At 60.9% G+C, this 55959-nt stretch carries 54 protein-coding genes and 4 pseudogenes (2 of these 58 running past the window's edge); 33 read left to right on the top strand and 25 right to left on the bottom strand.

The window, feature by feature from the left end; all coding sequences use genetic code 11:
* From BTHE68_RS36660 to BTHE68_RS25730, 3 genes and pseudogenes are all read left to right on the top strand, one after another.
* Positions 1-10, top strand: a pseudogene (locus BTHE68_RS36660) (IS5/IS1182 family transposase); its annotated part reaches 91 nt to the left of the window's first position; the annotation flags it as partial.
* Positions 11-120: 110 nt separating this feature from the next.
* Positions 121-393 carry a hypothetical protein gene (locus BTHE68_RS25735; protein ID WP_162069082.1) on the top strand — a complete coding sequence of 91 codons (273 nt, stop codon included), beginning with the start codon at positions 121-123 and terminating at the stop codon, positions 391-393.
* 100 nt (positions 394-493) lie between these two features.
* Positions 494-1741, top strand: coding sequence for a glutamine amidotransferase-related protein (locus BTHE68_RS25730; RefSeq protein WP_162069081.1), 1248 nt, complete (start codon positions 494-496; stop codon positions 1739-1741).
* A gap of 360 nt (positions 1742-2101) precedes the next feature.
* On the opposite strand, the gene argE is transcribed toward BTHE68_RS25730, so the two are convergent.
* From argE to BTHE68_RS25710, 4 genes are read right to left on the bottom strand one after another with little or no spacing between them, the layout of a single operon-like run.
* Entirely contained in the window at positions 2102-3268 is a 1167-nt protein-coding gene (gene argE / locus BTHE68_RS25725; RefSeq protein WP_162069080.1) for an acetylornithine deacetylase, read from the bottom strand.
* The gene (locus BTHE68_RS25720; RefSeq protein ID WP_162069079.1) at positions 3261-3938 is read right to left on the bottom strand and encodes a DUF1028 domain-containing protein; all 678 of its coding nucleotides are present in this window, start codon (positions 3936-3938) and stop codon (positions 3261-3263) included. The genes argE and BTHE68_RS25720 overlap by 8 nt, the downstream gene beginning before the upstream one ends.
* Positions 3939-3956: 18 nt before the next feature.
* Positions 3957-4394, bottom strand: a complete 438-nt coding sequence (locus tag BTHE68_RS25715) for a RidA family protein (protein WP_162069078.1) — start codon at positions 4392-4394, stop codon at positions 3957-3959.
* A gap of 39 nt (positions 4395-4433) precedes the next feature.
* On the bottom strand, positions 4434-5783 hold the full coding sequence (locus tag BTHE68_RS25710; RefSeq protein ID WP_162069077.1) for a flavin-containing monooxygenase: 1350 nt from the start codon (positions 5781-5783) through the stop codon (positions 4434-4436).
* Between the two features lie 218 nt (positions 5784-6001).
* On the opposite strand from BTHE68_RS25710, the gene BTHE68_RS25705 reads away from it, so the two are divergent.
* The 6 genes from BTHE68_RS25705 (at position 6002) to BTHE68_RS25680 (ending at position 12672) form a co-directional block, all read left to right on the top strand.
* Complete coding sequence (locus BTHE68_RS25705; protein ID WP_162069076.1) at positions 6002-6928, top strand: LysR family transcriptional regulator; 927 nt, start codon at positions 6002-6004, stop codon at positions 6926-6928.
* 172 nt (positions 6929-7100) lie between these two features.
* The gene (locus BTHE68_RS25700; protein ID WP_162069075.1) at positions 7101-8249 is read left to right on the top strand and encodes an SRPBCC family protein; all 1149 of its coding nucleotides are present in this window, start codon (positions 7101-7103) and stop codon (positions 8247-8249) included.
* Between the two features lie 30 nt (positions 8250-8279).
* Positions 8280-9461 (top strand): ABC transporter ATP-binding protein, encoded by a 1182-nt coding sequence (locus BTHE68_RS25695; protein WP_162069074.1) that lies wholly within the window; start codon positions 8280-8282, stop codon positions 9459-9461.
* 1 nt (position 9462) lies between these two features.
* Positions 9463-10509 (top strand): ABC transporter substrate-binding protein, encoded by a 1047-nt coding sequence (locus BTHE68_RS25690; protein WP_162069073.1) that lies wholly within the window; start codon positions 9463-9465, stop codon positions 10507-10509.
* A 45-nt stretch (positions 10510-10554) separates the two neighbouring features.
* Positions 10555-11820: an ABC transporter permease gene (locus BTHE68_RS25685; RefSeq protein ID WP_162069198.1), complete on the top strand. Its 1266-nt coding sequence runs from the start codon at positions 10555-10557 to the stop codon at positions 11818-11820.
* A 24-nt stretch (positions 11821-11844) separates the two neighbouring features.
* Positions 11845-12672: an ABC transporter permease gene (locus BTHE68_RS25680; protein ID WP_162069072.1), complete on the top strand. Its 828-nt coding sequence runs from the start codon at positions 11845-11847 to the stop codon at positions 12670-12672.
* A gap of 12 nt (positions 12673-12684) precedes the next feature.
* On the opposite strand, the gene BTHE68_RS25675 is transcribed toward BTHE68_RS25680, so the two are convergent.
* Positions 12685-13599, bottom strand: coding sequence for a LysR family transcriptional regulator (locus BTHE68_RS25675; protein ID WP_162069071.1), 915 nt, complete (start codon positions 13597-13599; stop codon positions 12685-12687).
* Between the two features lie 288 nt (positions 13600-13887).
* Complete coding sequence (locus BTHE68_RS36995) at positions 13888-14106, bottom strand: hypothetical protein (RefSeq protein ID WP_232078108.1); 219 nt, start codon at positions 14104-14106, stop codon at positions 13888-13890.
* On the opposite strand from BTHE68_RS36995, the gene BTHE68_RS25670 reads away from it, so the two are divergent.
* Positions 14023-14970, top strand: coding sequence for an aromatic ring-hydroxylating oxygenase subunit alpha (locus tag BTHE68_RS25670; protein ID WP_232078098.1), 948 nt, complete (start codon positions 14023-14025; stop codon positions 14968-14970). The two genes, BTHE68_RS36995 and BTHE68_RS25670, sit on opposite strands and share 84 nt — an antisense overlap.
* An 8-nt stretch (positions 14971-14978) precedes the next feature.
* The gene (locus BTHE68_RS25665) at positions 14979-15935 is read left to right on the top strand and encodes a PDR/VanB family oxidoreductase (protein WP_162069069.1); all 957 of its coding nucleotides are present in this window, start codon (positions 14979-14981) and stop codon (positions 15933-15935) included.
* Between the two features lie 22 nt (positions 15936-15957).
* Here BTHE68_RS25665 and BTHE68_RS25660 read toward each other — a convergent pair whose 3' ends face one another.
* From BTHE68_RS25660 to BTHE68_RS36980, 5 genes and pseudogenes are all read right to left on the bottom strand, one after another.
* Positions 15958-16749: a phytanoyl-CoA dioxygenase family protein gene (locus BTHE68_RS25660; protein ID WP_162069068.1), complete on the bottom strand. Its 792-nt coding sequence runs from the start codon at positions 16747-16749 to the stop codon at positions 15958-15960.
* 181 nt (positions 16750-16930) lie between these two features.
* Positions 16931-17344 (bottom strand): LysR substrate-binding domain-containing protein, encoded by a 414-nt coding sequence (locus BTHE68_RS25655; protein WP_232078062.1) that lies wholly within the window; start codon positions 17342-17344, stop codon positions 16931-16933.
* Positions 17345-17407: 63 nt separating this feature from the next.
* Positions 17408-18262 carry a TFIIB-type zinc ribbon-containing protein gene (locus tag BTHE68_RS36755; protein WP_197919720.1) on the bottom strand — a complete coding sequence of 285 codons (855 nt, stop codon included), beginning with the start codon at positions 18260-18262 and terminating at the stop codon, positions 17408-17410.
* 233 nt (positions 18263-18495) lie between these two features.
* A complete protein-coding gene (locus tag BTHE68_RS36985) occupies positions 18496-18696 on the bottom strand; it encodes a hypothetical protein (protein ID WP_232078107.1) in 201 nt (66 codons plus the stop codon).
* A gap of 45 nt (positions 18697-18741) precedes the next feature.
* A pseudogene (locus BTHE68_RS36980) lies at positions 18742-18819 on the bottom strand (hypothetical protein); the annotation flags it as partial.
* Between the two features lie 467 nt (positions 18820-19286).
* Here BTHE68_RS36980 and BTHE68_RS25645 point away from each other — a divergent pair.
* Positions 19287-19814: pseudogene (locus BTHE68_RS25645) on the top strand (cation:dicarboxylate symporter family transporter); the annotation flags it as partial.
* A gap of 82 nt (positions 19815-19896) precedes the next feature.
* Positions 19897-20889, top strand: coding sequence for a D-2-hydroxyacid dehydrogenase (locus tag BTHE68_RS25640; protein WP_162069067.1), 993 nt, complete (start codon positions 19897-19899; stop codon positions 20887-20889).
* 79 nt (positions 20890-20968) lie between these two features.
* Here BTHE68_RS25640 and BTHE68_RS25635 read toward each other — a convergent pair whose 3' ends face one another.
* Positions 20969-21181 carry a hypothetical protein gene (locus BTHE68_RS25635; RefSeq protein ID WP_162069066.1) on the bottom strand — a complete coding sequence of 71 codons (213 nt, stop codon included), beginning with the start codon at positions 21179-21181 and terminating at the stop codon, positions 20969-20971.
* A gap of 38 nt (positions 21182-21219) precedes the next feature.
* Between BTHE68_RS25635 and BTHE68_RS25630 the strand changes: the two genes are divergently transcribed.
* Positions 21220-22587, top strand: coding sequence for a GAF domain-containing sensor histidine kinase (locus BTHE68_RS25630; RefSeq protein WP_353622661.1), 1368 nt, complete (start codon positions 21220-21222; stop codon positions 22585-22587).
* Between the two features lie 158 nt (positions 22588-22745).
* Here the strand turns inward: BTHE68_RS25630 and BTHE68_RS25625 are convergent, their stop codons facing one another.
* Positions 22746-23252, bottom strand: coding sequence for a DUF421 domain-containing protein (locus tag BTHE68_RS25625; protein ID WP_162069065.1), 507 nt, complete (start codon positions 23250-23252; stop codon positions 22746-22748).
* Positions 23253-23373: 121 nt separating this feature from the next.
* A complete protein-coding gene (locus BTHE68_RS25620) occupies positions 23374-23964 on the bottom strand; it encodes a ParB-like protein (RefSeq protein ID WP_162069064.1) in 591 nt (196 codons plus the stop codon).
* A 309-nt stretch (positions 23965-24273) separates the two neighbouring features.
* Here BTHE68_RS25620 and BTHE68_RS25615 point away from each other — a divergent pair, with 309 nt between their 5' ends.
* Both BTHE68_RS25615 and BTHE68_RS25610 read left to right on the top strand, forming a co-directional pair.
* Entirely contained in the window at positions 24274-26067 is a 1794-nt protein-coding gene (locus tag BTHE68_RS25615; RefSeq protein WP_162069063.1) for a thiamine pyrophosphate-requiring protein, read from the top strand.
* Positions 26068-26215: 148 nt separating this feature from the next.
* Positions 26216-27082, top strand: a complete 867-nt coding sequence (locus tag BTHE68_RS25610; RefSeq protein WP_162069062.1) for a glucose 1-dehydrogenase — start codon at positions 26216-26218, stop codon at positions 27080-27082.
* A 222-nt stretch (positions 27083-27304) separates the two neighbouring features.
* Here the strand turns inward: BTHE68_RS25610 and BTHE68_RS25605 are convergent, their stop codons facing one another.
* Both BTHE68_RS25605 and BTHE68_RS25600 read right to left on the bottom strand, forming a co-directional pair.
* Positions 27305-27844, bottom strand: coding sequence for a flavin reductase family protein (locus tag BTHE68_RS25605; protein WP_162069061.1), 540 nt, complete (start codon positions 27842-27844; stop codon positions 27305-27307).
* A 171-nt stretch (positions 27845-28015) separates the two neighbouring features.
* On the bottom strand, positions 28016-28360 hold the full coding sequence (locus BTHE68_RS25600; protein ID WP_162069060.1) for a response regulator: 345 nt from the start codon (positions 28358-28360) through the stop codon (positions 28016-28018).
* A gap of 551 nt (positions 28361-28911) precedes the next feature.
* Here BTHE68_RS25600 and BTHE68_RS36975 point away from each other — a divergent pair.
* From BTHE68_RS36975 to BTHE68_RS36745, 3 genes and pseudogenes are all read left to right on the top strand, one after another.
* A pseudogene (locus tag BTHE68_RS36975) lies at positions 28912-29040 on the top strand (low affinity iron permease family protein); the annotation flags it as partial.
* Between the two features lie 25 nt (positions 29041-29065).
* A complete protein-coding gene (locus BTHE68_RS36750) occupies positions 29066-29467 on the top strand; it encodes a flavin reductase family protein (protein ID WP_197919718.1) in 402 nt (133 codons plus the stop codon).
* A complete protein-coding gene (locus tag BTHE68_RS36745) occupies positions 29460-29804 on the top strand; it encodes a flavin reductase family protein (RefSeq protein WP_197919716.1) in 345 nt (114 codons plus the stop codon). Before BTHE68_RS36750 ends, BTHE68_RS36745 begins: the two co-directional genes overlap by 8 nt.
* 85 nt (positions 29805-29889) lie before the next feature.
* Here the strand turns inward: BTHE68_RS36745 and BTHE68_RS25590 are convergent, their stop codons facing one another.
* Positions 29890-30042, bottom strand: coding sequence for a hypothetical protein (locus BTHE68_RS25590; protein ID WP_162069059.1), 153 nt, complete (start codon positions 30040-30042; stop codon positions 29890-29892).
* Positions 30043-30342: 300 nt separating this feature from the next.
* Here BTHE68_RS25590 and BTHE68_RS25585 point away from each other — a divergent pair, with 300 nt between their 5' ends.
* From BTHE68_RS25585 to BTHE68_RS25575, 3 genes are all read left to right on the top strand, one after another.
* Positions 30343-30639: a hypothetical protein gene (locus tag BTHE68_RS25585; protein WP_162069058.1), complete on the top strand. Its 297-nt coding sequence runs from the start codon at positions 30343-30345 to the stop codon at positions 30637-30639.
* Positions 30640-30713: 74 nt separating this feature from the next.
* On the top strand, positions 30714-31295 hold the full coding sequence (phaP, locus tag BTHE68_RS25580; RefSeq protein WP_162069057.1) for a TIGR01841 family phasin: 582 nt from the start codon (positions 30714-30716) through the stop codon (positions 31293-31295).
* Between the two features lie 90 nt (positions 31296-31385).
* The gene (locus tag BTHE68_RS25575; RefSeq protein ID WP_162069056.1) at positions 31386-32492 is read left to right on the top strand and encodes an extracellular catalytic domain type 1 short-chain-length polyhydroxyalkanoate depolymerase; all 1107 of its coding nucleotides are present in this window, start codon (positions 31386-31388) and stop codon (positions 32490-32492) included.
* A gap of 325 nt (positions 32493-32817) precedes the next feature.
* On the opposite strand, the gene BTHE68_RS25570 is transcribed toward BTHE68_RS25575, so the two are convergent.
* Entirely contained in the window at positions 32818-33390 is a 573-nt protein-coding gene (locus BTHE68_RS25570) for a hypothetical protein (protein ID WP_162069055.1), read from the bottom strand.
* 81 nt (positions 33391-33471) lie between these two features.
* Between BTHE68_RS25570 and BTHE68_RS25565 the strand changes: the two genes are divergently transcribed.
* A complete protein-coding gene (locus BTHE68_RS25565; RefSeq protein WP_232078061.1) occupies positions 33472-34887 on the top strand; it encodes an MFS transporter in 1416 nt (471 codons plus the stop codon).
* The gene (locus BTHE68_RS25560; RefSeq protein WP_162069195.1) at positions 34884-36662 is read left to right on the top strand and encodes a winged helix-turn-helix domain-containing protein; all 1779 of its coding nucleotides are present in this window, start codon (positions 34884-34886) and stop codon (positions 36660-36662) included. Before BTHE68_RS25565 ends, BTHE68_RS25560 begins: the two co-directional genes overlap by 4 nt.
* Positions 36663-37388: 726 nt before the next feature.
* On the opposite strand, the gene BTHE68_RS25555 is transcribed toward BTHE68_RS25560, so the two are convergent.
* Positions 37389-40202, bottom strand: a complete 2814-nt coding sequence (locus BTHE68_RS25555) for a two-partner secretion domain-containing protein (RefSeq protein ID WP_232078060.1) — start codon at positions 40200-40202, stop codon at positions 37389-37391.
* Positions 40203-40240: 38 nt separating this feature from the next.
* Between BTHE68_RS25555 and BTHE68_RS25550 the strand changes: the two genes are divergently transcribed.
* Entirely contained in the window at positions 40241-40732 is a 492-nt protein-coding gene (locus tag BTHE68_RS25550; protein WP_162069054.1) for a hypothetical protein, read from the top strand.
* A gap of 540 nt (positions 40733-41272) precedes the next feature.
* Here BTHE68_RS25550 and BTHE68_RS25545 read toward each other — a convergent pair.
* The gene (locus tag BTHE68_RS25545; RefSeq protein ID WP_162069053.1) at positions 41273-42400 is read right to left on the bottom strand and encodes a YbdK family carboxylate-amine ligase; all 1128 of its coding nucleotides are present in this window, start codon (positions 42398-42400) and stop codon (positions 41273-41275) included.
* A gap of 176 nt (positions 42401-42576) precedes the next feature.
* Positions 42577-43080, bottom strand: a complete 504-nt coding sequence (locus BTHE68_RS25540; protein WP_162069052.1) for a DUF1993 domain-containing protein — start codon at positions 43078-43080, stop codon at positions 42577-42579.
* A gap of 105 nt (positions 43081-43185) precedes the next feature.
* Between BTHE68_RS25540 and BTHE68_RS25535 the strand changes: the two genes are divergently transcribed.
* Entirely contained in the window at positions 43186-44088 is a 903-nt protein-coding gene (locus tag BTHE68_RS25535; RefSeq protein WP_353622660.1) for a LysR family transcriptional regulator, read from the top strand.
* On the opposite strand, the gene BTHE68_RS25530 is transcribed toward BTHE68_RS25535, so the two are convergent.
* On the bottom strand, positions 44085-44597 hold the full coding sequence (locus BTHE68_RS25530) for a winged helix-turn-helix transcriptional regulator (protein ID WP_162069050.1): 513 nt from the start codon (positions 44595-44597) through the stop codon (positions 44085-44087). The two genes, BTHE68_RS25535 and BTHE68_RS25530, sit on opposite strands and share 4 nt — an antisense overlap.
* A 201-nt stretch (positions 44598-44798) precedes the next feature.
* On the opposite strand from BTHE68_RS25530, the gene BTHE68_RS25525 reads away from it, so the two are divergent.
* The 6 genes from BTHE68_RS25525 (at position 44799) to BTHE68_RS25500 (ending at position 53637) form a co-directional block, all read left to right on the top strand.
* Positions 44799-46046, top strand: coding sequence for an efflux RND transporter periplasmic adaptor subunit (locus BTHE68_RS25525; RefSeq protein ID WP_162069049.1), 1248 nt, complete (start codon positions 44799-44801; stop codon positions 46044-46046).
* Positions 46043-49234, top strand: a complete 3192-nt coding sequence (locus BTHE68_RS25520; protein WP_162069048.1) for an efflux RND transporter permease subunit — start codon at positions 46043-46045, stop codon at positions 49232-49234. The genes BTHE68_RS25525 and BTHE68_RS25520 overlap by 4 nt, the downstream gene beginning before the upstream one ends.
* A complete protein-coding gene (locus tag BTHE68_RS25515) occupies positions 49231-50709 on the top strand; it encodes an efflux transporter outer membrane subunit (RefSeq protein ID WP_162069047.1) in 1479 nt (492 codons plus the stop codon). Before BTHE68_RS25520 ends, BTHE68_RS25515 begins: the two co-directional genes overlap by 4 nt.
* Before the next feature lie 128 nt (positions 50710-50837).
* The gene (locus tag BTHE68_RS25510) at positions 50838-52010 is read left to right on the top strand and encodes an MFS transporter (RefSeq protein WP_162069046.1); all 1173 of its coding nucleotides are present in this window, start codon (positions 50838-50840) and stop codon (positions 52008-52010) included.
* Positions 52011-52060: 50 nt separating this feature from the next.
* Complete coding sequence (locus BTHE68_RS25505) at positions 52061-52858, top strand: isocitrate lyase/PEP mutase family protein (protein WP_162069045.1); 798 nt, start codon at positions 52061-52063, stop codon at positions 52856-52858.
* 38 nt (positions 52859-52896) lie between these two features.
* On the top strand, positions 52897-53637 hold the full coding sequence (locus BTHE68_RS25500; protein WP_162069193.1) for an SDR family oxidoreductase: 741 nt from the start codon (positions 52897-52899) through the stop codon (positions 53635-53637).
* 41 nt (positions 53638-53678) lie between these two features.
* Here BTHE68_RS25500 and BTHE68_RS25495 read toward each other — a convergent pair whose 3' ends face one another.
* From BTHE68_RS25495 to BTHE68_RS25485, 3 genes are read right to left on the bottom strand one after another with little or no spacing between them, the layout of a single operon-like run.
* Positions 53679-54215, bottom strand: a complete 537-nt coding sequence (locus BTHE68_RS25495; protein ID WP_162069044.1) for a hypothetical protein — start codon at positions 54213-54215, stop codon at positions 53679-53681.
* A 33-nt stretch (positions 54216-54248) separates the two neighbouring features.
* Positions 54249-54806 carry a hypothetical protein gene (locus BTHE68_RS25490; RefSeq protein WP_162069043.1) on the bottom strand — a complete coding sequence of 186 codons (558 nt, stop codon included), beginning with the start codon at positions 54804-54806 and terminating at the stop codon, positions 54249-54251.
* A gap of 25 nt (positions 54807-54831) precedes the next feature.
* Positions 54832-55401: a hypothetical protein gene (locus tag BTHE68_RS25485; RefSeq protein ID WP_162069042.1), complete on the bottom strand. Its 570-nt coding sequence runs from the start codon at positions 55399-55401 to the stop codon at positions 54832-54834.
* A gap of 282 nt (positions 55402-55683) precedes the next feature.
* Between BTHE68_RS25485 and BTHE68_RS25480 the strand changes: the two genes are divergently transcribed.
* Positions 55684-55959 carry the start of an MFS transporter gene (locus tag BTHE68_RS25480; RefSeq protein WP_162069041.1) on the top strand. Its footprint extends 1023 nt past the window's final position, so only the first 276 of its 1299 coding nucleotides appear in the window; its start codon is at positions 55684-55686; its stop codon lies off the right edge, out of view.

Raw genomic sequence — 55959 nt, 5'->3', positions numbered from 1 at the left:
GCGATTGCGTATATATATTTAAGCGCAAAAGGCAAAGCAGTGTCGGACCCGGACGCGCCTGACCCGGAACGTGTACGGAAATCAAGGGCCCCCGACTGCCGCGATCTCGCGGTCGGTACCGTGGCACGCTGCCCCGGCCTGCGCTGCGATGCACTCGATGGCGCGTTCTACACCTTCGCGAACTGCTCGGGCGCGATAGGCGCTGCTACGCTTTCAAGCGATGTCATCGCTACCAATCTCGACTTCGCCAACTATCTGCTGGAGGCGGCGTATGTCGGCGTGGCGTACGGTAGCGCGTTCGGCGTGGAGACCATGTGCGGATCGCGTATGCTGTTCCGATGTCCACGCCGTGCGACGCGTGCTGGCGCATCGAGACAGCGTGTGCGGCGTTGACACCCGCTGTCGCCGCGGTCTGAAGAGCCTATGCACCAGACGCCACGCCCGCGACACGTGTGCCGTGTTGCGGGTTTTTCTTTTTATCGGATGGCCTTCCATGCTCTATCTCATCGAAGACGCTACCCCCGAGCCGGCGCAATTCGGCGCCCTTCCCGCGCTGTTCGCCCGGACTTTGAATGCCGAACTCCGCTGCACTGGCGTGCATTTCGACGAACAGCGGTTTCCCGATGCGCATCAGCACGTCACAGCGGATGGACGGTTAATCGCGAGCGGTCTGATCTGGCGCACGCGCACCGGCCTGCCCGACGCTGGCGAACCATGCCATGAGATTTTTGCGCTGGCGCGCACGCGCGATATCGGGCTTCTCGTGCAATCCTTCGATGCGTTTCCTACGCAATGCGCCGAAGACGTGGAGATGTTGCGCGTCGTTCATGAAGCCGATAGCGCACAGCTCGTCGAAGATGGTTCGGGCGTGGTTTTGCAAGCGCATCGGGATCGCTATGGCAGATGGCGATCCACGCAGGAAGCCGCATCGCGCGCGAGCGGGCCGTCCATGACGATTGCGCTGATAGGCCGTGAGTGCGACCAGCATCAGCAATACCCCGCGACGCTCGCCGCCCTCGGTGACGCCGCCGATGCGCTCGGCCTCGCTCTCGACGTACGCTTCATCGCGGCGCAGGACATCGACCGCGACAACGCAGAAACTTTGCTCGCCGATGCACACGGCATTCTATTGCCAAGCGGCGCGAACATGGCGCACGTGGCGGGACAGATCGAGGCCGCGCGTTTCGGCTGGCTAGCGTCGATTCCGGTCGTGGGTTTGTGTCTCGGCATGCAGTCGATGGCGACGGCCATCGCGCGGCTCGCGTTGAAGAGCGATGAGATCGGCATGAAGGAAGCACAGTCCGATGCGCGCGTCGCCAGCTTCGAGCCGATTCATGTTGGCGAGGATGGCGTGCTGCTGCATCGCTTAGGCATGCGGCCGATAAACCTAGTGCCGGGATCGCGTATCGCGGCCATTCTCGGCGCGCAGGCAAGCATTCTCTGCAATCATCGCTACAGGCTCAATCCGGCGCTCGAAGCGCCGCTCGCGACGCTCGGCGTGACCGTCAGCGCGCACGACGAGAGCGGCTCGATCGCCGATGCTATCGAGGCCGATAAGCATCCGTTCTTTGCCGGCATGCAGGGGCATCCCGAACTGTCGTCGCGTGATGGCGTGCCCCATCCGTTGCTGAATGCGTTTCTGGAAGCGGTGGCGCGCCGTTCGCTGGTGTCGCCCGATGCCAGTTCCGTCGGCGCGCGAAACTGGGTATCCTTACCGGATAAACGGCGCGGGTCGATTTGAACGGCCTTGTTGTAGGAGCAGTGTGTGCAGCGCACATCGGGCGCCCTTCAGCTATAGGCTAGCGGGACACCCATAGCTTTGCGAGGACAATCAAGAGTGCTGCGCCAACTGGCAGCGCAATGGCCAGCGCCCATTCCCCTGCCGTCCGCGGTAAATCGGTTCTTTTTCCCGAAGCGCATTCGGGGCGGGCATTCTTCGCGTTGGGCAGTTCTCGTCCCCGCGCACGAGAAGGAAGATCGTTGCTACACATGATCTCTCTCCATGGCATCACGCCGCCTTATCCCTCTCGGATCGGTCGGTCCTCCGAATTTAGTCAATTTTTCTGCCGGTGTCTACTGCGGGACTTCAGAGCAAGATGTATCAGAAAGCGCCAGAGGCGGCGTACCGCACTACGCGCTCCATCATCGTATCGCAATCTCGGAGTTGTTCGATCGTCACATACTCGTCGGGTTTATGCCCTTGATCCATGCTGCCCGGTCCGCAAACGACCGTTGGAATGCCGACGTGATTGAACAGTCCGCCTTCCGTTCCGAACGCAACGGTGCCGAACTCGTCCGAGCCACAAAGCGCCGTCAGAATGCGCGCCGCCTCGCTGTCAGGCGGCGTCGCGAGTCCCGGATAGGCGGATAGCGGTTCAAGACGAATATCCACATCATGTTTCACCGCGCGCATCTTCGGCAGCAAGGCGGCTTGCGCATACGACTGCAAATCGTCGGCGACTTCGTTCGCGTCGAAGCCCGGCAGCGAACGCACTTCGAAATCGAACTCGCATTCTGCCGGCACGATGTTGAGCGCGCGGCCGCCTTTGATGACGCCCGTCTGCACCGTCGAATACGGCGGATCGAAACGCTCGTCGCGATGCTCGGGTTGCGCAAGCCGCTCGCCGATTTCTTCCAGACGATTGATGAGCTGCGCCGCATATTGAATCGCGTTCACGCCGTACGGTGCGTACGCGGAATGACAAGGCGCGCCTTTCACCTGACAGCGCATCGCGAGTTTGCCCTTATGGCCGAGCACGGGCTTCAATTCGGTCGGCTCGCCGATGAGGCATAACAAAGGCTTGTGCTTACGCTTCTCCAGTTCCGCGAGCATCGGCCGCACGCCGAGGCATCCGATTTCTTCGTCGAAGGAGAACGCGAGATGCACCGGTATCTTCAACTCACGCTCGACGAACAATGGCACCGCTGCCAATACCGATGCGAGATAGCCCTTCATATCGGCCGCGCCGCGTCCGTAAAGCCGTCCTTCCTTCTCACTCAGCTTGAACGGATCGACGCTCCACGCCTGGCCATCGACTGGCACGACATCCGTATGACCCGACAACACGATGCCGCCGCGATCGCGCGGTCCGATGGTCGCGAACAGATTCGCCTTCGTGCGCTCCGCGTTATAAAACAACTCGCATTCGATATCGAATTGCACGAGGTAATCGCGAATGAACTCGATCAGCTTCAGGTTTGAATCGCGGCTGACCGTCGCGAAGCCAATCAGGCGTTCGAGCAGATCGCGGCTCGTCATCTCATTCATCGCCCGGCACTCCGTAGCTCGGCGCGGCGGTCGGGTTCAACGCGCGCGTCACGTAGTCCTGCATTTGCGGTTTATACGCTTGCCACAATCCATCGAGCTTGCCGATAGGATCATCATCCGCCCAGTCGACACGCAGATCGACGAGCGGCCAGCTTTGCTCGCCCGCGATCTTCAGCGCCGCCGAATGCACCGGTCCCGCTTCGCCGCCCGCCGCAATCGCCGCGTGCATCGCCGCGAGCAAGCGATCCGCGAGATGACCCGATTCGTTCTCGAACGCCGGAATCATCGCTTCGATCACGTGGGTGCCCGCGAGCATGTTGCCCGCCGCGACGCATTGGTTGCCCGCGACCGCGTGATAGGTTCCGAGCGCCTGTTTGCCGCTAAAGAACGCAGTGCGTCCCTGCGCATCGACCACCGTCACTTGACGATACTCGTTCCATTCACTCTCGGCCAGCGCGCGATCGAGCGCTCCGGCAGGATCGAGCCTCGCGCGTTCCATATGATCGAGGATCATCGAACCAAGCGCGGGCAGCGTCACGTTCTGCGTCGCGACCACGCCGACGCCCGCGCGCACCCAAGGACAACGAGCGCCGACCGCGATGCTGGATGAACTGATTGCGATGCCGAGTTGCCCGGTCTCTTCACATCGTCCGACGATAGAAAAAGTCATGTGCGCTCCTTCTTGGGCTCAAGCCTGAGGCGGCGTCCATCCATCGGGGATGACGGCGATCACGTCGATCTCCATCAGCCATTCCGGCTGACCGAGCGCGACGACGGTGAGTCCCGTCGAAATGGGGAACACGCCCTTCAGCCATTTGCCGACTTCGCGATACACCGGCTCGCGAAAACGCACATCGGTGAGATAGGTCGTCGTCTTCACGACGTGCGACAGATCGCTGCCCGCTTCTTCGAGCAACTGCTTCACGTTCTTCATGGCCTGCTCGGCCTGCGCGCGCGGATCGCCGAGGCCGATGAGATTGCCGTCGAAATCCGTGCCGATCTGACCGCGCACATAAATTGTATTGCCCGCGCGCACGGCCTGGCAAAGATCGTTATCGAGCGTTTGATTCGGGTACGTATCCTTCGTGTTGAACATGCGGATACGGGTATGGGTGGGTTGGCTCATCGAATGCACCTTGATGCTGGATTCTGAATGGATTGGTAATCAGTTGACGCCCATCTCGCTTAAGGTGTGAACACGCGATGCACCGGGCGCGCTCTCGACGCTTTCCACGCGCTTCTCGTCCGCCGGACGATGCGGCACGTCGTAATAAGCGTGGTACTTGCGCTGCGTGGCGATGTGATCGGCAACATGTTTCGCGTCGTGCCACACGCCCCAGATGAACGCGGAACCACGGCGCGACAGCCACGGCAAGCCGAGGAAATAGATGCCCGGTTCTTTGGCGACGCCGCGCTGATGTTTCGGCTTGCCCTGTTCATCGAATGCATCGACTTGCAGCCAGTTGAAATCGACCGCATAACCCGTCGCCCAGATGATCGACGTCACGCCTTCCTTAGCCAGATCGAGTTCGAGCAACGGATGCTTCATGCATTCCGGATCTTCGGGGATATTGCGCGCCTCGGGCTCTTCGGGAAGATCGAGGCCGTTGCGTTGCGCATAGGCATCGGCGGCATCGAGCAGCGACAGATAGTTCTCGTCGCCGCGACGAATGTTATCGGCGAGATCGGCTTCGAAAGTGACGCGAGTATCGTCGAACGATTTCGTCAGACCAGTCAGCGTGACGCCCTGATGCGCGAGTCGCCGGAAATCGACCGTATGGCCGCCGCGCGCGCCGCTTACCGCGATCGTCACATGCTCGCGCCCGGGCTTCATCACTTCCGCGTCCCATTCGCCGAGCACGCCGAGCCACCAGCAGAAATCGCGTCCGCGATAACCACGCGGCGGACGATCGTGCGCGCCGACCGACAGATACACGCGCCGGCCCGAGCGATGCAATTCATCGGCGATCTGCACGCCCGACGATCCCGCACCGACCACCAGCACACCGCCTTCGGGCAATTGCTGCGGATTGCGATAGTCGGCGGAATGAATCTGCGTGAGCGCGGCGGTTTTCGGCGCGATCGGCGGAATCACGGGGCGCTGAAACGGCCCGGTCGCGACCACCACGCGATTCGCTTCAAAGGTTCCATCAGACGTATCGACGGTAAAACCCGGTCGTCCGACATTGCGCACGACTCGCTTCACTTCGATGCCGGTTCGAATCGGCGCTTCGAACTTCTTCGCATAGGCGACGAAGTAATCGGCGACCTGTTCCTTCCCCGCAAAACTATCGGGGTCGACATCCGCGAATTCGAGATTAGGGAAACGATCGTGCCATGCAGGTCCGTTGGCCACGAGCGAGTCCCACCGGCCCGTGCGCCAGCGTTCTGCGATGCGATCGCGTTCCAGCACGATATGCGGAACGCCAATCCTGCTCAGATGTTCGCTCATGGCGATGCCAGCCTGCCCGGCGCCCACAACGAGCGTGTCTGTTGCCTTTATTTCGACTGTCATGGGTGAGTCCTTCGAAGAAGCGGAGTTCGGTTTGCGATCCCTTCGGCCCTTTGCGGCTTCGGTGCACCATGCGTGTGCTTTCGGATAGCAATCTACGCTCGCTTGCAGAATCCGAAAAATATATTAAAAAAATGCAAAGCATCGGTTCTACCTATGCAGTCATTTTTGATCACTTCACAATGCGATCCATCTGACGCCGTCAACTGGGAGCCAAGCCCATGGAAAATCAGCCGCTGCGTTACTCACTGCGTCAGTTGCGATACTTCGTGGTGACGGCGGAAGTGCTGTCTTTCACGGCCGCGGCGAGACGCCTGCACATTTCGCAGCCGTCCATCTCGACTGCATTGGCCGATCTCGAGATCTCGTTCGGCGTTCAGTTGTTCATCCGGCATCACGCGAGCGGTCTGTCGCTGACTCAGGCGGGGCGCGATCTTCTCGGGCAGGCGCGCAATCTCCTGAAGTTCGCGGAAGAACTGCAAATGGCCGCCACCGAAATGGACGGCGGCATGACGGGATCGATCGCGCTCGGCTGCCTTGTCTCGCTCGCGCCGCCGTTGATGCCCGGATTGATCAGCCGATTCACGAGCGAGCACGGCGGAATAAGTTTTCGCACCATCGAGGCGCATCAGGATGAACTGCTTAAAGGCTTGCACGACGGTTCGCTCGATATCGCGCTCACCTATAGCCTCGATCTGACCGAAGACATCGCCTTCACGCCCTTGCTTTCCTTGCCACCGTACGCGATTCTTCCCGCGACACACCGGCTGGCGCGCGCACGAAAGGTATCGCTGCAAGATCTGATAGACGAACCGTACGTGATGCTGGACCTGCCGCATAGCCGCGATTACTTCGCGGCGCTGTTCGATGCCGTGGGAAGCCGCCCTGTCCCTGCGTTTCGTTCTTCGCAACCGGAAGTGGTGCGCGGCATGGTGGCGAACGGGCTGGGCTACAGCATTCTGAACTTCCCGCTGAGTTCGACGCGCACCGTGGACGGCGGCGAATTCCTGATTAAGCACTTTAGGGATAACGTCAACGCGACGACGCTTGGCATCGCCCAATCGAAAACGATGAAGCCGCGTCAACTGGTGTCGCGATTCTCTTCCTTCAGCGAAAGCTATATACGGCGCCTCAAGCTCGACGCGTAACAAGCGCCTGCAGTAGAGCGACTTCCCGCGCCTTGCATAGCCATAACCTTGCTTTAGCATCCGAAAACAATATTTTGACTTGTAATTTGGCTTGGTAGATTAACTCCAGTCGATGCGATGAATGCGCCGATCCTCCGCCAGCGCAACCGCACTCTGCTTCAGGAGCCGTCTCATGGAAAACCCCACCAGGCAAGCAGCAATACGCGCTTTGCTCGACGAACTCGCAACCAACTGCGAGCGACCATTCGGCGATGCGCGCGCAATGCCTCCTGGCGTGTACACATCAGCCGAATTCCTGTCTCTGGAAGAGCGGGAAATCTTCTCGAAAGAATGGCAATGCGTGGGCCGCGCGAGCGCGCTCGGCAAATCCGGCGACTATCTGACCGCGAGCATCGCGAATCAGCCGATCGTCGTGCTGCGTGACGAACAAATGGCCCTGCGCGCGATGTCGAATGTCTGTCTGCATCGCATGTCGGTGCTGCTCGAAGGGCGCGGCAACATACGTCGGATCATCTGTCCGTATCACGCGTGGAATTACGGACTCGACGGCGGGCTGAAGGGCGCGCCGCTCATGGAACAGCAGTCCGGATTCTGCAAGGAAAGCTATAAGCTGCCGGCCGTTCGCTGCGAGGAATGGCAAGGCTGGATTTACGTCACGCTCGATCAGAACGCGCAGCCGGTTCATACGCAGCTCGCGCAACTGAGCGAACTGATCGATGCATACGGCATGACCGATTACATCGAAACCTTCCATGAAGAACACGTCTGGGACACCAACTGGAAGATCCTCGCCGAGAACTTCATGGAAAGTTATCACCTGCCGATGCTGCATCGCGCAACGGTCGGTCCGCATTCGCGACTCGAAGAAATGGAATGCCCGCCGGGTTATCCGGCATTCAACTATCACTGGATCACCAAGGAAGCATCGCTTCCCATTGGCAATGCGCATCCGGACAACAACCGGCTGACAGGCCACTGGCGCAAGACCACGGCCTTGCTCGCGGTCTATCCGACGCATCTCATCACGCTCACGCCGGGCTACTTCTGGTATCTCGTGTTGCAGCCGCGCGGCGTGGGCAAGGTACATATCCGCTTCGGCGGCGGCCTCGCGCCTGAATTCATCGCCGACCCGGAAGCCAATGCGCACATGGCGACGCTCAAGACCCTGCTCGACGAAGTGAACGCGGAAGACAAACGCGGCGTGGAAGCGGTTTTTCGAGGCGTGAATGCGCCGCTCGCGAAGCCCGGTCATCTGAGCCATCTCGAACGCCCGAACTATGACTTCGCCCGATATCTCGCGTCGAAGCTCGCCGCGCGCTAATCGAAGCACTTCCGTCAGGACGCTATCACGATGTCAAACCCATCCTTCATTTCGTTCTCGGGCGTGAGCAAGTCGTACGACGGCGCGAACTACGTTGTCGATGACTTGAACCTTGATGTGCGAAAGGGCGAATTCCTGTCGCTGCTCGGTCCGTCGGGTTCGGGCAAGACGACGACGCTCATGATGCTCGCCGGCTTCGAATCGCCCACGCAAGGCGAGATTCGTCTCGATGGAAGACGCCTCGACGACAAGCCGCCGCATCAGCGCGACATCGGCATGGTCTTCCAGAACTACGCGCTGTTTCCGCATCTGACGATTGCGGAAAACGTCGCGTTTCCGTTGTCCGTGCGACGCGTGGGCCGCGCCGAACAGAAAGCGCGCGTGAAGCGCGCGCTGGAGATGATCGAACTGCCGCATCTGGCGAACCGGCGTCCCGCGCAACTTTCGGGCGGACAGCAGCAGCGCGTCGCGCTCGCGCGCGCACTCGTGTTCGAGCCGAGCGTGGTGCTCATGGACGAGCCGCTCGGCGCGCTCGACAAGCGCCTGCGCGAAACCATGCAGTACGAGATCATGCGGCTGCATCGCGAACTGTCGCTCACCATCGTCTATGTGACGCACGATCAGGCGGAAGCGCTGACCATGTCGGACCGCGTCGCGGTCTTCTCCGATGGCAGGATTCAGCAGGCCGCGTCGCCCACGGAGTTGTATGAGAACGCCAACAACGCGTTCGTCGCGAACTTCGTGGGCGAGAACAACGGCCTGCGCGGACGCGTCGTCACGGTGAAGGACGGCTGGGCGACGCTCGCGCTCTCCGATGGCAGCATCATTCGCGGACGCTGCGAACAAGGCCTGAGCGAAGGCGCCGAAGCGATGCTCGCGCTGCGCCCGGAACGCGCGCATATCCACAGCGCCGAAGGCACGCAAGCGGATGCGCACAGCAACGTCGTGCGCGCGCGCGTACAGGAGCTCGTGTATTGCGGCGATCATCATCGCGTACATCTGACGCTCGGATCGCGCGATGCGCTCGTTGCGAAGGTGCCCAACACGCAACGTCACGCGTTGCCTTCCGCCGGCGACACCATCGAGGTGGCCTGGCGTCACGACGACTGCAAGATTCTCGCTGCGAGCGTGCCTCGCAGCGCGCCCACGGTTCCGCCCCCCGCATCGCCCTCACCTTCCATCATGTCGACCGCACCCGCAGGAGCCAACTGATATGCGCACTCACATCAAAGCACAATGCGCCGCCCTCGCCTTAGCCGCCCTCGCCACCGTCTCGGCGCAGGCTGCTGAAACGCTCAATGTCGTCACGTTCGGCGGCGCATATGAAGCGGCGGCGAAGAAGGCGTATTTTGATCCGTTCACGCAGGCGACCGGCGTGAACTTCTCGCTCGAATCCTACGACGGCGGTCTCGCGAAGCTCTCCGCGATGGAACAGGCGAAGAACACGACATGGGATCTCATCGATCTCGAAAGCAACGACGCGATCACCGCGTGCGACGAAGGGCTGCTCAAGAAGTTCGACAAGAAGACGCTCGGCAATACGAGCGATTTCATTCCTGGCTCCATCAGCGATTGCGCGGTCGCGAGCATGGTGTGGTCCACGGTCTACGCCTATGACGCGAGCAAGCTGAAGACCGCGCCTAGCACCATCAACGATTTCTTCGACTTGCAGAAATTCCCCGGCAAGCGCGGTTTGCGCAAGTCGCCGAAGGGTTCGATGGAATGGGCGCTGATTGCCGACGGCGTCGATCCGAAAGACGTCTACAAGGTTCTCGGCACGCCCGCCGGCGTGGACCGCGCATTCAAGAAGCTCGACACGATCAAGAAGAACATCGTGTGGTGGGAGTCGGGCGCGCAGGCGCCGCAGTTGCTCGCCGACGGCGCCGTCGTGATGACGCAGGCGTACAACGGCCGCATCGACGATGCCTCGAAGAAGGACAAAAAGCCCTTCAAGATCGTCTGGGATGCGCAGGTCTACGACTACGAATGGTGGGGCATTCCGGCGGGCGCGAAGCACGCGGATACGGCGGCGAAGTTCATCGTTTCCGCATCGCAACCGAAGGCGTATGCCGATCTTTCGAAGTACATCGCCTACGCGCCGCCGCGCAAGGACGCGATCCCGCTCGTCGACAAGCAGCGGCTCGCCGACCTGCCGACCGCGCCGGATAACTTCAAGCGCGCGATCCAGATAAACCCGACGTTCTGGGCCGATAACGCCGACGAGATCAACAAGCGCTTCCAGGTCTGGTTGACGCAGTGACAGCCTCGCAGTAACACCACCATCGAGAGAGAGCCCGCTGTGACCGTGACTACTCATACGCCCGTAACGGCCCATGCCTCGGCCACGGGCTCTCCGACGAGAGCCGGCGGCCGCGCGTCCTACCAAAAGGCGCAACGCCGTGCATCGATTCGAGCGCTATTGCTGGCGCTTCCGTTGATCGTGTTTCTGCTATCGACGTTCATCGCGCCCATCGCGCTGCTGCTCGCGCGCAGCGTGGAGAATCGCGAATTGCCGGACAGCATGCCTGCGCTTTCCCGTGCGCTCGACGCATGGGACGGCCGCGGCGTGCCGGACGAGCACACGTTCGCGCTGCTCGCGGCCGGACTTAAGGAGGCGCAGCAAAGCGGACAGCTCGGCACCGTCGCGAGGCGCATGAACTTCGCGCAATCCGAATTCCGCAGCCTGCTGATGAAGACGGCGCGCGGCGTGCGCAACGATGCACCCGTCGCGTGGAAACCGGCACTGATCGAATTGGACGATCGCTGGAATTCGCCGGAGACGTGGCGTCTGTTGAAGCGCGCCGCGACATCGCCGACGCCCGACTATCTGCTGAATGCCGTGGACGCGAAAGTGACGCCGCAAGGCTCGATTGCCTCGCTTCCCGCGAACGCGACGCTGTATCGCGAAGCATTCGTGCGCACGATATCGATCAGCTTCACCGTCACATTGCTGTGTCTGCTGCTCGGTTATCCCGTTGCGTGGCTGCTCGCGAATCTGCCCGAGAAAAGCAGCAACCGGCTGATGCTTTTCGTCATCGTGCCGTTCTGGACTTCGCTGCTCGTGCGCACAACGGCGTGGTACGTGCTTCTGCAACCGGGCGGCGTCGTCAACAGCCTGTTGATGAGTCTCGGCGTCGTGACGCATCCCGTGCCGCTCGTCTTCAATCGCACGGGCGTGTTGATCGGCATGACGCACGTGCTGCTGCCTTACATGATCCTCGCCATCTTCTCGGTGATGAAGGGCGTGCCGCCCGTGTATCTGCGCGCAGCGAAATCGCTTGGCGCGCATCCGTTCACAGCCTTCGTGCGCGTCTATATTCCGCAGACCTTGCCGGGCGTGGGCGCGGGATGCTTCCTCGTGTTCGTGCTCGCGCTCGGCTACTACATCACGCCTGCCCTGCTCGGCGGCGCGGGCGACGAGATGATCAGCCAGCTCATCGCGATCCAGACGAATACGCAGCTCAACTGGGGACTCGCGGGCGCGCTCTCGGCTTATCTCGTGATCTTCACGGCGATCTTCTATTTCATCTTCAATCGCATTGTCGGCATCGACCGGCTGCGCTTCGGTTGAAGCACGCGAGCCAAAGGGACGATCATGTTAGACAAACGCAATACGGTGCTGACGGAACGCGTCGCTTCCCGCTGGGTGCGCGTGCATTGCGCGCTCGTGCTGTTCTTTCTGGTGGCGCCGATTCTCGCGATCATTCCGCTTTCGTTCAACTCGGGATCTTACTTTTCGTATCCGCTACAAGGGTTTTCGCTGCGCTGGTATGAACAGGCGCTGACGAGTCCGGACTGGCAACGCGCGCTGCTGAACAGCGTGGCCATCGGCGCGGCGTCCACGTTGATCGCAACGTGTCTCGGGACGCTCGCGGCGCTCGGCTTGTCGCGAACGCAGTTTCCGCTGCGCTCGATCGTCATGCCGATCATCATTTCCCCGATGATCGTGCCGATCGTCGTCGTGGCTGCGGGCTTCTATCTCGTGTTCGCGCCGCTCGGCCTCGTCAACTCTTATCCTGGCGTCATTCTTGCGCATGCCGCGCTCGGCACGCCGTTCGTCGTCATCACGGTGACGGCTTCGTTGCTGTCCTTCGATCAGAGTCTCTTGCGCGCGGCGTCCGGACTGGGCGCGCCGCCGTGGGCCGCGTTCAGGCGCGTGACGCTTCCGCTCATCACGCCCGCGGTCGCAACGGGAAGCGTGTTCGCGTTCGCGACATCGTTCGACGAAGTCATCGTGATTCTGTTCATCGGCGGGCCGGATCAGAAGACGGTGCCGCGACAGATGTGGAGCGGCATCAGGGATTCCATCGATCCGTCTATTCTGGCGGTTGCGACCATGCTGATCGTGTTCGCGGTGCTGCTGTTCGCGAGCATCAACTGGCTGCGTGCCCGAGCGGCGGCCGCGAGTCAGGCGCTGGTCTGATTCGGCATTCGGTCAGGCGGACATCGAATTGAACCGTGTCTCCGCGTATTCCATGAAGAGGCGCGCGGGCACGGTCAACTGATTGCGCTTGAGCCATGCAGCCACGACGCCCGAGCAGCCAACCGGCTCCGCGATCTCGACCGCGACGACTTCGTGTCCGTCATACGTGGTCGGCGCGTGCGGGCGGGTGACCAGAAGCGAGTAGCCGAATCCCTCGCCCACCATGCCGCGAACCAGTTCGAGCGATGGCGAGCTGAACCCCACTCTCGGGGTCAATCCGTAGGGTTCGAACAGGCCGAGAAAATAGTCCTTGCTCGGCGAGACATCGAGCAGAATGAGCGGCTCGTCGCACAGATCGAAGAGACTTGCCTTGTCCGCTCCGGCAAGCCGGTGCGTCGCCGGCAACAAGACATACGGCGCTTGGCCCCGCGTCAGCAAGTGCGTGGAGAACGTATCGTCGAGCCCGAGTTCGTACACGAGGACGAGATCGAATCGGCCTTTATCGAGCCCTTGCAAAAGCTCTTCCTGATCGCCGTCGCGCACGCGGATTTCGATGCCGGGATACACAGCGTTGAAGCCGCGAATCAGGCTCGGCAGATAGAGCGGCGCGAAGGTCTCGAAGCATCCGATATCGACGCGCCCCGATGACATGTCGCCTTCCGCGAGCGCATTCTGCTCGAACTCATGGACGGACTCGAGCAGCGCCTTGGCGCGCTCGTAAAACCGCGCGCCGGCCGGCGTCAGCGAAATGCCTTGCGCGTGATGACGAATGATGAGTTGCGTGCCGAAGCTTTCCTCCAGCCCCTTGATCGCGACGGATAGCGATGGCTGCGCGATAAACAGCTTCCGCGACGCCTCGGCGACGCTCCCGTTGTCCACCGTTGCGACGAAGTACTTCAGTTGGCGCAGCGTGAAGGAAGATGACATAGGGTTATCGCCGACTTTTGTTCGCACCATCTTATCGGATACGGAGCGCCTTATCGAAAGCATGCCTCTTCGCCATTTTCAAAGTTTTCCTGCATAGGAGAAAACTGGGGAGCGCATTGGAAAACAATGTTTTCCTCGATGCTTTGACGAGGCTATTTTGTAACATCGGCCTCGGACAACGGGTTTCCGATCAGAACCGCTTTTGAGTGAGTCATCACGATGAATGTGCCAGCGTCTCTATTTGCCGATGCAATCTCGCCGGACGACCGCGCGCTTCTCGACACGCTATCAACCTTGGCGCGATCGGAGAAGCGTGCGACGCACGGCATGCCCGGCGCGTTTTATAGCTCGGTTCACTTCGCCGAGCTCGAACGTCGACGCGTCTTTCGACGCACGTGGGTTTGCGTCGGCCACGTCGGCGAGATTCCCGGCAACGGCGACTACTTCACGACTGAATTGACCGGAGAACCGCTGTTGATTCAGCGTGATGCCCAAGGCGAAGTTCATGTGTTGGCCAACGTATGCCGGCATCGCGGCAATCTCGTCGCACGCGGCCGTGGCAATGCGCGCGTGCACGCGTGCGCGTATCACGCATGGAGTTATGAACTCGATGGCAAGCTCAGACGCGCGCCCTTGATGCAGGAGTGCAAGGATCTCGACACATCACGATGCGCGCTGCCGAAAATCCACTCGACGATCTGGCAGAACTTCATCTTCGTGAACATCGATGGCAACGCGGCGCCGCTCGGCGAAGCGCTTCACCCGCTCGAAGCGCACATACGCAACTATCACAACGAAGAACGCGAGCTTTATCACTTCCAGGAAGAGGTGTGGCATACGAACTGGAAATGCCTGGCGGAAAACTTCATGGAGGGTTATCACCTCAACGCCACGCATCCGCGCACCTTGCGGCCCGTCACGCCCACCGAGCTATGCGAATATGTGCCGGGCAACGGACACTTCTCGGCCTATCGCGCGCACTACACGCCCGATTCGCCGCAACGCACGCCGTTTCACGAAGACCTGACCCAAAGCGAGCGTCGATCGAGTTTTCTCTTCAGCGTCTTTCCGAATCTCGTCGTTACTTACATGCCGCATCAGACGATCTATCTTTGCCTGAGGCCCGCCGCAACCAATCAGGTCGCGATCCGATGGGGCCTGGCCGGACACGAGCGCGCACCGGACAAGGAAAGCATCGAACGATACGTCGCGTTCGCGAACGCCTTCAACGCCGAAGACCGCACGAAGCTGGAAACGCTGCAGAAAGGCGTCAGCTCGACTTTCTATTCACCCGGCCCCCTCTCAGCGGAGAATCTGGAGGGCACGCTTCGGGACTTCTATAGCTTCATGGCTCATCGTATCTGCGACTGATTTCGAACATGCGTCCCGCCACTTTTACCGTCATCGTCGACAGGATTCATGTTGAAGCGATGGACACCGTCAGCATCGAATTGCGCGCGTCTGATTCCGCTCCCTTGCCTGCATTCGATGCCGGATCGCATATCAGCCTGCATCTGCCCAATGGCATGGTGCGAAGTTATTCGCTCGTCAATGCGACGGGCAATCGCGATCGATATATTCTCGGCGTGCTTCGCGCGCGCGAGAGTCAGGGCGGTTCGGCTTTCGTCCACGAAAAGTTGCGCACCGGGGATTCGATCCTGATTTCCGAGCCGCGCAATAACTTTCCGCTCGATGAATCCGGCGAGCGATTTGTTCTGATTGCGGGCGGTATCGGTATAACCGCGATCTACAGCATGGCGCAACGGCTCGTTGCGCTCGGTAAATCGGTGGAGATGCTTTATTGCTGCCGTTCGCGCGAGCACGCGGCGTGGCTGGAACCGATTCAGGCGCTCGGGCTTTCACTGAAGCTGCATTTCGACGTACAGGCCGGCGGCCCGCCTGATCTTCGAGGCTTTCTCGACGAACGCGATCGCGCCACGCGATTCTATTGCTGCGGCCCCACGCCGATGCTGAGCGCATTCGAAAGCGCATGCGCCGAAAACGGCTACACGCACGTGCATATCGAACGATTCTCGGCGGACCCGAGTGGTTTAAAGGACGCGCAAGGCGCAGGTTATGAAGTGCAACTCGGACGAAGCGGAAAAGTCGTGCGCGTCGAAGCCGGCACGCGACTGCTCGATGTGCTTCGCGCCGAGGGCATCGACGTGCCGTCGAGTTGCGAACAAGGCATTTGCGGCAGCTGCGAGACGTCGGTGATCGAAGGCGATATCGATCACCGCGACAGTGTTCTGAGCGAGTCGGAGCGCGCGGAAGGCAAAACGATGATGATCTGCGTGTCGGGCTGCAAGCGCGGCCGCCTCGTTCTCGATTGCTGAAGAGGCGGCCGCTGAAGCACGGTCAGACGACGAACGGAAACTCTTCCTCCGGCAGCGGATCGCCGGGGTTGAGCTGCTCCGCGAGATGTCGATACGGAGGCGATGTCTCGCCGCCTCGATCGACATACACCGCGTTGTCGCCGAGCCAGCGGAACGACACTACGCGCCGCGACACCGAACCTGAACGATTGCCCGGCGCGCCGTGCACCGTGAGATAGTTGAACGCAACTGCATCGCCGGGCTTCAGGTCCCAGCCAAGGATGTTGTAGTCGTCGCGATGCGCGTCGATATCCGGCATCTCTTCGAGTCCGTCCGACGAACGGTCGTACGCAACGCCCGTGAACTTGCGCGGGCGAAAAAGCTTTCCCCAGCGATGCGAGCCGCCGACGAATTCGAGCGTAGTCTCACGCGGCACCGGATCGAGCGGCACCCACATGCTCACGGACTGCTCCGCGCTCACGCAATAGTACGGTTCGTCGTGATGCCAGGGCGTGATCTTGTCCGCGCCCGCTTCCTTCACTAAAACGTGCTCGTGAAAGATGCGCGCACGCCGTGACGCCATCAATTCCCGGGCAACGGCGCCAGCCGGACTTTCCTCGACGAAGCGGCGAAACGGCTCGATGCGCTGCCAGTTGCAATAGTCGCCGAAGAATCGCCCCGACGACGTGCCCTTCGTGTAGTCGCGAAAATCGGGGCCGGGGTGTTTTTCATTGAAGTCGACGCCATCGCGCAGCAGGTCGATCCAGTCCGTGAATACGCCGCGTAAGACGGTGACTCCATCGCGTGCAAACGCTTCTCGCTCGGCGCTCAGCATACTTCCTCCTGTCGTTTCGTTGAGCTGGAACGAGAATGACACGAGGTACAGCTTCAGGAAACTAAGAAAAATCTATAACTGAACTAGCGAATTCCTAACGCCGATCGGCACGGGGCCGATACCCCGCACGCGGGGCCGCTTGCTTACAGAACGCTCAAGCAGAGCGTGGCAGGGACATCGTCTACAGCTGAGTCGGCTTCGAGGCGCGTCTCGTCGGCAGTTGCCGACGAGACGGCTCACTTCCCCAAACCCGATCATCCGGTTGCCGTGGACCTCTGGTTGGTTCGAGTTTTGACATAGTGTTCACTCCCCGCAGCCGTGGGTTCGCCGACTCGAATGGTGACATCCGCGCCTCCTCTATCCGGTCGACGTAGCGTTCGCTCAGGCGCAACTCGACCTTCCCTTTCGGATGCTGTCGGCAAAACGGCGGCAATGCGGGCGCGAGGATGTTCACGCCGACGGGCGACGGCGCGGTCACCTTGAGCCTTCCGGCCGGCTCCGCGCGCGCGGCGGCGACGCCTTGCTCGATACCTTCCGCCTCGCGCAATAACCGCTGCGTGCGCTCCAGAAGGTTCCGCCCCTCCGGCGTCAGCATCAGCGAGCGCGTAGTCCGGCTGAACAGCCTGAGTCCGAAGTGCTGCTCCAGCCGCTGGATGCTCTACTGCATGGAGCGCGCGGCGATTCCCTTCGCTTCGTTGCTGCTCGAATCGATCGACAGCGCAGTGTTGGCATTTTGCCAAGCACACATGGCACGCTCCTGCACGACGCAACTGCGTGCCGCCTGCAAGGCCGCATTGCGAGCCCTCTCCCGCGACAGCAAATCCTGCTTGAGCCGGAGGGTCTCGGGATTGTCCGGCTGCAACGAAAGCGCCCAAGAAATGCCAGACCGCGCCAGTTGCAGGTTGTTTTTTTGGAGACCGTCGTGCGCTCTCGCGAGGGCAAGCGGCATCAACTTCTGATTTTTGTCGGCGGATGCCTTGTCACTCGGCAGCGGCGCTTCCGAGCTTGGGGCAATCGTCGGAACCTGCGGCATGGTCGGGGCCTGCGCGGGCTGATTCAAGTCGTTCGACGTCACCATGCCTTGCGCGCCGATCGATCTCGTCGGCTCTTCCTGCGCGTCATGGTTCTGAATCCAGTACAAGAGCCCCGATCCGCCGATGAGCACGAAGGCCACCGCAAGCGTCAGCACTGCCCCCTTTTTCATGCTCCGACGACCGGTATCGCGGGGCGGTGGCGGATGGACCTCGTCGTCGGGATAAACGGCGTCGTTCGATGCGAACGAGGATGCATTTTGCCGCGGCCACGGCGGCGGGTTAGGCGGACGATCAACACGCGCGTTCGGTGCGCTGTGCGCTGCCGATCTGGGCTTCCTCGCGGCGGGTGCACGATCGCCGAACACAAACCGCGCAGGCGCACCGCAATGAGGACAGGACGAAATCGGCCACGGCACCTTGCCTCCGCAGCGTGCGCATGTTCCCGTGACAGTCGGGGCGCGAACGCCTTGTTCGTCCATCTAAACTCTCCTCCTCGTGAAGTGCGAACGAAACGTCAGCCCTGAGAAGTGCTTGATGCGACGGGCACGGGTGGCCGCTCGTTCGATATGGAAGGGCTCTCTTTCCTCGCAGTGACGAGGCCAGACTAGGGCTGTTAGTCTAACATCTGGCCGCTTGGGCGCGACGTCACGCCATCGACATGGAACGTTAGCGATAACGCGACTGCGCGCCTTAATGTCGGTATCGCTATTATTTACCGAGCGGCCGAGGAAGGTCCTTGGTCGGCAGCGAAACCGAGCGCATCGAAGTAGAGGTCGAATGAACGCAGGACCGATTCGGCGATCAGCCGAGCGATGCCCGCGTGGTTGTTGCTCACGCAAGCGTCGTCCAGCGAATCGCAATAGGCTGCGCGATCCTCATTGCGGATAACAGCCGGGGGATAGCTCGATTTCATCAATTCGATATTCAGAAGCAGGCGACCTGTTCTGCCGTTTCCGTCTACGAACGGATGGATCCTGACCAACCGCGTATGAAGTTCCGCTGCGCTCGATGGGATGCATGTTCCCTGCTCTTGCATGCCACACGAGGAGCGCCGCCAGTTCAGCCGGAAGATCCAGGAAGTCGGGCGACGTGGTTCGCGCGTCGGTGATCGCCACATTCACATGACGGTAGCGACACGCCCCCTCACCGACGTTGTGCTACAGCACGGCCGTCGTGAATGTTGCGGATCTGCCAGGTCGAGATTGGCTCGTTGTTTGCGATGATCTTCTCGATGTAGCGCATCGCGTTGGGACGGCCCATGGTCCCGCTGTGCTGCCGTAGCGACTTGTCGCCAACCTTCAAATTGTCGATACGACCTGAGTTTCGTGCACTGAGAGCGTGTGGTGCTCGTTGCGCTCGCATCAGGCGTCCATTCGAGCCTCAGCCTTTGCTGCAGCGATGCCAACGCTGGAGGGGAAAGCGGGTGCGTCACGTCGAGTTGTGCCTTGTCGGCGCCGATCGCTTCCAGATGCGTTGTAAGGACGAGTTCATGGTTCCGGTCTATTCAGCCTGATCGCCTTTCTGCGCTATATCCGCGAGGAACTGCTTCTCGTGCTCGGCACGTCTTCGTCGGAGTCCGCGCTGCCTCGCCTCATGGCGAAGCTCGAAAGACTCGGCTGCGAGAAGTCCGTCGTGGGTCTCGTCGTACCTGCTGGATATTCCTTCAATCTCGATGGCAGTTGCATCAACATGACCGTGCTCGCCATCTTCATCGCGCAGGCGACCGACAGCACGCTCAGCATCGGCCATCAGCTCACGCTGCTGCTGGTCCTGCTGCTGACGTCCAAGGGAGCGGCGAGCGTCAGCGGCGGCGCCTTCATCGTGCTCGCCGCAACGCTCAGTTCCGTACCCGGCATACCTGTCGCGGGACTGGTTCTCGTGCTCGGCATCTATCGCTTCATCTCGGAAGGCGGCGCGCTGATCAACGTCATCGGCAACGGCATTGCGACGATCGTCGTCGCCAAATGGGAGAAGGCGCTCGACCGCGACACGTTCGAACGCCAGCTCGCCTCGGGGCCAGGTGACGACTAAATACGTGCGCCACGTCGTTCGAGCCGCCGCGGCGCTTATTGAAGCGCATCATCATCACCGCAGCTTAATGAACCGATAGAACATGACTTCATCATCGTCTACTCTCCAAGTCGTTTTCCTCGACAGATCGACCATCCCGCCCAATACGCGGCTGAAGGAGTTGCCGTTCAGTCACGAACTTCAAGTGTTCGAATCCACCAAGCCCGAAGAGGTCCTCGATCGGGTTCGCGATGCCGATATCGTCATCACCAATAAAGTGAAGCTCTCCGGCGACGTGATCGCTCAGGCGAAAAGCCTGAAACTGATCGCGATCGCCGCAACGGGCACCGATAACGTCGATACAAGCGCATGCAATGAAATGGGCATAGCGGTTTGCAACGTCCGCAACTACGCGGTGCGTACGGTTCCCGAGCACACCTTCGCACTGATCTTCGCGCTTCGACGAAGCCTGACGGCTTATCGTTCGGCGGTGCAAGCCGGTCGGTGGCAGGAGGCTGGACAGTTCTGCTTCTTCGACTTTCCAATCAAGGACCTGGCGGGCTCGACGCTCGGCGTCATCGGTGACGGCGCATTGGGCAAAGCGACCGCCGATATTGGAAGGGCATTGGGGCTTAACGTGCTGGTCTCGGCCTTCAAGGGGCGCGACGACATGGGAATGCTCTACACCCCGTTCGGGCGCGTGCTCGAAGAGTCGGACATCATCACGCTACATTGTCCACTCAATGATCAGACGAAAGACCTCATCGGAGATGCCGAGTTCGCGAGGATGAAGCGGCGCCCTCTCCTCATCAACACGGCGCGCGGTGGACTTGTGAACGAAGCCGCACTGGTTCGTGCCTTGAAGGGTGGTTCGATAGCCGGCGCAGGATTCGATGTCGTCACTCAGGAGCCGCTTCCGAGAGCGAACCCGTTGAATGAAATCCTGGAGCATCCGGCATTCATTCTCACACCTCACGTCGCGTGGGCCAGTGAGGAGGCGATTCAGGCGCTCGCGGATCAGTTGATGGACAACGTTATTGCATACGTCGCGGGACAGCCGCGAAACATCGTTAGCCACCACGCGACAGCTAAGTGACTGCCTGGCAGGAGCGTTTTCTGAAAATCAGCGCCCGCGCCCGCCTCCGACTTTGATGCCCGGTCAGATCCGTTTCAGATCATCCGGTTTCCATGACTCGTCGAAGAACGCCTGCATCGGCCGGTAGAGCCGCAGGATCACGAAATAGCCCTGTCGCCTGGAATAGCTTGCCATTCTGGATTCCAATGGTTGCCATCATGCCGCGCCAGTCCATATCGGCTGGATCGGCGGTTTCGTCATCGATGAAGCGCGCGAGCATGTCGAAACCAGCGCTACGTGAAAGAACGAGCATCTGACGCGGCCTTTGACGGATACTGTCAGAAGGGACTCATGCTCGAATCCCTCATTGCCCTCCTTGCGGAACTGACAAAAATCGAAACGAGGCCAAGCAACATGACGAAGGACAACCCGATGCGGCCTGACTCATCGGTCCACGATGGAGCTTCTCACGAGGGCCCCGTTGGACCGACCATGTCTTCGAAAGCGGCTTTCGAGTCGCGAGAGATGATTTTGCGCGATGTCGGCGCGGTTGCTCAGATCTCGGCCGTACCGTCGATGCTGGACATGATTTGTAGCGAGTCCGGGATGGGTTTCGCCGCGGTAGCGCGAGTAAGTGATCTGTCGTGGACTGCATGTGCAGTCAAGGACAACGTCAATTTTGGCCTTCAGCCCGGTGGCCAGCTCGATCTGCACAGCACGCTCTGTCACGAGTCCCGCTGTGCCCGCGGGCCGATTGTGGTCGACGACTTTAGAATCGATCCGACCTATAGAAACCATCACACACCGGCCATTTACAATCTGCGCAGCTACATTTCTGTTCCCATCGTGCTCTCCAGTGGGGAGTATTTCGGGAACCTGTGCGCGATCGACGGACGACCAATGAAGGTCTCCGAGCCGCGTGTCGTCCGAATGTTCGAGGTATTCGCAAAGCTGATCGCCATGCAGCTGGATGGTGAAAAGCGACAGTCAACCACTGAAAACCTGTTGATGAATGAGCGTGAAACGGCAAAGCTTCGGGAGGAATTTATCGCTGTGCTCGGTCATGACCTCCGTTCTCCGCTGGCAGCGATCAGCGCGAGCGCTGAATATCTTCATGTTCGTCCGGCGACACCTGAAGTGCTTGCGGTCAGCAAGATGCTGAAGTCGAGCGTGACCCGCATGTCGCGACTCATCGACGACATCATGGATTTCGCGCGCGGCCGGCTGGGGAACGGAATTCCAGCACATATCGAATGCGTCGAAAATCTGTCCGCTCACCTTCAGGCGGTCGTCCAGGAGATCGCGCAAGCGAACGAGGGGCGTTTGATCGAAGTCACGATGAGGATCGATCGACATGTCCGCTGCGACCCGGCGCGTCTGCAGCAGCTCCTCGCCAATCTCCTCGTCAACGCGGTAACCCACGGGTCAAGCGTGGAACCTATCACTGTATCAGTCGGCACCGACGACTTGCATTTGGTCATCCAAGTCGCAAACCGAGGCGATGTTATCCCTCTGGAAGCGCTGTCAAAGGTATTTCAGCCGTATTGGCGACCGGCCAGCAAAGCGACAAACCAGGGACTCGGTCTTGGACTGTATATATGCCAGCAGGTCGTGAGAGCGCACGGCGGAACGATTCACGCGTATTCTTCCGAGGCGGAAGGAACGCGCTTCATCGCACGCATTCCTTTGACGACTATGCCACCGGGGCAACAACGTTGAGGGTTCAGTCAGGTCCATGCGCGAGGCCCCGAGCATGGAATGCGCCCTTACCAATAGCGCGCGTTTTCGCAGGGAAGAGACTTGATTTGTCGAGACGCTGAACGGTCGCGCCATACGAAAGCGCCCTCACGGCATCCGGACGAACTGATACTTTTAGCTCACCGTTTGCGCGCGGCGTTCTTCTTGCGAATTAGACTCACTTGTCCATTACGTTCGAGTATCGCCGATTGCACCTCGTCGAGGTCGAACGAATGAAGCTCCTGCCGCGCGGTCTCGAACACATCGGTCTTGGTGATAAGGGCGGCGGACATCTGCTCTTCGTTAAACCGACCGCTTGTGAAGACTTCTCTTTCAACACCGACAACCAGTGATTCCAGCCGGGAAGAGCGAACGCAAGCCCACGCGAGCGTTCGATGCAGGAGCACCATCACAAGCGATGCGACCAGCGTGGGAATCGCCGGAGAAGCGCCGACAATCACGCGGCTCATTGTTGCGCCCAGAAGAATGGTGACCACGTAATCAAAAGGCGAACGCTGTCCGAAGGATCGTCGGCCCGAGATACGAATGAAGACCAGAGCCGCCAGACAGACGACCACTGTTCGAGCCGACATCTGCAAGGCGTCGAGGTCTCTTCCTTCGCCAAAAATCGCTATCAGGACGTTCATCTGTTCCTCCCGTCGACGAGATGACGGTCAGCTCAAACGTAGCGACCGCCGCAGACCCTACCGGCGCCTTGTCGCGAGGCACACCCTCATCTGACCGAAAGACACGGCCGACTCCAGACAGTCAGTCCGGCCCCAGGTACCCCGGCAGTCCAAGCGCGGCTTCGCTCCTGGCAAGCTTCAACGCCTTCTTGACGAGCGCGTCGAACTCGTCATCGTTTTTGGGCAGCGGCAAATGATGTCTAAAGAAATCAGCCCAGCGAAACTCCTCGAGCGGGACAGATGTTTTCAGATAGCCGCCGGCATCGCGCACGAATGCGGCAAGGCTCCGGAATTCGTCGTCTTCCAGGTCCCACACCTGTTCTCGCATTTCAACGAATGCGATGCGTCGGCCATGAGAATCGTACGGATATGTCCAGCGGTTGTTTTCCATCGCCAACCAGAATTCAGTCCTGGACAACGACGACAGGTCCCTGACCAGGACAAAGGGAACGGTTTTTATCTTCGCGCGCCACAATGCGGTCGCGACATGATGATGGTCAATGGCGAACGGAGCGCCGTGCGGACCGAGCACGACCGGGACGGGTTTTTCTGCAATCGCCATCTGGAGATCGTGCCCCGTCAAAGACTGATAGCCCTTCGTCTTGTCGCGGATTTCCCGCATGCCGTGGGTGAACTGAGTCGGGCGCAACCGATCTATCCTCAACGTCTTCATCGCAATCCCCAATTCTCCGACACCGTCGGCAAGCCGCCCTGCCCACTCCACTTACAGCCCAACGACGTGAAGCACATGCCATACCCATTGAGGACGCGTACGACTCGGGCGTCCATTGCGGCGCGCCGCGGGCTTGAAGAAGTTTGATAACTGTGTGCAGGGCTCGACGCTGCCGCAAGATTGCCAAGCGGTCGCCGCGAACCGGTAACCGCTAATTAATTCGTCCGTGCGGCATGAGCATTGCGACCCCGGCGCCTAAATCCAAATCTTCGCGTTGCTTTCCCCCATCAATCCTCCGGAGCTTCGATCATGGCAGCGACTGTCGGCGATTTCCTCATTGACCGCCTGCACGCGTGGGGCGTCAGACGCATTTTCGGCTACCCCGGCGACGGCATCAACGGCGTGTTCGGGGCGCTTAACCGCGCGAAGGGAAAGATCGAATTCATACAGGCACGGCACGAGGAGATGGCGGCCTTCATGGCGTCCGCCCATGCCAAGTTTACGGGCGAGCTGGGTGTGTGCATTGCAACATCGGGGCCGGGCGCGAGTCACCTCATCACTGGTCTCTATGATGCACGACTCGATCACATGTCGGTGCTCGCCATCGCGGGCCAGCAGGCGCGCGCCGCACTGGGCGGTCACTACCAGCAGGAGATCGATCTCCCGGCGATGTTCAAGGATGTGGCCGGCGCGTTCGTGCAACAGGCGAGCGTGCCGCAGCAGATCCGTCATCTGGTCGATCGCGCAGTGCGTATCGCGTTGTCGGAAAAGCGCGTGACTGCGCTCGTGCTGCCGAACGATCTGCAAGATCTCGAATACGAGCCTCCAGGCAGAAAGCACGGCACCTTGCATTCAGGAGTCGGCTACGAGGCACCGAAGATCGTGCCCTACGCCGACGATCTCCAAAGGGCCGCCGACGTGCTCAATGCCGGGAAAAAAGTCGCGATTCTGGTCGGCGCGGGTGCCCTGCACGCCACGGACGAAGTGATCGCAGTCGCAGAAAAGCTCGGCGCAGGCGTGGCAAAGGCCCTGCTCGGCAAGGCCGCTCTGCCGGATGACCTGCCATTCGTCACCGGTTCCATTGGTCTGCTCGGTACCGAGCCCAGCTACAAGCTGATGAACGAATGCGACACGCTGCTCATGATCGGTTCGGGCTTTCCCTACGCCGAATTCCTGCCGAAAGAAGGTGCTGCGCGCGGCGTGCAGGTCGACATCAAGGCTGACATGCTTTCCATCCGCTATCCGATGGAAATGAACCTCGTGGGCGACAGCGCCGAGACGTTGCGCGAACTGTTGCCGCTGCTTCAGCAGAAGAGCGACGATGCATGGCGCAAGCGCATCGAAGGCTGGACGGGCGACTGGTGGAAGACGCTGGAAAAACGGGCGTTGGAGCCGGCAGAAGACGGTGTGAATCCGCAGCGCACCGTATGGGAACTGTCGCCGCGCGTGCCGGCCAACGCCATCGTCACGAGCGATTCCGGCTCGTGCGCGAACTGGTATGCGCGCGATCTCAAGGTCAAGCGCGGCATGATGTGTTCACTCTCCGGCGGGCTCGCATCGATGGGAGCAGCCGTGCCTTATGCGATCGCGGCAAAATTCGCGCATCCCTCGCGGCCGGTCGTCGCGCTGGTCGGTGACGGCGCCATGCAGATGAACAACATGGCCGAACTCATCACCGTCGCCAAATACTGGAAACAATGGTCCGATCCACGCTGGATCTGCATGGTCCTCAACAATCAGGATCTGAACCAGGTCACCTGGGAGCAGCGCGTGATCGAAGGCGATCCGAAGTTCGAGGCGTCGCAGGATATTCCTTCCGTGCCGTATCACGAGTTCGCGGAGATGATCGGTCTGAAAGGCTTTTATGTCGACGATGCCGAACGCATGGCAGCGGTCTGGGATCAGGCGTTCGCATCGGACCGGCCGGTCGTGATCGAGGTGAAGACCGACCCGAACGTGCCGCCGCTGCCCCCGCACATCACGCTGCAACAGGCCAAAGCGTTCGCGACCACGCTCATGAAGGGCGATCCGCAACAAGGCAACGTGATCGTGGATACCGCCAGACAGGTGCTCGGCGCCGTGCTTCCCGGACACAAGGACTAGTTACGTACCGCCCATGCGAAGCGCATCGAGCCCCGCATGCACCACAGGGAAACCGCCTGAGGCGGGAACAGGTGATCGACCTGCGTTGCCAGGAACGCTCAATGCTTGGTGGCGATCAGGGCGCAACCCCGCAACAAGGAGCAAAACCATGACCGCCTCTGAATATCCCCGCTCGCCCATGCCGCCCCAACAGCAGGAGCGCCGCCCCGGACTCACCGCGCCGATGGACCCGCCGCCCGATCACGGCGAATCGAGCTATCAGGGCAGCAACCGGCTCGCGGGCAAGGTTGCGCTGATCACCGGTGCGGACAGCGGCATTGGCCGGGCGGTCGCGATCGCATTCGCGCGCGAGGGGGCGGACGTCGCCATCGCGTACCTCGACGAGCACGACGACGCCCGCGACACCGCGCGCTGGGTCGAGCAGGCCGGGAGGCGTGCGCTGCTGCTGCCCGGCGACATTACCGATCGCGAGCATTGCAAAGCGCTCGTCGCAAAGACTGCCGAGGTTTTCGGGCGTATCGACGTGCTGGTGAACAACGCCGCCTATCAGGCCACCTACGACAAGCTCGAAGACATCAGCGACGACGAATGGGACAAGACCTATTCGACCAACATCGGCGCCATGTTCCGTATTACTAAGGCGGCGCTCGTGCATATGCAATCGGGCGGCACGATCATCAACACGACGTCGGTCAACGCCGATGCGCCGAATCCCGGTCTGATCGCGTATGCGAGCACGAAGGGCGCGATCCAGAACTTCACGGGCGGACTGGCGCAACTGCTGGCCGAGCGCGGTATCCGCGCGAATTGCGTGGCGCCGGGGCCGATATGGACGCCGCTCATTCCATCGACGATGCCGCCTTCGAGCGTCGAGAACTTCGGCAAGCAAACGCCGATGAAACGTCCCGGCCAGCCGGCCGAACTGGCCGCCGCGTACGTGATGCTGGCAACTGACGAGGCGAGCTACATCTCGGGCGCAACCATCGCCGTGACGGGCGGCAAGCCGATCATCTGAGGCGCATCGGCTTTGGCTCGTTCATTGATCCCTCCGCCTGCAAAATGAAAGCCGCGCGGCGAGAACATCCATCAAGGCACGCCGTTGCTGGAATCGTGGCCATCCCTCACCGCGGAGCAATCATGTCATCCCGATCTACCGTGTGTCCCTTGGATGTATCGGGTTTGAGCGCACTTTCGCGAATCCCTCAAATCAGCTCAGGGCGACGGGTTTGTTCATCGGTCAGACTCTGTGGACACAATTGCGGTACCTAGCGGGTTGGTCAAACTCCTTCGCAAAGAGATCGGCGCTTTCATCCAGATTCCCCGTGGCTGCATAGAGCAATGGCTGACCGTCCGGAATCAGTATCGCTCCATCCACCACCCGGCCGACCACAAGCCGATGATCCCCAGCTGCGACGTCAGTGAGCAACTGACAGTCGAAATAGGCCAGCGCGTCGCGCAATAGCGGTGCACCCGTCCGGCCGGCTCGCCAGGGCGTGGACGAGAGCTTGTCGACGGTGCGGCCTGACTGTGTTCCGAAATGCTCGGCCAGTTTCTGCTGTTCCGCTCCCAACACGCTGATCCCAAAAACTCCCCCACTTAAAAGGATCGGATATGATGCGTGCCCCGGATTGATGCTTAACGCGACAAGCAGCGGATTAAAGGACACGTGAACGAGTGAACTTGCGGTGAATGCATTTCGCCGGTCTCCGTGGGAAACGCCGATCACATAGACACCACTCGACAGATACCGGAAAAGCTCTACCATGCGGTCAGCCATGCTCTCTCCCGTGCCGTCACCCTGTCTTGTTTTAATGAGCGATCTTGCTATTCGCACCGATACACGAGCCTTACGCCGCCGCCTTGGTACGCGCCGGTCAAAAGGTCCGACCCTGCAATACGGATCAACGCATCGAGCCGTTTCTCCGCGGCGGCGTTCGATTCGATTCACTCAGCACGCGTTGAGCGCCGCCTTGAAGCCATCTTCTGTGAGCGGCTTAAGAAATGCACCATCGAAATGCTCCGACTGCTCCTGCACGTGCCGCTCATCGCCTGTCACCGCCACGACGCAAGCGAGCTTGCTCGGCCCCGCCGCCCGCATGCGTCTGCAAAGATCGCGACCATCCACATCCGGCAAACCGATGTCGAGAAAGATCGTGTCGTAGCGGTTCGCTCGTGTCAGCAGCATCGCCTGATGTCCATCATGGGCAACATCCGCAACATGCCCGAGAGATACGGCGAGCGCTCTGAACGCCTCGCAGAGGCGAGTATCATTTTCTACAAAAAGGACACGCATAATTCACTCACCAAAGCAGTACTCACCAGGCGTCAGGTCGACGCTGAAAGGCTCGTGGGGTGGAAAGGCAGAACGCTCATACGCTTTATGCAAGACGCAGACCAATCGACGAAGTGGCGAGCTGGCGAAGTCGACACCTCTGCTCAGCGTCTCATGCATATACGTCGTCCGGAAGTCGGCCGAAGCAGAGACCATTGCGGCCAGTCCGACGCAGCATTGTTGCCAGGACGGAGGGTCGCTCTGGCTCCTATTCGCCATTCATGTGTGCCTCCTTCTTGAGTCGACGCACTATCAAACCTTGGCCGAACGCCGGGCACGCCTACGCACGTATAGTGCGCCATCCGAAGGCAGAGGCTCCGACGAGCATCGCTAGGCACTAACTTTCCTGACACGAGAAGCCGGCGTGTTTTCCGTCCGGCTTGCCGTACGGCTCGCGAAATTCCCCTCCCCTGTCAAATCCCGGCAATCGATGACTCGTCTCCGCGCAAGTACGCGCTTCCTTAAGACTAACCGACTGACATGCCGGTTGCCTCATTGTTAGCCTAATCATTCATCGCACGGCAATTAATCAGTTGATTGGCATTGAAGACGCGTCCGAGGAAGAATTGCGCCGACTCGCCGCAGCCTACCTTCGTCTATCGACGAGGGAATCAGACGGCAGCGCCGAGTTACCAGTTTGACGCGCCACTTGAAATCAGAAGGCGGATGGACGTTTCAGAACACGCTGAAACGTCCATCTCTTCAGTGCGGCAGAATGAAATGCATCAGGTTTCTCCATCTTCCCAAGTCGCAAATCCGAGCTTTAAAATTACGAAGGAGGTTTCCGTGACTCAAAGAATCTTTCGCACCATTGAACCTAAAATTCTTTATTTCGGCACACCAGTCGCCCTTATCAGCTCGCTCAATGAGGATGCGACGACCGACCTGGCTCCGATGTCATCATTCTGGGCCTTAGGGTGGACCCTGGTTCTTGGGCTGCTCGATGAGACAAAAACCGCGGAAAATTTCGAACGCAACCCAGAATGCGTCATCAAATTTCCCTTCCCCGGAGATGTGGCAGCAGGTAGAGAAACTGGCGCCGCTAACTGGCAAAAACCCAGTGCCTGAACTCAAGGCGAAGCAATTTCGCTTTGAGAAGTGCAAGTTCGAAGAAGCGGGATTTACCCAATTGGCGAGCGATAGCGTCAAGCCCTTCAGGGTCGCCGAATGCCCAGTCCAAATGGAAGCCCGTGTACGTCATATTCACAAGATGGGCGGCGAGAAGCTCGAGAAACTTGGCGGCGGGGTCGCCGCAGAGGTGGAAATCTTTCGCGTCCATGCTAATGGGGATTTTGTCGGGTACGACAATCACATCGACGCAGAGAAATGGTCTCCCCTTGTCTATAACTTTCGTCATTACTTCCGCCTTGCGGAGCGCGAGTTGGGCAAAACCTTCAGGGCGTAGGGCGAAATCCCGCAGGCATGGCAAGCGCGCAAGTTCGTCATACGCAAAGCGGTACCCGCACGTTTGATCGCCCGGGACTCAACTGCTAGTTATCGATTTCATCCTCGTCGTCAAGTGGCTCGCCGAATTCGATATTGTTTTCAAGAATGTCAATGCGAACTTCCTCCGGATCGTCTTCGAACTCAAGATTGTTCGGCGGCGTCGCGACAGCTTTGAAGTCACATCCCAGCGCGCTCACGTACGCCACATTATCATCGTCGCCACCTTCGCGCAGAACGTCATCGTCTTACATCGAGCGCTTTTCCAGATGAAAGTCCTTGGCTGTTAGAACGAGGCGTTCTTCCTCCTGCGTCTCCACTTCGATGACTACAAGCTCGACAATACCGGAAAGTTCAAGCATGGTGCCCTCCTCACGAACTTTAACCTCGGACCTACGCAGCACAGGCGAGTTTCCGGCGCAATCTTCGCCGGCTAATCAAACGACCACAGCGAAGACACTTCTCGTCTAGGCAATCGACGATTCACGATGTGAGCAGTAATGTATGACGGTGACAATGTGACGAGTCCGAGCGCGATCATCCTCTTTGACCTGACGAGCAGGGCCAAGACGACCTTGCTGACATCGCCGAGCCTCATGGCATATATGCAATCCGATCCGACCTCCGGGTCCGTTCTTCGGGAGCGGAGTGAAATCTGGTTCGTCGATCAGTTGAAGCAGCGGGCGGACGACAAGTATCGGAGCACCGACCTCGGGCTGCGGTCGTTCCAGAGCGGTTCGGTGCCGAACGGCGTCACGCCGTTCGTTGTGGGACGCGTTGAAAAACGGGATTCGTAGGACATAAAGAAGGAATCGACACCGCTGATGACACGGAGAGGGAATCACGAATGCTTACTTGACGACAGCCGAAAGTGCCGTATGATAAGTCTCTATATTGCGGTGCAGCAAAATCGCGCTCGGTCATAACTACAGCTTTTTATACGAAGCTGAACGCAGGAGCAACAATGTTTCCTTCTTCTTTCGCGAATCAAACGTTTGTCTACCCGGCAGCAAGCCTCCAGGTCCTCGTGAATGTTGCAAAGCGGTATGCGAGCGGGCTTCAGCAACTTGCTGAACTGAATGTGCAGACGGCCAAGACCGTCTTCGAAGAAAGCACTGCCGTTGCCAAGGCCGGCCCGCAGGCAAAACCCGCCGATTTCCTGAGCTGGCAATCGACTCTGCTCGCCGAGACGCCCGAAAAGGCGGCTGCTTATACGCGGCATTTCTGGCAGATCGTTCGTGCGACGCAGACGGACATTCTCAATGAGGCGCGTGGCCCGATCGAGCAGTTCGGCTTCGGACTGAAGAAGGCGTCCGAATCTGCTTCGCAAGAGGCTGTCGGACTGCTATCGAGTGCCGCCGAGGCATCGACCGATCTTGCGGATGCCGGCGCCGAGGCGATCGAGTCATCCGAGAAGGCCGTTCGTTCCGCCAAGGCCGACGCGAAGCGCTAATCCGTGCCGTCAGCCCTGACGTGCCACTGTTGACTTTCGAAACCCGCATCACGCGGGTTTTTTATTCTGCTCGACCCGACGGGAAAATCGATGAATCCATTCCATCCGCTTGCGTGGGCGCACGACTCGTTCTGGTCGATGTTTCCGCGCGAACTCGTCGGTCTCACGGCGCAATTCTTCGACAATGCCGAGACAGCGGTCGCAAGCCCTGCGACTCCGCTGCCATCGGAAAGTGAAACGAAAAAGACATCCTCCGAAGATGAACCGCCGCACAGCGACGACCCGATCGCGCAAGCGGGCGCTCATCGCTGGTTGAGCAAGAGTTTCGAGCATGGCAACGAGCGCTATCGATTCAAGGTCTACGTTCCGACCGCATACGAAGGCCAGCCGCTGCCGATGATCGTCATGCTCCACGGCGCGCAGCAGGACCCGGACGACTTCGCGTCGGGGACCGAAATGAACATCGTCGCCGAAGAGAACGGCTTTATCGTCGTCTATCCGGAGCAGTCGGAAAGTTCGAATCCACTGAGGTGCTGGAACTGGTTCATGCCGGCGAATCAGACGCGCGAATCAGGCGAAGCGGCGGCCGTCGCGGCCCTCACGCGCGAGGTCGCGGCCACGTATAACGTGGATCGACCTCGCGTTTATATCGCGGGTATGTCGGCCGGTGGAGCATTGGCCGTCAATCTTACGGTTACACATCCGGAGCTTTACGCGGCCGCGGCGATTCATTCGGGCCTGGCGTTCGGCGTCGCCGACGAGCAGATGACAGCACTCTGCGCGATGAATGACGGCAAGGGCAAAGTGCGCTTGCCCGACATCCTGTCCGGCGGCCCCAAACCGCACGCGGTACCTCTGATCGTTTTTCACGGCGATGCCGACGACACGGTGCATCCGCGCAACAGCGAACAGATCGTGGCGATGAGCCAGTTGCTGCATGGCATGTCCGACGACACAGTGACGTCTTCCTCGATATACGTCGCCGACGAAGCGGGTGGCCACGCCTATACCCGGCAAGTGTTTCACGATCGTGACGGTGAATCGATCGGCGAGCAGTGGGTCGTGCACGGACTGGGTCATGCGTGGTCCGGAGGCCATCCCGACGGCACCCATACGGACATGCGCGGACCGGCGGCGAGCCGCGAGATTGCGCGATTCTTCGGTCAATTCGTGAGAGTGGGCAGCCGGCAATACTGAAGGTTCGTCGACGAAGCCGCTTTGAGTTCTCCTCCCTCGGCGCCTAGACTTTGATCGATATTCCAGGCAGTCGATCATAGGAGTCCGAAATAATATTTTTCATGGCAGCTCTTTCTTCAAGGCACCACGTGCTTGAATAAAGAGCGTTCGGTTAGATCGTCTCGTGTGACACGTCGAAATCATCCCTCGTCACGGGCCCCGGCGTAGGACTGATCCTTCACGTGGGGGACATAGAGCGACCCGTGGCGGCAGGATCGGTCACGCGCCGCGATGCCCTCAGAATGAGCAGAAGTAAGCGCGGCGCTTCCAACCATTCGATCGACCCTTACCTCCATGATTCGAAGTCCCCCCGGGTCCCTTCCAGACTGATCTGCGGCGCCAGCAGGCATGGAGAACCGCATGGTGTGCCGTTTCCAGACGGCATCGAGCCCGGAACCTGCTCACGGCTCAGCACCCCTCTGATGACGCGACCGTCGCGCTCGACGACGATCTGGACATCGAGTATCGCGCCCGCCTGCGGCGCTCCCGGAAACTCGATGTGCATCGAGCCCGTGCAGTCACTATTCACCTGATACGTGCCGGTCTGTCCTTGCGCGAAACCGGCGGAATTAACCGCGCCCGGTCGCGCCATGCCGGTGTTCATCAGGAAGTCCTTGCGCGTGAACGAACCTCTGCCATCGAACGTCTGTACGGCTACGCCGTCGATCAACTGAGGACTCGCGTACGGATAGATCGTTCCGCCGACAATGATGCCTACCAGCGAACCGTGCGCGGCGAAGGCGTAAGTCCCTCTCAGGGTAGCGTTTGAGCACTGGTGATCATCGGCGCGCGCGACGCCGCCAGAGAGCAGCAATGCGCCGGCCAAGGCCGCGTAAGCACTCCAGAATCGGTGTTTCATTTCAGTCCCCTTTTGTCATCGACACTGATCCATACTGCGGCGGCGACGGGCGACCAACAATCAAGACGCGATGAAGAAATCATGAATGACGGACGCTTTTCAGGCGTCGGAGAGAAGAAAACTGCCCTACTCTTAATCGAAACCGATCGCCGGCATCAATGGAGGCGCCTCGTGTCGAGAAAACCAAATAACCATTCACCAGCCATGACGGCCATGACTGCCCGCCAGCGCTGGACCATCCTGGTGGCCAGTACAGGTGGCGCACTCGAAGTCTTCGATTTCGTGATCTATGGCTTCTTCGCCCGCAACATTGGAGCCGCATTTTTTTCCCGGCACGCTGGCACATCCGGCGAGATGCTGTCCTTCATGGTGCTTGCTATCGGCTATCTCTCCAGACCTGTCGGCGGCATCGTGTTTGGCCGCCTGGGCGATCTGTATGGCCGGCGCATTGCTTTTCTGTCATCCGCGATGATCGCGTCCGTTGCGACCTTCCTCATTGGAGTGCTTCCTACATATTCCGACTGGGGCATCGCCGCGCCCGTGCTTCTCGTGCTGCTGCGACTGATTCAGGGATTGTGTCTCGGCGGAGAACTCCCGGGCGCCGTCGTCTATGCGGTGGAAACCGCCCGCGCACGGCCAGGGTTTCTATGCGGCATCGTGTTCGTCGCCGTCAATCTCGCCCTGCTCCTCGCGACCTGCGTCAATCTCGTCGTGCAAAGGTCGCTTACTCCCCTTCAGATGGACGATTACGGCTGGCGGCTCGGCTTTCTCATCGGCGGCATGATCGGTCTATTGAGCTTCGCGATACGCAGGCGTCTCGCCGAAACCGACGAGTACGCGCGCGCCGTCAGCGCACGCCATCGTGAGCCCTTCAATACGCTCTGCCGTCGACATTTCACGCGTCTGGTGACCGGTACGGGCGCGTGCCTTCTGGTAGGCGCGTCGAGCGGCATTTTGCTCGGCTATCTGCCGACCTATCTGCGTGGACTCCGCTATGAGCAGGCCCAGATCATCGACGCGCAAATCAGTTATCTCATCTCCGTCGCGGCGTGCATCCTCGTTACATCGCATCTCGGCGACCGCGTGTCCCGCCGCCAAGTGTTCAGACTCGGGACGATTCTGTCCGCACTCTTCGCGCCTGTCTTTTTCATCGCGGTGACGAATCGTTCGTGCAACCTGTCCGCGCTATATGTAATGGCCGGGGTCATCGCGTCGCTGGCGAACGGCACGTACGCCTGCGCGATCGCCGAGTCGTTTCCGCTCGACGTCAGGTTCAGCGGTGTCGCCACCACGATGAATCTCGGGCTCACCCTGGCGCTCGGGTTGACACCCCTCGCGGCGCATTTTCTCGATGCGCGACTGCGCGCTTCGCCCGCGCTCGTCATGGTGGCGTGCGCGCTGCTGTCGTTCGCCGCATCGTTCGGGATGGCGCGCAACGCGCGGTCGGCCGACGCAACGAATGTGAACATACGATCGCCCCTGAGAGAGCGCCCATGAACACGCCCGGCCCCGCAAACATGGAAGACGTCGAGTTGGACATGCGCCGCTACGAGTTGCGGCGCCGCGGCGAACCGGTCAAGCTCGAACGTCTGCCGATGGAGCTGCTGATCCTGATGGCATCGCGCAACGGGCAGCTCGTCACGCGCGCGGACATCGTGCGGGCGCTGTGGGGCGCGAATGCGTACCGTGACACCGACACGAGCATCAACACAGCCATCCGAAAGATCCGTATCGCGCTCGACGAAGACCCCGACGTCCCGCGCTACTTGATCACAGTCAAGGGCAAGGGCTACCGCCTGGAAGGCATTCGAGCGGTGGCCGGGGAGCCCGCCGCGGAAGCCGCGCCTGCTGCTGCGCCCGACGCTCCGATCCGCGTCCTGGTTTTGCCGTTCGAGAACAACAGCGACGACACCAGCCTCGACAGTTTTTGCGCCGCGCTCGCCGATGAGACCTCCGCCAATCTCGGCATGCTCGATCCGCAGCGGATCCTGGTAATCGCGCGCACCACGGCCGCTCGCTATCAGCGAGCCAACAAGAGCATCGCCCAGATTGCCCACGAGCTCGATGTCGACTATGTGCTGGAAGGATCGCTGATGCGCGAGGGCGGACGGGTTCGCATTCAGGCGCAACTGATTCGCTCCTTCGACCAGGTGCAGCTCTTGGGCTGCGCGCACGAGCCGATGGCGAGAGGCGCGCTCGATATTCAAAAAGAGGTTGGCGCGGCGCTTGCGAAGGAAGTCTCGCCCGCACTCGCCGAGCGGCAGCAACACAGGTTGTCACGCAGGCTGCCGATCGATCCGGCCGCGCACGACGCGTATCTGCGCGGTCGCTACTACTGGACGCGCCGCGTTCATTTCGATGCCGGCTTCGCCGCGCATCATGCGCTGAACGACGAGGACTTCATCCGTGCACACAGCTACTTCGAGACCGCGCTGGATCTCGACCCGACCTATGCACTGGGCTACGTGGGGATGTCGAACATCTATGGCTCGACGGCGACGCATGGCTTCTACGCGCCCTCGCAGGGCTATCCGAAAGCGCGCGAAGCGGCACTGCGCGCCCTGGAGCTGGACCCAAGCCTTCCCGAGGCGCATCAGGCCCTCGCGGGCGTCCATTACTTCTACGACTGGGACTGGCGCCGCGCGGAAGAGGAGTTTCTCGCGGCGCTGCGTCTGAATCCGAGTCACGCTGAAACCAGCCGCCTCTATGCGCGACTGTTGCTCGTCCTCGGCCGCGAGGCGGAAGGACGCGCCCAGTTTGAACTCGCAGAAAGAGTCGATCCCCTCGGATTCGAAGGTTCGCGTGTTTTCGGGCTCGTGCAGTCAGGCCGGCATGACGAAGTGATTCGCGAGTATCTCAGCGCGGGGCACGGCCCGAGCTCGCCGCTCATTTATCAACTGCTCGCGACCGCTTTCGAGGTCGAGGAGCATTTCGAGGAAGCGATCGACGCAACCATCGACGCGCTCACGCGCTGCAATGAATTCGCCCGTGCCGAGGCGATTCGGACAGTGTGGTGTTCCGGCGGTTATAAAAAAGTTCTCGAATGGTACTTACAGGATTTGCTGGCGAGACGACGAAACCGCTACACCTCGCCTTTCCTGCTCGCCGAAATCTACGCGCGGCTCGAGCGGCCGGACGAAATGTTCCATTGGCTCGAAGTCGCGCTCGCGGAACGCTCGCCCCTGCTTTGCGAGCTTCGCACGAACGCGTGGTTTAGGCGTTTCCGCTCGATGGGACGTTTCCGCAACGTCGAACGGCGCATCGGCCACTGACTTTTCCGTGCGACCGTTCAGTGATGGCGAAACGTATCGGACCGCACGCGCATTTCACTCGACCGGGCCGAATCGCCAGGACTGGAATGACCTCGGTCCAGGGACGAAAGCGAACCTGCGCTCGTGACCGACGTATCAGCGACCCCGCCGATATCCTTTGCGGACTGCGTTGATTGAGGCTGCTGGGCCGGCGGTCCGTCTTGCGCCCAAACGTGGCACGAGACGACCATCGCTGCGACAACCGTTACGACTTGGATCATTTTCATTTCGACTTACTCCGGTTCCGGATTCGGCACGCCTGTCGAGAGACCAGCCGTGGACGTCGGCGCGTAGAGGACGCCTGAGGTGGCCTTTGACTTCGCGCCTGGCAGAATCAGGATGCGCCGAGCTGAACACGAAGACCATCGACGAAACCTGAAGAAAAGCTGAAGCACGCTCGTTGAGCCGGCGTCAAATGATGGCGGGCCATGTCGGCTATGCCGCCTTGAACGTGTCGCGCGCGTTCAACGCGCTACGCGTCCGATTGGCGTACCTTGTCAGCGCACCATGCCTCACGAAAGCCTTAAACCGTCGCCGCCCAGCCATCTACCGCATTCACCTCGGATTGGCGTACGCGATTGCCTGTAATCGCCCCTCTACCGCCGCTCGGCACTTGTCCGGTCGAAGGTCGCATCCTGAATAAGTGCGGTCACTAGATGAGGCCACGTTAAGGGCCGCATAGGGTTCTCAATGCGCCGTCAGTTGCCACCGCAACACGGGATACGTCGCACCCGCAGGCATGGCCCAAACGCCTGAAGGCCCGAAGTTCCACGACACGAAGCTCGCCGGATTGCTCATCTGCGCAGTGGTCAGTCCGTTTGTCGCGGGCGGTGCCGTGCCGCCCTCGGCGAGATGCACCGCGTTCAGCTGATTTGTCGTTTCCTTGTTCCAGTACACGTCGTTGCGGATCGTCCCCGAGTTCAGCGTGGCGATGGCGCCGTTGGTATCGGGCGTCGGTCGATCACTCGACCGCCCCACGGCAAACGACTCTTCGATGATGCCCGTGCTCGCGTTGTATTCGACGAGTGCGCCGTCTCCGATCAAGGAGCCGACAGGACCCGTGCCATACGATTGTTGAATCACCCCGGTGTTCCTGGCGACCAGTCCCCCGCCGCTCGCATGCGAGCCGCCAACGTTGATCGAGCCGGTCGCGAAAGACTGCACGATCCAGCCGTCGTTCTGGTTGACGAGGCCGCCATAGGAACCATTGCCGCCGACCGCTGCGCCGCTCCACGACCGTTCTATCGTGCCCTTGTTCCACCCGACAAGACCTCCGCCCCCGACCCCGCCGAACGAAGCGCCCGACCCGACTCCACCGGTCGACCATGCATAGGCTATGACGCCATCGTTGCGGCCGGCGAGCGCGCCGAAACTGCCGCCGATACCGCCCTCCACCTCGGCGTTCGCCACCCCGATGTACCGTACGACGCCGCTCGTTCCAACGACACCGAAAAGCCCGGCATACGGAACGTACGCTTGAGCGGGGACCTGGATATTCAGGTTACTGACGACATGGCCGAAGCCATCGAACTGCCCGGCGAAGGGCGCCGTGTCGGTCGGTGCGATCGGAGTGAAGGAGGTGCTCTGCGACGTCTTCAGGTCGATATCCTTGCCGAGAGCGTAATTGCCCTTCAGATCCCGCGACACGTTCCCCAGATCCGTGACGTTGTTCACGAGCATGTACGCGGTGATCTGCGTGACGTAACCGCTGAAGGGCAAGCCCGGCCAGCATCGATTGGCGAGCAGCGTTCCGGCCGAATAGCCGCCATTCATGTCGTAGAGCAGACTTACGATGCCGCTGCTCCTCGACCAGTCGATCGTGCCTTGATTGCCGATGCCGCCGCCATTGTCGATGCCGGTTGCATCGGCGCGAACGGTGAGGTTGCCGCCGCCGGTGTTGCGAATGGCCGAGCCAGCGGCGATCGACACGCTATGCGCGGAATTCAGCGCCAGCGATGCGGCGCCTTGCCACTCGACGTTGCCGCTCACCGTGATATCGCTGTTCGCGCCTGTGACCGTAACGTCCACCGATGTGCCCTTGCCCAGGCTGCGCGAGATTGCATTGGCGGCGTTCGCATCGATCGTGAAGATCGGTGCGCTCAATGTCCAATGGCCCGCAAGCACCGTCGCGCTCCCGATGTCGAGTGTCGTTGCGCGCGTGTCGACGGCGCCGCCGCTACCGTCCGCATTCGTCGCGATGATCGTGCCGTCCGCATGAACTTCGCCCTTGTCGGCGACGAGCCAGGCGTGGCCATCGCGAGTCGAAGTGCCGGTCGCGCGTATCGCAGCGCTGTTGCCCGCGAGCGCATACACGTTGCCATCGGCGGCTTGCAAGCTGGCTTGCGCCGCTTCGATCGTGCCCGCGTTTATCACCGTGCCACCGCTTCCCGCTTGCACGAATATCTGTTGGCCGCCGGACGCGTCCTGCAACAGCACCTGATTGCCTGCCGCGAGTTCAACCGTTCCCTTCGGCGCATCGATGCTTCCGGCATTAATCACCGCCTTGCGCGACACGAGGAACACGTCGCCGCCGCTCGAACCGATCTTGCCGAGATTGATCACCACGCCGTTGCCTCCGCCCGAAAACGTTAGCGGCCCGCCCTGCATGAAGGCGTTCGGATCGATATTCAGGGTCGATGCAACGAAGCGCCCGCCCGTCGCGATCACGCCATTGGGGGCCACAAGCACGCCCTGCGGATTGATGAGATAGACACTGCCGCTCGCGTGCATCTGCCCCAGGATCGTGGAAGGATCGCCGCCCGTAACCCGATTGAGCGTCGCGCCGCTACCGTTGTCGAAGGTCACGGTGCGAGACGACCCGATCGAAAAGCTGCGCCAGTCGATGACGCCGCGCGACGACGTCTGGTTGATCGTGACCGACTGGCTGCCGGTCGTTATAGCGCCGCTGCCCGCGACGAAGTGCCCCCCGCTCGGGAGCGGCGGTGCGCCGTATCCCGCGATCGCGTAGGTGGACGCCAGACTAAGCACGAACGGTCGCTTCAGGAAGCAACATTGTTTTGGGGTGCGAATCCACGAACACGACGCCAGGCGTTGCATGTTGCCTCCTTTGCCCTGACAGCCGGTTGCTAGCCAGTCGGGCCTCCAGTTACCGTCCAAGAATCGTTTGTCCAGGCATAGGCGGATAGTAGTCCGGAAGTGGGCAACTTGTATAACAAAAGAGGCGACCGGAAACTGCAGAATATAGCGCGCGCCTGCAGCATCGAAGCGCACTACATTGGTTATAACGTGTACTCGAGGAGTATGAGAATGTATCCATTCGTGCCAATGCGCCAACCGTGCGAGCGGATCAGGGAGGGAAGAAGGTGAGCGGCGAAGATGATCAAGGCGCTGACCGCAATGCAGCGCAAGTGCCTTGCGGGGAATCTGTCTTTGCCATCGTGACATGATCGAGACACACGCGGGGCCGAAAGTTTGCGACATAGAGAGTGACACGAGCAAAATATTCGGGCCGTTACCTTGCGAAGCCTTCGTGATGCACATAACATTTCCATCCACGATCAGGACCGGGAGTTCCACAGATGCCTTCGTTCCTCATAGCTGACTGGACTGTGCTCTGGTGGGGCTACGATGGAACTCTCGCCGTTTCCACATTGGCGCTCTTCTTTCTCCTGCAGTTTCCTATCCATAGCACGAGAAAGTCTGTTGATCTGAAGGAAGCAATCGGTATTTGCAATCAACTGATCGTCCTGAGCGAAGAAGTCTTCGAAGCCCTGTTGCGCGACACGAATGTCTGCCGTTTCCAAGACTTCATACGACTTGATGAATGGGACGATCTTTGTAGTGCTCTCGCCGAATTGTCCATCTGGCGAAGGCAACAAGATCGATTCGCTGATCAAAGAGTTCAATTATGCGACGCCGCGACTCGCGGCCGAGATCTGGCTAGGGTTTTAGTCCAGGTTCGTAGACTTTCTACCCCGTGGGCGGCCGAAGTTGCGCAAGAGTTCAAGACGTGCGCAATGAAGATTGAGGCTGCACGCCAGAGCCTCGTCAAACACGTCGAGCCGAAATAGGCAGGTCACTGCTCTCTTCGGCGATGTAGGGAGATAGGGAGCCCGCCCGCTCAGGCTTTGCCTCCCGTCACCTTGGTGAGGAATGCGCGTGCGGCTCCGATGGCTACCTGTGTGTTGTCGAATCGGCACTTCTCCCTTCTGGCATACGCGCCGGACGATGACCTCAAACGCGATTTTGGCCGGATTGCGCAGCGAGGAAGAGGCGACTTGCCGGCGTACATTGCCTCTTGCGCTTCGAGCGCGGCGGTGATGCACGGCGGAAACTCGATCAAATCTCCTATCCACGTCGGCAGTTGGTGCTTTGTCAACTTGTCGAGATTGAAATGAATTCGCGGAAGTACCAGCGCGCGACACACCTGATCACGCCAGTTGCAAAGCGGTGATGCGATACAACGAATTCGATTTGGAGGCTTTAAGGAACCTCTGTAAAAAGCCGCTTATGACAACGCCAAATAGTGCTATCACAGAAGGAATCAAACGTTGGCTGTATAGGGTTCGCTGGAACAGTTGGATCGCGTTCATGATGAGTGCATAGACGAGTTAGCGAAGCGTCTCCGCCCCTCTCCAAATCTGACATTGCTGCCGGACTACTTCATGCAACGAGTCATGCGCGCCATAAACGCGGCGTAGCCAGTCAGCATCGCTCAGACCGGAGGCCATATTGCGCCTGATGATGTCGAGGCCTTCCTCTGCTCCCAGAGCTTGCGCATGACTCGCGATCGCGTCCAGCGTGTCGACAATCTCGCTCCGAATCGAGTTACGGTGGCCAGTCTCCGGATTCAAGCACGTTCCGTCCAGACCAAAGCGGCACGCCATGAAACGGTTGGTTCGATAGACCTCGTAATCTCGCTCGCTGAGGCGCACAGGCCTGTCAACCAGGAGATAGCGCGAGAGGGTCTGTATATAGGCCGCGATTGCGGCAGCCCATTCGACGCGCAGTGGCGTATCCATGACACGAACTTCGATCGTGCCATATCCCGGACTTGGGCGAATATCCCAGTAAAAGTCTTTGAGGCTCTTGACGAGCCCCGTGTTGGTCATGCGATCGAAGTATTGCTCGAAGTCGGACCATCTCGTTACGAAGGGTGCATATCCGGCCAGAGGGAACGGTGCAACCGAATTGAGCCTGGCACACTGAAACTGCGTGTCGCTTCCTTGTACGAAAGGAGACGAGGCCGCCAAAGCGATGAAGTGTGGAACATAACGCGAAAGCGAATGCAGTAGAACGAGCGCCGAGTCGGCATCGGGACAGCCAACATGCACGTGTTGGCCAAAGATCGTGAATTGCTGATAAAGAGCCCCGTACAGCCCCATGAGGTACTCAGAGCGTTCGCGTCCGTCCGACCGTTGGTCGAACCAGTTCTGGAAAAAGTTGGTCCCTCCTCCGCATACCCCGACATTCAAAAAGTCGGCGGCGTGCACCAGCGTGTCGCGAAGAACCAGCAACTCGCTTCTCGCCTGACTGAAGTCCTTGCACACGCCGGTGGACACTTCGATCATTCCTTCAGTCGTCTCTGGATTGATCGCTCCCGCGAAGCTTTTCTCCTTGACTCGACTCAGCAGCTCCGTTGTGGCCTTGGTCAGATTGTAGTCATGCGTATTAACTACTTGAATCTCGAGCTCGACTCCGATCGTGAAGGAATCTGAAGACGCGAATGGCTGCAGCATGAGATGTCCTTGGTGCGCGGAGGTGAAAGTCAGGACCAGTGTAGGCATTCTACGCAAACTGGCATGACGGGCAGCGCTGGTTGCCTTAAGTTGCTGTCGCCAAAATACATTAGATATACGTTTCCACAAAGTCACTTCTTGCACTAACTACGTACCGAAGCGGCCTCCATCGCCATTCAAGCGTCGAAGGCATTGACCAGACCGATAAAGTCCTGCTTCCCGACGTCAACTCCATTTGCACGCAAGATCGCATAAGCCATAGCAACATGAAAGTAGACATTCGGAATCACGATTTGCAGCAGATAGTTCTCCCCCGTTAATTTTCCCGGCACCCACGACACTTTTACGATCTGTGCGGCCGCGTCGGCGTATTGCTCGACCGCGATGCTCTCGACGAACTCAATCGTCTTGCGGATGCGCGCACGCGCTTCCTCGAGCGTCTGCTCATTGTCTACATGTCGCGGAGGCTGCTGTCCCGACAGCCACGCGGCTCCGCCCTTCAGATAGTCGCAAGCGCTTTGTATCTGATAGAGCAACGCGGCCATGTCAGGCGCGAGCCGCGTCGACAGCAGGACGGCGACATCGAACTTCTTCGCACTCGCGAAGCGCTCCGCCTTGTCGAGATACGTCTCGATCGTTCTGACTGCTTCCACGCATTGCGCGATAGCTTGTGCATACATTTCGGATCTCCAGAGACAGATGGATTCGAGCCTTCGCAGGCCACTTCCCCTACAATACGGCGACTCAATTCGTCGTGAGCAAACGCAGTGGACCGACTAGAAGCCATGGAAATGCTGGTGACCGCGGTGGACGGAGGCAGCTTGTCGGCGGCGGCTCGTGAGCTGAAAATTCCTGTCAGCACGCTGACCCGCAAGGTTGCCGATCTCGAAGAGATGCTCGGCACTCGGCTGCTCATACGCACCACGCGCAAGCTCACGTTGACCGACGCAGGCATGTCATACGTCGCCGCGGCGCGGCGCATTCTCGACCTCGTCCGTGAACAGGAGCACGAAGCCACCGGTGAATTCGCCACCGCGCGTGGCGAGCTGGTCGTCACCGCGCCCGTGCAGCTTGGCCGCCTGCATGTGTTACCGGTCATCAACCAGTTCCTCGCGCAGTATCCGGACATCACGGTACGGCTCCTTCTCTCCGACCGGAACATCGACCTGATCGATTCGCACGCCGATCTCGCCGTACGCATCGGCGAGTTGCCCGACAGCAATATGATCGCCACGCGCATCGGCTCATTGCGCCCGATCGTGTGCGCAAGTCCGGCCTTCCTCGCCAGAATCACGCCCCCGCGCGAACCCGATGACCTCGTGAAATACCCGTGCGTGGTCTTCAATAGCCCGTACCTGTCGCCCTGGCGCTTCCGGCTTCCGTCGACGCAAAAGATCTATCTGCTGGCCGTAAAGCCCCGGCTCGAAGTCACGTCGCCCGACGCCGCGGTCAGCGCCGCAGCCGACGATGCGGGCATCACCTACGTGTTCGAGCACGACGCCGACGAAGCACTGCGCAGCGGACAGATCGAAATACTTCTGCCGCAGTTCGAGATCGAACCGGTGCCCGTGCATATGGTTCATGTGTCGCGCAACCTGATGCCGATCAAACTCCGGCATTTCATCGACTTCGCAGCACCGAAGCTCAGGGAGTCCTTGTCGCGCTTCGGCAAGCAAAAGCAGCGCTAAGCCTCCGGGTCACCGAGCACGCGATCATTACGGTTCTCGATGACATCCCGCGTCTTCCTCGTCGCGCCGGGGCCGGCCGCGAAGCGAACGTCCCGATAGCCCAGCGCATGTCCGCCCGCTCCGCGAACCTCAACCGTCTCGACGGGATTCCCGCTCGCATGTTCGACCAGTGCGATAGGCGGCTTGCCGTTCGATCTCAGCCATCTGTCTCCCCACTGCATGAGCGCGACCAGCACCGGATACAAATCCGCCCCTTTCGAGGTTAGCCGGTAGCCGAAGGTATTCGCGCGCTCCGCAATCGGGAAGCGTTCGAGAATGCCCAGCTCGATCATCCGCTCGAGCCGTGCCGTCAGAACATTCCTGGCGATGCCAAGCCCATTCTGGAACTCGTCGAAGCGCCTGCTGCCCTGCGTGCATTCGCGCACGATCAGCAGCGTCCACCACTCGCCTACTTCGTCGAGGGCGCGAGCGATCGAGCAATCCATTTCGTCGAAGCGTTTTCTGTACATGATGGACAGATAGTAATCGAAGTTTCATCACGCAACTTAACCATTTTGCGGGGAACAGCTTCCCGGTTTCGGCCAGTACCGAGCCGCAACCGGCTTGCCTATAGTTGCGTCACGAAACTTAGCTGGCAGTCTTCGTGGATCGGCGCAGGAATCGGTCTCGACCTCGATCTCGTCCAGCAAATCAACTTACTTAGGATGCCCATGGAAAACCAAATCGATCAAGCCGGGACGGCAGTCGACGCTCCGGAAATCCCGGCCAGGTCCCCTTCGGTTCGATGGATCGGCAAAGGCGTCGCTGGCCTGGTGATCGCCGCGGCGGTTGGGGCGGCGTTTCACCTGCATGGGTCCGATGCCGCGCCGATCGTCACACCGCCACCATCGGTGATGACGAGCGCGCCGTTGCAGCGCGACATAGAAGACCGGCTCGGGTCTCTGGGCCAGTTTTCAGCGGTGAATCGTGTCGAACTGCGTGCGCAGGTGGGCGGCACGCTCACGCAGATCCACTTCAGGGACGGCGACATCGTCCATCAGGGCGATCTGCTCTTCGAAATCGATCAGGAACCGTATCAGATCAAGCTGAGCGAAGCGACGGCCGAACTCGGCTCTGCCAGCGCGCGGCTGACGCTCGCCACACGCGAACTGGCCCGCGCGCAGGAGCTGCAGCGTGCCGAAGCGGGAAGCGCCCAAAACGTCGATCAGCGCGTGGCCGAGCAGCGCGCGGCGCAGGCGGCCGTCGACCGCGCGAACGCGCTGGTGCGCGACGCGCGCTTCGACCTGGATCGCTGCAGAATCGTGGCGCCCTTCACCGGTCGCATCGGCTCGCATCTCGTCTCGATCGGCAATCTGGTGTCCGGCAGCCGCGCCGGCAGCGCGCCGACGACACTGCTCGCCACCATCGTTTCGCTCGATCCGATCTATCTGGACTTCGATATCAGCGAAAACGACTACGCCGCGTTCCAGCGTTCGCGCGCAAGCCTGCAAGGACCGCTGGCCGACATCGTGAGTATCTCGCCCACCGGCGACAGCGGATTCACGCGCACCGGCAAGTTCGATTTCATCGACAACGCGCTCGACCGGTCGAGCGGCACCATCCACGCGCGCGCCACGATCCCCAATCGCGATCTGTCGCTGACACCCGGCGGCTTCGCACGCGTGCGGCTGGCGACGACCGCGCCGCAGCCGGCGCTGCTCGTGCCCGATGCCGCGGTGCTCGACGATCAAACCGATCACATGGTGTACGTGGTCGGCGCGGACGACGTGGTCACGCCGAGGAAGGTACAGATCGGCGATCTGCGCGGCGGCCTGCGCGTGATCCGGTCCGGGCTTGCGCCGAACGACCGTGTCGTGATCGACGGGATTCCGTCGGTTCGGCCGGGCGCGAAGATCTCGCCGCGCGCGGGAAGCATCCAGTTCTCGACAGAGCAAGTGGCCGAAGGAGCAAGATCATGAAGCTGACGCACTTCTTCATCGAGCATCCGCGCTTTGCCGCGGTGCTCAACATATTCGTCGTGCTCATCGGCCTCGCGACGATGATTAAGCTGCCGGTGGCGCAGTATCCGAACATCGTTCCGACCACCATTCAGATCACGACATCGTATCCCGGCGCATCCGCCGATACGATTGCGCGCACGGTCGCCACGCCGCTCGAGCAGTCCATCAACGGCGTCGAGAACATGGATTACATCTCGAGCCAGTCGACCGGCAATGGTCAATTGACGATCACGGTGATCTTCAAGGTCGGCACGAATCCGGACACTGCGCTGTTACTGACGCGCAGCCGCGTGGAAGACACGCTCTCGCGCCTGCCCGCCGATGTGCAACTGCAAGGCGTGCAGGTCAAGAAGACGATTCAGGCGCTGCTGCTCGGCGTTCACGTCTATTCCCCCGATGGTTCTCGCAGTCCCGAGTATCTGTCGAACTATATGCTCAAGGTTCGCGATCAGATCGCACGTTTGCCGGGCGTGTCGGACTTCCAGTTGTTCGGCGAGCGGCAGTACGCGATGCGCATCTGGATCGATCCGGATAAAGCGGCTTCGTACAAGATCAGCGCAGGTGAAATACTCGCTGCGCTTCGCGCGCAGAACGCCGCCGTATCCGCGGGCGTGCTGAATCAGCCGCCGGTGTCGAACCACGGCACGGGCGCGTATCAGATCAACGTCGAGGCGCTCGGCCGCCTGAGCACGCCCGAGCAGTTCGGCGACGTGGTCGTGAAGTCGGACACGCAGGGACACGTCACGCGGATTCGCGATATCGGCCGCGTCGAACTCGGCTCGGTGGATTACGGCTCGAAGGCGTATGCCGACCGCTACGCGGCCACGCCGTGGTTCGTGATCGCGACGCCGGATGCCAACGTCGTGCAGGTCGAACACGACGTCTGGGCCAGGATGGCCGAACTGAAGAAGAGCTTTCCTCCCGGCGTCGACTACATCAAGATCTACGACCCGACCACGTTCGTTTCGCAGTCGATCCATGAAGTCGCCAAGACCATCCTCATCGCGATCCTGCTGGTGGTCGGCGTGGTCTATCTGTTCCTGCAGAACTGGCGCGCGACGATCATTCCGGTGGTAGCGATCCCGGTGTCGCTGGTCGGAACCTTCGCCGTCCTGTCGATATTCGGCGCTTCGATCAATAACCTGTCGCTGTTCGGACTGGTGCTGGCGGTCGGGATCGTCGTCGACGACGCCATCGTGGTGGTCGAGAACGTGGAGCGCAACATGGCGTTCGGCATGACGCCACGCGAGGCCGCGCATCGGACGATGAACGAAGTCTCGACCGCCATCATCGCCATCGCGCTCACGCTGTGTGCGGTGTTCGGGCCGACCGCGCTGATGTCCGGCATCTCCGGCCTGTTCTTCAAGCAGTTCGCGATCACGATCGCCGCATCCACCGTCATCTCGTGCTTCGTGTCCCTCACGCTCAGTCCCGCGCTCTGCGCGGTGCTGCTCAAGCCGCACGACATGGAGAAGACGCACGGCGGAACCACTGCGCTGGGCCGCCTGCATCATGCGATCTTCGGCCGCTTCAACGCGTCGTTCGAATGGCTGTCGTCGAAGTACGGAAAGATGACTGGCCGCGCCGTGCGCGCGACGACCGTGATGCTGCTCGTCTATGCCGGCCTGATCGCGGCAACCGGGCTGCAGATGTCGAGAATGCCCACGGGATTCATTCCGGAACAGGACATCGGCTATCAGGCGGTGATCGCGTTCCTTCCGCCCGGCTCCAGTCTCGAGCGCACCGACAAGGTGATTCGCGAGATCAACGACATCGTGCTCGACACCCCCAAGCTCAAAGGCGTCACGCACACGTCCCCCGTATCCGGCTTCGACGTCACGACAGGCACCATCGCGCCCAACGTGGGGACGCTGTTCTACGGCCTGCCTTCGCTGTACGGCAAGCACGTGCCCGGCGTCAATGCGGCCTCGATGCTGGTCGAACTGCGCAAGCGCGTGGCCGGGATCAAGGACGCGGTCGTCGTGGTGGTGAATCCGCCGCCCGTGCAAGGGCTCGGTGCGGCGGGCGGCTTCAAGCTGATGCTCGAAGATCGCGGCGGGCTCGGTCCGCAGGCGCTCGCCGACGCGGCTCACGCACTCGTGGCGGCAGCCAACAAGGATAAGACCTTCGGCGGCGTCTTCACGCTGTACAACGCGGGCGCCCCGTCGGTCTATGCGGACGTCGATCGTCTGAAGGCGGAAAAGATCGGCCTCACGCCGACAGACGTGTTTTCGACGATGGAGCTTTACCTCGGCTCGCAATACGTCAACGACTTCAACTTCATGGGACGCACCTATCAAGTGCGGGTTCAGGCAGATGAAGCATTCCGCCGGACACCGCAGGATATCGGCAGGCTCAAGGTGCGCAATACGTCGGGCGACATGGTGCCGATCAGCAGCGTGGCGACGTTCCGCAACGACACGCAGCCGTACCGCGTGCCGCGCTACAACATGTATCCCGCGGCGGAAATCATGGGCGCGGCAGGCCCCGGTCTTTCTTCCGGCGATGCGATCGAACGCATGGAAGAACTCGCCCAGCAAGTGCTTCCGAACGGCATCGCCTACGAATGGACCGATCTGGCTCACCAGCAAAAAGAGCAGACCATGTCGCCGCTCGTGATCTTTGCCGCATCGGCGCTGTTCGTGTTCCTCGTGCTGGCTGCGCAATATGAAAGCTGGAAGACGCCGCTCGCGATCGTGCTGATCGTGCCGATGTGTCTGCTCGCGGCGGCGATCGGCCTGAACGTGCGCGGCATGCCGATCGACATCCTTGCGCAGATCGGCTTCGTGGTGCTCGTGGGGCTGGCCGCCAAGAACGCGATTCTGATCGTGGAGTTCGCCAAGCAGCGTCAGGACGAAGACGGCGTCGACGCGGAGGAAGCCGCCACGCACGCGGCCCACGTGCGGCTGCGCCCGATCCTGATGACGTCGTTCGCCTTCATCGCAGGCGTGGCGCCACTCGCCATCGCCGCCGGCGCCGGCTCGGAGATGCGGCAGTCGCTCGGAACGACAGTGTTCTTCGGCATGCTCGGCGTGACGCTCTTCGGCCTTGCTTTCACGCCGGCGTTCTATGCCTTCGTTCGCAAGCTCGGTGTCCGGGACCTCCGCGCCTTGCCGCGCAAACTCAGCAGTGGAGAAGCGAAATGATCAAGCTCTTGTTCAGAACGTCGAAAGCGGTTGCGGGCGCTCTGTTCGTCAGCGCTTTCCTCGCGGCGTGCGCGGTTGGCCCGAACTACGTCGCGCCTGAAACGCAGATGGCGCCGTTTCATAACGCGCAGCAGGTGGCCGAGCGGCAAACCACACTGCCCGCGCCCAGCCTCGACAACTGGTGGACCGGGTTCGACGATCCGGAACTGGTCACCGTGGTGCAACGCGCGCTGGCTCAGAACCTGAGCATTCAGGCAGCGATCGCGCGCGTTGCCCAGTCGCGTGCGGCAGCCCAGGCGGCAGGCGCGCAGTTGCTTCCGACGGTCGATGCCAACGCGTCGTATTCCGCCGAACACCAGAGCGTGCAGAGTCCGCTCGGCGCGCTCGCGAGCGCGTTCCCGAACTACAGCCGCGATCAGAAGCAATACGTTGCGGGCGCGACCGCAAGCTGGGAGATCGATCTGGCCGGCGGGCTCAGACGCGCACATACGGCCGCCAGCGACGAAGAACAGGCCGCCGAGGCGGCGCAACTCGGCACCCGCGTCACCGTCGCCGCCGACGCCGCCGACGCCTATCTGCAAATCCGCGGTCTGCAGGCGCAACTGGCCGTCACGCAGGATCAGGTGGACACGGACGCGCGACTGCTGGAACTCGTGAAAGCGCGCAAGCGGGCCGGCGCATCCGACGAACGCGAAGTGGCCCAGGCCGAAGCGTCGTTGCGTCAGGCGCGTGCCGCCGTGCCGAGCTTGCGGGTGTCGCTCGAAGCGCAATCGAATCGGCTCGATGTGCTGTTGGGCGCGCAGCCCGGCACCTATGCGGCGGAACTCGGCACGCATGCCGGTGCGATTCCGGACGTGCCGGCGATCAGCAGCGGCGATACGCCCGTCGATGTATTGAGGCGGCGGCCCGACATCATCGCGGCGGAGCGGCATCTGGCGGCGTCCAGTGAAGGTATCGGCGTGGCGCTCGCCGAGTACTACCCGAAAATTTCGCTTGCCGGCGCGCTGGGTTTCGACAGCCTCTCGGCCAGTCACTTCCTGAGCGCGAAGGCGTTCCAGGCGGTCGGCACGGGCGCGCTGCGATGGCGCCTGTTCGACTTCGGCAAGGTGGACGCCGAGGTGAAGAACGCGCGCGGCGCGTATGCGGAGGCGCTCGCGCAGTATCGCGAAGCGGCGCTCAAGGCGACCGAAGACGTCGAAGACGCGTTCATGGCGCTCTCGCAGACCGAGATTCGCGCGCAGGAAGTTCAGCAGGAAGTCGATGCATTGACGCGGGCGCGCGACCTTTCGGAGAAAGCGTATCGCGCGGGTTCGATCACGCTCACCGACGTGCTCGACGCCGACCGGCAACTGCTCGTCGCGCGCGACGATCTCCATGCGACGAAAGCGGACGCCGCACGCGCCGCCGTGCGGACCTTCCGCGCGCTGGGAGGCGGCTGGGATGCGCCGCAGCAGCAGGTGGCGCAGAAGAACTAGGGCCCCTGCACTTCGCCGATTTACGGGGAACAGCTTCCCACTTCCGCTCGGTAGTGCGATGCGGCTGGCTTCCCTATAGTTTCGTCACGCAACGCAATTTGCATCTCTATCCTTCGGGAGAAGTCGAAATGGATCGTCGTCTATTAACACTGGCACTCGGCATGTTCGCGCTGGGGACCGATAGCTTCGTCTTCGCGGGCATCCTGCCTGAAATTGCTCATTCGTTTGGCGTGAGCATCGGTGCAGCGGGTCAGTTGATCAGCGTCTATGCGCTGAGCTACGCACTGCTGGGTCCGACCATCGCGGCGCTTGCGGCGAACCTCGGGCGTAAGCGATTGCTTCTGAGCGGTATCGGCCTGTTCGTGATTGCCAATCTTGGCACCATCGTGGCGCCGAACCTGGGCATCGCATTGGCTACGCGCGCGCTGGCGGGCCTCGGCGCTGCGATGTTCTCACCGACCGCCAGCGGCACCGGCGCGGCGCTGGTGCCGCCGGAACGGCGTGGCTACGCGTTGTCCATCATCGTGGCGGGCCTGACCACCGCGACCGCGCTCGGCTCGCCGATCGGCGCAGTCATCGGCGGCCTCGCGGGCTGGCACTGGACGCTGGTGCTGGTCGCCGCGCTCGGAGCGGCGGCATTCGTCGGCATCCTCGCATTCATGCCCGAAGTGCCGCTGCCGCCGGCCGTCTCGCTGCGCGCGCGTCTGTCGCCGCTGACCGATGCGCGCGTCGGCCTGACGCTCACCACGACCGTGCTGGCTCAGATCGGCACCTTCATCATCTTCAGCTACTTCTCTGTCGTGTTCGACCGTGCGACCGGCCACAGCCCCACGGTGCTGGGCGCGTTGCTGGTGCTGTGGGGGCTGGCGGGAACGTTCTCGAACCTGCTGACCGGACGCATTCTCGACCGGATCGGTTCGCACAAGGTCGTATTGATCAAGCTGGCCATCGTCGCGGTCGTCGTCTTCACCATGCCGATCACCAGCGCGCACCTCTGGAGCGCGGCTATCGCGGTGACGATCTGGGGCGCGTGTGCGTGGGGCGTCCTGGTGCCGCAGCAGTTTCGCCTCGCCAGCCTGAATCCGCCGATGACCTCGGTGCTGGTCGGCCTCAACACGTCGGCGACTTATGTGGGCGTGTCGATCGCCGGCACGCTCGGCGCCGCCGTGATTCCGCTTACCGGCAGCCACAACCTGGGCTATCTGGCCGCCATTCCCGTCGTGATCGCGATCCTGGTGTCAGGGCTTGCGACGCGCCGCATCGCATCGTTCGCGGGAACCAAAAGCGCGGTAGCGGCCTGAGTACTCAGCACGTTTCATTCATTCGAGATTTCAAGGAAAAGGAAACAGCCATGTCCAACGCAAGCACGTTCCGTCAACTGCACGACCAATCGACACCGCTCCTTTTGCCGAATGCCTGGGACGCCGGCAGCGCACGCCTCATCGAAGCGCAGGGCGCATCCGCGATCGCCACGACCAGCGCGGGCTTTGCCTGGGCGCTGGGTTATCCCGACGGACGCAAGCTTCCGTTCGATGAAGTCGTCGGCTCGGTTCGGCGTATCGTCCGCGTTCTTCAAGTGCCCTTGTCGGTCGATGTCGAAAACGGCTATTCCGATGATCCCGAAACCGTCGCCGCGCACGTGCTGCAACTCGCGGATCTGGGCATTGCCGGCATCAATATCGAAGACGGGCCGGACGCGCCATCGCTGCTGGCCGCGAAGATCGAGGCGATCAAGAACGCCGTGGCGAAAGCCGGCCTGGACCTCTTCGTCAACGCCCGCAGCGATGTCTTTCTTGCCAGCCTCGTCGAGCAGGCGAAGCAGCCGCAGGAGGCGATCGCTCGGGGTCATGTATATGCATCGGCGGGCGCGGATGGTCTCTTTCTGCCAGCGCTCGTGCAGCCGTCCGATATCGAAGCGATCGCCGGTGCAATCCGGTTACCGCTGAACGTAATGGCGCTCCCGGGCCTGGCCGATGCAACGATCCTCGGAAAATTCGGCGTGCGCCGGCTCAGTGCGGGCAGCGGCATTTCGCAGGTCGTGCTCGGCAGAGCGAAGGCTCTGGCGAAGGACTTTCTCACACACGGCCGCTCCGAAGCGCTCGACGATCAGCCTTTGTCCTACACCGAGGCTCAGCAGCTTTTTGCCTGAATGCGCAAACCGTTATCGACCCACAGAGAATGGAGAACATCATGATGCTTGAAGGAAAACGCGCCCTTGTCACGGGAGCAAGCCGCGGTATTGGAGCCGCGATCGCGAAAGCAATGGCTGCCGCCGGCGCGGATGTCGCGATCACGTATGAGAAGTCGTCGGAACAGGCGGCGCAAGTCGTGCAGGCGATCGAGGCGGAAGGCCGCCGCGGCGTCGCGATTCAGGCCGATAGCGCCGATGCATCGGCGGTTCAGGCGTCCGTGCGGAAGACGGTCGAAGCGCTGGGCGGCCTCGATATTCTGATCAACAACGCCGGCATTCTTCGGATGGGCGATGTGAAAGACATTTCCATCGAAGACATCGACGCGACGCTCAACGTCAATGTGCGCGGGCCGATTCTGGCCGCAAAAGCGGCGATTCCGCATCTCGCGCGGGGTGGACGCATCATTTCGATCGGCAGCTATTTTGCCGACCGCGTGCCCGCCTCGATGCTCGGTGTCTACTCCGCCTCCAAGTCCGCGCTCGTCGCGTTCACGCAGGGCCTGGCGCGAGAACTCGGTCCGCAAGGCATTACGGCGAACCTGGTGCAGCCCGGCTCCATCGATACGGACATGAATCCGGTCGAAGGTCCGTTCGGGCCGACCTTGAAATCGCTGACGGCCACCGGCGACTATGGAAAGGGCGAGGACATCGCGCAAGCCGTGGTCTTTCTTGCGAGCGCGAACGCGAGCTACATCACCGGCGCGTCGCTCACCGTCGATGGCGGCGCCAACGCCTGAAGGCGAAGGAGGACGCGAAGTCCGCACGGACATCGCGTCTTTCAATATCCGATTCTGAGCGGCTCCGGATGATCGCGCGTGATCACGAGTTTCGCGGCTGCCGGGTATCCCACTTCCGTGATCGGGGTCGTGTATTGAGTACACGTGGACGGGTTTGAACCGAGTCTGGAGCGAGCCAACAGGGATTGCCCCGGACCCGCGGCGGCGAAGTACACCGTGACCTCGCTGCCTTGCCTGAACGGAATCGCGATCCTGGGACCCCAGGCCGACTCGATGATCGGATCGCCGCTGCAATCGGTCGACGTGTACTCGCCCTCGGATATCGCGAGCCATTCGAAGTCGGTCGCCGAGAAGTGATAGCTCGCATCCTGGACGCGCGTGAGCGGCACGATCGTGGTCGCGTCGCCGACCGTCAACGCGACGCCGTTATTGGCGCTGAACTGCGTGAGATCGCCAATCACACGGCCGTTCGCATCGAACACTCTCACCGGTCGATGCCTCTCGTCGTGCGACGAATCGCCGGCGAGCGACGCAACGGCGTAGAGCACGAGCAAGGCTCCGGTCAGCCAGCATTTCATATCGGCCTCCATGGTCGACGCGCTCGCATCGCGTCAATAATCGATGCGCAAGGGTTCGGGATGGCGCTGCGTCAGCGGATAGGTGCTCCGGACCGCCCAATACAGATCGCCCTCGTCATACTGGGCCGCGGTGCACGAGGTCGCGCCCGAACTATCCGTCTGCCTCGTCGACCATACGTGCACATTGCCCGAATAGCCGTCGACGGCGACATAAACCGTTACGTCGACCCCGTCCCTGACCGCGATCGCCGGAGTGGGACTGTCCGAGTACGGGACGAGCACGCCACCGCTGCAGTCAGTGGATGCGTAGCCCACCGGCTGCGTCGCGACCCATTGATACTCCGAGGCCGAGTACTGCAACGGTGCAACGAGCTTGTGATCGACCGTGACGAAGATGGGCCTGCCGTCTATCGCGATATACACGCCGTTGACGCCGCCGAGATATTCGAGCGGCCCCACGGCCCTTCCCTGTGCGTCGTACACCATGGGCAGGCGCGGCCCTTCGGGTCGATCGCGCCCCGGATGATCGCGCTCGCCTGCAAGACTCAGGCTCGCGCACATGGCGAGCACGGCAACGAGGATTCGACACATCACGTTTCTCCGTCGATGCGGTCAATCAATAGCCGATGGTCAGCGGCTCAGGGTAATGCGCCGTCAGCGGATAGTTCGTCTCCGCCGTGAATGCCGGCACGGGCGCAGTGGAAGGCGGCACGTGACCGATGACCGGCGGCGGGGTGCATCGGGTGCCGTCGAAGACCGCGACGATCTGGGCCGGCGTCGAGACCGTATTGCCTGCGATCAGCAGCGTGACGTCGGCGCCGTTTCTCGTCGCGATGGCCGGCCGCGGACCGCTCCCCGGCGCGATGATCGGCGAACCACTGCAATCGGTGGTCGAGTAGTTGAACGGCCCGAACGTCCACCACTGAAATTTCGACGAATCGATCGTGTTGGGATCGATGCGCAGCCACGTGACGGCGGCGAATACGATCGCACCGTTTATGTCGAGATAGACGCCGTCGTATCCGTGGTACGACGCAAGCCGTCCGACAGGCTTGCCGTGTGCATCGAACACGCTGAGGACGTGGTGATCGTCGTTTCGCCGCCGGTCCTGTCCGTTGTCCGCATCCGCGTGAAGCGACATTGCGCTCATGACCAGCGGGATCATGAGAAGAAGCCAGCGACGCATGCGCGTCTCCTTCGACCGACAGCGTCCGCACCGCTTGCGGCCTGAATCTGTCTGCTCAAAGAGGATAGGTTCGCGAACCTTTCATTTCAAGGCTCATGTTTTCGCGAAGCGTCTTTGCAGGTCCGCCAATACGAGCGGCGCCAGCCATAACCTCCGGTAATCACCTCATGAGGCGAATTCAATAGACGGCTATCGCTGTTTTCGCGAGACTGCGGGACGCCGGATCGACATGCGGTCCGTCCTCGAACAAGAGCGAAACAAGCCTTAGAGGAGACACCAAAGATGCTGCATCGCCCCAGAGTCACCCGCTCCGTTCTCGCGCTGATGTGCGCGATGTCGTTCATCATGTATCTCGATCGCGTCAACCTGTCCGCTGCGGCGGGCCTGATACGCGACGATCTTCATCTCACCAATACCGACGTCGGCCTCGTGTTCGGCGCGTTCGCCTATACGTATGCGATCTGCCAGGTCATCGGCGGATGGTTCAGCGACCGCTTCGGCGCCAAGACGACGCTCGTGCTGTGCGCGTCGATCTGGATCGTCGCGTCGGTCGCGACG

It is taken from the genome of Burkholderia sp. THE68, assembly GCF_009938265.1.
In the GTDB taxonomy this organism is placed as follows: Bacteria; Pseudomonadota; Gammaproteobacteria; order Burkholderiales; family Burkholderiaceae; genus Caballeronia.
The sequence above is the reverse complement of the archived record's forward strand: the minus strand, read 5'-3'. Positions and strand labels throughout refer to the sequence as shown.

Bases quoted from the DNA above. Each gene is read 5' to 3' on its own strand.
- BTHE68_RS25720 (WP_162069079.1), bottom strand. From the start codon at position 3,938: ATGACTTTTTCTATCGTCGGACGATGTGAAGAGACCGGGCAACTCGGC.
- BTHE68_RS25605 (WP_162069061.1), bottom strand. From the start codon at position 27,844: ATGGCTGACCGCATGGTAGAGCTTTTCCGGTATCTGTCGAGTGGTGTC.
- BTHE68_RS25655 (WP_232078062.1), bottom strand. From the start codon at position 17,344: ATGCTGACGCCGGAGGGGCGGAACCTTCTGGAGCGCACGCAGCGGTTA.
- BTHE68_RS25565 (WP_232078061.1), top strand. From the start codon at position 33,472: ATGAATGACGGACGCTTTTCAGGCGTCGGAGAGAAGAAAACTGCCCTA.
- BTHE68_RS25715 (WP_162069078.1), bottom strand. From the start codon at position 4,394: ATGAGCCAACCCACCCATACCCGTATCCGCATGTTCAACACGAAGGAT.
- BTHE68_RS25635 (WP_162069066.1), bottom strand. From the start codon at position 21,181: ATGCTCGTTCTTTCACGTAGCGCTGGTTTCGACATGCTCGCGCGCTTC.
- BTHE68_RS25505 (WP_162069045.1), top strand. From the start codon at position 52,061: ATGTCCAACGCAAGCACGTTCCGTCAACTGCACGACCAATCGACACCG.
- BTHE68_RS25690 (WP_162069073.1), top strand. From the start codon at position 9,463: ATGCGCACTCACATCAAAGCACAATGCGCCGCCCTCGCCTTAGCCGCC.
- BTHE68_RS25495 (WP_162069044.1), bottom strand. From the start codon at position 54,215: ATGAAATGCTGGCTGACCGGAGCCTTGCTCGTGCTCTACGCCGTTGCG.
- BTHE68_RS36750 (WP_197919718.1), top strand. From the start codon at position 29,066: ATGGACGTTTCAGAACACGCTGAAACGTCCATCTCTTCAGTGCGGCAG.
- BTHE68_RS25610 (WP_162069062.1), top strand. From the start codon at position 26,216: ATGACCGCCTCTGAATATCCCCGCTCGCCCATGCCGCCCCAACAGCAG.
- BTHE68_RS25550 (WP_162069054.1), top strand. From the start codon at position 40,241: ATGCCTTCGTTCCTCATAGCTGACTGGACTGTGCTCTGGTGGGGCTAC.
- BTHE68_RS25625 (WP_162069065.1), bottom strand. From the start codon at position 23,252: ATGAACGTCCTGATAGCGATTTTTGGCGAAGGAAGAGACCTCGACGCC.
- BTHE68_RS25585 (WP_162069058.1), top strand. From the start codon at position 30,343: ATGTATGACGGTGACAATGTGACGAGTCCGAGCGCGATCATCCTCTTT.
- BTHE68_RS25545 (WP_162069053.1), bottom strand. From the start codon at position 42,400: ATGCTGCAGCCATTCGCGTCTTCAGATTCCTTCACGATCGGAGTCGAG.
- BTHE68_RS25575 (WP_162069056.1), top strand. From the start codon at position 31,386: ATGAATCCATTCCATCCGCTTGCGTGGGCGCACGACTCGTTCTGGTCG.
- BTHE68_RS25525 (WP_162069049.1), top strand. From the start codon at position 44,799: ATGGAAAACCAAATCGATCAAGCCGGGACGGCAGTCGACGCTCCGGAA.
- BTHE68_RS25700 (WP_162069075.1), top strand. From the start codon at position 7,101: ATGGAAAACCCCACCAGGCAAGCAGCAATACGCGCTTTGCTCGACGAA.
- BTHE68_RS36985 (WP_232078107.1), bottom strand. From the start codon at position 18,696: ATGAAATCGAGCTATCCCCCGGCTGTTATCCGCAATGAGGATCGCGCA.
- BTHE68_RS25675 (WP_162069071.1), bottom strand. From the start codon at position 13,599: ATGTCATCTTCCTTCACGCTGCGCCAACTGAAGTACTTCGTCGCAACG.
- BTHE68_RS25600 (WP_162069060.1), bottom strand. From the start codon at position 28,360: ATGCGTGTCCTTTTTGTAGAAAATGATACTCGCCTCTGCGAGGCGTTC.
- BTHE68_RS25665 (WP_162069069.1), top strand. From the start codon at position 14,979: ATGCGTCCCGCCACTTTTACCGTCATCGTCGACAGGATTCATGTTGAA.
- BTHE68_RS25560 (WP_162069195.1), top strand. From the start codon at position 34,884: ATGAACACGCCCGGCCCCGCAAACATGGAAGACGTCGAGTTGGACATG.
- BTHE68_RS25540 (WP_162069052.1), bottom strand. From the start codon at position 43,080: ATGTATGCACAAGCTATCGCGCAATGCGTGGAAGCAGTCAGAACGATC.
- BTHE68_RS25705 (WP_162069076.1), top strand. From the start codon at position 6,002: ATGGAAAATCAGCCGCTGCGTTACTCACTGCGTCAGTTGCGATACTTC.
- BTHE68_RS25570 (WP_162069055.1), bottom strand. From the start codon at position 33,390: ATGAAACACCGATTCTGGAGTGCTTACGCGGCCTTGGCCGGCGCATTG.
- BTHE68_RS36995 (WP_232078108.1), bottom strand. From the start codon at position 14,106: ATGAACTTCGCCTTGGGCATCACGCTGAATCAACAGCGGTTCTCCGGT.
- BTHE68_RS25530 (WP_162069050.1), bottom strand. From the start codon at position 44,597: ATGTACAGAAAACGCTTCGACGAAATGGATTGCTCGATCGCTCGCGCC.
- BTHE68_RS36755 (WP_197919720.1), bottom strand. From the start codon at position 18,262: ATGGACGAACAAGGCGTTCGCGCCCCGACTGTCACGGGAACATGCGCA.
- BTHE68_RS25730 (WP_162069081.1), top strand. From the start codon at position 494: ATGCTCTATCTCATCGAAGACGCTACCCCCGAGCCGGCGCAATTCGGC.
- BTHE68_RS25535 (WP_353622660.1), top strand. From the start codon at position 43,186: ATGGAAATGCTGGTGACCGCGGTGGACGGAGGCAGCTTGTCGGCGGCG.
- BTHE68_RS25515 (WP_162069047.1), top strand. From the start codon at position 49,231: ATGATCAAGCTCTTGTTCAGAACGTCGAAAGCGGTTGCGGGCGCTCTG.
- BTHE68_RS25490 (WP_162069043.1), bottom strand. From the start codon at position 54,806: ATGTGTCGAATCCTCGTTGCCGTGCTCGCCATGTGCGCGAGCCTGAGT.
- BTHE68_RS25640 (WP_162069067.1), top strand. From the start codon at position 19,897: ATGACTTCATCATCGTCTACTCTCCAAGTCGTTTTCCTCGACAGATCG.
- BTHE68_RS25680 (WP_162069072.1), top strand. From the start codon at position 11,845: ATGTTAGACAAACGCAATACGGTGCTGACGGAACGCGTCGCTTCCCGC.
- BTHE68_RS25555 (WP_232078060.1), bottom strand. From the start codon at position 40,202: ATGTGCATCACGAAGGCTTCGCAAGGTAACGGCCCGAATATTTTGCTC.
- BTHE68_RS25630 (WP_353622661.1), top strand. From the start codon at position 21,220: ATGCTCGAATCCCTCATTGCCCTCCTTGCGGAACTGACAAAAATCGAA.
- BTHE68_RS25620 (WP_162069064.1), bottom strand. From the start codon at position 23,964: ATGAAGACGTTGAGGATAGATCGGTTGCGCCCGACTCAGTTCACCCAC.
- BTHE68_RS25485 (WP_162069042.1), bottom strand. From the start codon at position 55,401: ATGCGTCGCTGGCTTCTTCTCATGATCCCGCTGGTCATGAGCGCAATG.
- BTHE68_RS25660 (WP_162069068.1), bottom strand. From the start codon at position 16,749: ATGCTGAGCGCCGAGCGAGAAGCGTTTGCACGCGATGGAGTCACCGTC.
- BTHE68_RS25510 (WP_162069046.1), top strand. From the start codon at position 50,838: ATGGATCGTCGTCTATTAACACTGGCACTCGGCATGTTCGCGCTGGGG.
- BTHE68_RS25615 (WP_162069063.1), top strand. From the start codon at position 24,274: ATGGCAGCGACTGTCGGCGATTTCCTCATTGACCGCCTGCACGCGTGG.
- BTHE68_RS25710 (WP_162069077.1), bottom strand. From the start codon at position 5,783: ATGACAGTCGAAATAAAGGCAACAGACACGCTCGTTGTGGGCGCCGGG.
- BTHE68_RS25520 (WP_162069048.1), top strand. From the start codon at position 46,043: ATGAAGCTGACGCACTTCTTCATCGAGCATCCGCGCTTTGCCGCGGTG.
- argE (WP_162069080.1), bottom strand. From the start codon at position 3,268: ATGAATGAGATGACGAGCCGCGATCTGCTCGAACGCCTGATTGGCTTC.
- BTHE68_RS25695 (WP_162069074.1), top strand. From the start codon at position 8,280: ATGTCAAACCCATCCTTCATTTCGTTCTCGGGCGTGAGCAAGTCGTAC.